Genomic DNA, 40,929 nt, shown 5'->3' on the forward strand with positions numbered 1-40,929 from the left:
AAAAGCGGACCGAGGACTACATCTCCGGACGGTTCGGCTGACGGCCGGCGGGATTGGCGGACAGGACGCGCGGATGCTCCCGGTACCGCGTGGGGCCGGTCAACCGGGGGGGCAAGACCGTGGCTCGGCAGACGAGGACCCGGCGGTTTCGGTAGGCCCGGCGGTCGCGGCGGTAGACCCGTCAGCCGACGGACGTCGGTACCGCGGCCCGTCCGGTGGGCCGCGGAGACGGACGACGGGCACCGGGCCGGGGAGCTGCCCGGCGCTGTTGATCGCGGACGAGGACGTCGACGACGGCATGCTCGACGCCTTCGTCGAGAACGGTGTCGAGGTCAGCGTGGTGGCCGACGGGGCGCTGGCCCTGTTGGAGATCGGTCTGCGACATCCGGCCGCGCTGCTGATCAGTGCCCGGCTGCCCGTGGTGGACGGGGTGACCGTCGTGCGGACGGTGCGTAGCGTGCCCGGTCACGACGACGTGCCGATTCTCCTCGCGGTCGGCCCCGATGACCGGCCGCGAGCCGCCGCCGGACTCGACGCGGGGGCCAGCGCCTGCGTCGGCAAGCCGTACCGGGTTCCCGAGGTCCTCGCGATGGTGGGGTTCATCGGAATCGGACGGGCCGGAACGTATCCGCCTCGGATGCGCGAGCCGGAGGTGCTGCGCGGCGGACGGGTGCAGCTGGACCGCGCGGCACACGAGGTCCGCCTCGACGGGGCCGTGGTCCCGGTCCCGCCGCGGGAGTTTCGGCTGCTCGCGCTGCTCCTGGAACAGGCGGGCCGGGTCGTCCCGCGCGAGACGCTGCTGCGGGAGGTCTGGGGTTCGGCGCAGACGGAGACGAACACGCTCGCCGTGCACGTGCGGCGGCTGCGGCGGCGGCTGGGCGAGACGGCCGGCCAGCCGACGGTCATCGAGAGCATCCGCGGGGTCGGCTACCGCTTCCGCGCCGTTCCCGATCCGGGTTGAGCCCTTCCGCAGGGACGTCAGCTGGGCAGCGCGTAGACGCCCGGCGCCACCCGTACCACGAGACCGTCGTCGATCAGCCCGGCGAGGGCGCGGGTCCGCTGCACCGGATCGTCCCAGACCTGGTCAAGGATCTCCTGACCCACCGCCGGACTGGCGTCACGCAGGACGGCGAGCAGCCGGCCGCGGACCTGGCGGTCGGTGCCGGCGTACCCCTGGGGCCGGCGTGCGGGTCCCGCGCTCGGCGGGCTGCCCGCGGACACCCACGCACACCGTCCCAGCAGGGGGCAGGCGGCGCAGCGAGGCGCCCGGGCAACGCAGACCAGCGCGCCGAGCTCCATGAACGCGGCGCTGGCCCGGGCGGCCGTCTCGGTGTCCGGCGGCAGCAGCTCCGCGATCTCGACCAGGTCGCGGCGGCTGACCGTGGCCGGCGGGTCGGCTCTTCCCTCGACGGCCCGGGCGAACAGCCGGCGCACGTTGACGTCTACGACCGGATGACGCTGGCGGAAGGCGAAGGCGGCAACCGCCCGCGCGGTGTACGTCCCGATGCCGGGCAGCGCGAGGAGATCGTCGAGGTGTTGGGGGATCTCGCCATCGTGCCGTTCGACGACGACGGTCGCCGCCTGGTGCAGCCGCAGGGCGCGCCGGGGGTAGCCCAACCGGCCCCACGCCCGGACGGCCTCCCCGGCCGGCTCGGCGGCGAGCGCGGCGGGCGTCGGCCACCGGTCCAGCCACGCCTCCCAGACCGGCAGCACCCGGCTGACCGGGGTCTGCTGCAGCATCACCTCGCTGACCATGATTGCCCAGGGGCTCGTCAGGGGACGGCGCCACGGTAGGTCTCGGCCACAGACGGCGAACCAGTCCAGGACGAGATCGGCCAGTGGTCCGGACGCGCTGCTGATTCCGGCTGGGCTGGCTGGGCCGGCTGTGCTGGCTGTGCTGGCTGGGCTGGTCATTCCCGCCATCGTGCCAGGCGACCAGGCCGGCCGGAGGCGGCAGGCGGCCTCCCGTCGCCTTCGGCTACCACACGTAGCATTACCGTGTGTAGCGTTACTATACGTAGCGTTCGAGAATGCTTGACTCGGCGAGCCGGGAGAGGCCCTCGCGGACCGCTCGGGCGCGGGTCTCCCCGACGCCGTCAACGGCCTGCAGATCGTCGACCCCGGCGGCGAGCAGTTTCTGCAGGGTGCCGAAATGGTCGACGAGCCGGTCGACCACCATCCGTGGCAGCCGGGGCACCTTCGCCAGCATGCGGTAGCCGCGTGGACTGATCTGCCGGTCCAGGATGTCCGCCCCGCCGGAGAATCCGATCACCCGGGCGAGGACGGTGAGATCGAGCAGGTCGGTCGGAGACATCGCGGACAGCTCACCCAGGACCTGCGCGGGCGTCCCCGCCTTCGACCCGATCGGCAGATAGTCGCGGACGGTGAGTTCACGCTCGGTCTCGACCCCGGCCATCAGCTCCTCGAGCTGCAGGGACAGCAGCCGGCCGTCGGTGCCGAGTTCGACGACGTAGCCTTCGATCTCGTCGGCTATGCGGCGCACCATCTCCAGCCGCTGGCTCACCGAGATCGCGTCGCGGACCGTGACGAGGTCCTCGATCTCCAGCGCGGACAGGGTGCCCGCGACCTCGTCTAGCCGCAGCTTGTAACGCTCGAGGGTAGCCAGGGCCTGGTTCGCCCGGGACAGGATGGCGGCCGAGTCGTCCAGCACGTACCGCTGCCCGGCGACGTACAGCGCGATGATGTGCATCGACTGGCTGACCGAGATGACGGGGAACTCGGCCTGCTTGGCGACCCGCTCGGCGGTTCGGTGCCGCGTGCCGGACTCCTCTGTCGGCACCGTCGGATCCGGCACCAGATGCACCGCCGCGCGGACGATGCGCTGCAGGTCGGACGACAGCACGATCGCGCCGTCCATCTTGGCCAGCTCGCGCAGCCGGGTCGCCGAGAACTCCACGTCGAGCTCGAAGCCGCCGGTGCACAGACCCTCGACGACCTTGTCGTGGCCGAGGACGATCAGTGCGCCGGTGTGCCCGCGCAGGATGCGTTCCAGGCCGTCGCGAAAGGGGGTTCCGGGCGCGACCGCGGCCAGTGTCGCCCGGAAGATGTCGTCTCCGGGTGGTCCTGCCATCAGGCTCCCTCAGCTCCTTGGCTTCCCCCACCGTCTCCCATTACCACTGTCGTGATGCTATCGGGGCGACGGGAGCCGGTGGGGTCCACCTCATCGTGAAGTACCGATATGGTTAGAAAAATACACACTTTCTATGTTTCATGCATTTTGCTGATCGCGCCGATCAGGTCGGGTACCTCGGTGACTTTCATGCCGTCCGGAGCCGGGCCGGGGTCCGCCGGAACGAGCGCCCGGCGAAAGCCGAGCCGGGCCGCGGCGGCGAGCCGTTGGCGTACCGAGCCCACCGCGCGGACCTCCCCGGCCAGGCCGACCTCGCCGATGGCGACGAGATCGGCCGGCAACGGACGGTCCCTGGCCGCGCTGACGATCGCCAAGGCCGTCGCGAGGTCCGCCGCGGGCTCGGCCAACCGAACCCCGCCGACGGTCGCGGCGTACACGTCGGCCCGGCCGAAGCGCACCTTCGCCCGGCGCTCGACCACGGCGAGAATCATCGCCACCCGGGCCGGATCGAGCCCGGACACGGCGCGCCGGGGGATCTGCGCCGAGGTTTCCGCCACCAGGGCCTGAACCTCGGCGACGAGTGGCCGTCGGCCCTCAACCGTTACGGTGACACAGGTTCCCGGCACCGCCTCCAGCCCCGCGCCGCTGGACCGGGACAGGAACAGCCCGCTCGGGTCGGCGATGCCATGGATACCGGAATCGTCCATCTCGAAACAGCCGACCTCGTCGGCTGGTCCGTACCGATTCTTGCCCGCGCGGACCAGGCGCAGTGCGGAGTGCCGCTCGCCCTCGAAGTGCAGCACCACGTCGACCAGATGTTCCAGGAGGCGTGGTCCGGCGACCAGGCCATCCTTCGTGACATGGCCGACAAGCACCGTCACGAGTCCCAGCGCCTTGGCCGTCCGGATCAGGGCCGCGGTGACCTCACGGACCTGGGTGACCCCGCCCGCGGCTCCGTCCACCCCGGCCGCGGAGATGGTCTGCACCGAATCGACCACCAGCAGGGCCGGTGAGACCTCCTCGACGTGACGCAGGACGGCGCCGAGGTCCGTCTCGGCGGCGATCCACAGGTCCTCGTGCAGCGCACCCGTCCGACCCGCCCGCAGCCTGACCTGCGCCGCGGATTCCTCCCCGGTGACGACCAGGGCGCGGGCACCGGCGGCGGCGCTGCGGGCCGCGACCTCCAGTAATAGGGTGGACTTGCCGACCCCCGGTTCCCCGGCGAGCAGGATCACGGCGCCGGGAACGAGGCCGCCGCCCAGCACGCGGTCGAGTTCGTCGATCCCGGTCGGACGACGCCGCGTCGCGGTCACGTCAACGGACATGACCGGCAGAGCCGGTGCCGTCACTGCGGCGGACGAGGCGGAACGACCCCCCGCGACCAGGCCGGCCCCCCGGCGTGGGGCGGGGGCCTGGGCCTCCAGCGTGCCCCACTCCTGGCAGCGCGAGCATCGTCCCGCCCACCGCACGGACTCCGAGCCGCAGCTGTTACACCGGAACCCGCCTGAGGCCGCACGACTCGACGGGCGACCGCCGGCCGACGGGCGAGTGGATGCCATGGACGCAACGTTAGTCCGCTGGTCCGACATGTCGGCGACAGCGGCGCGCGGAATGGGTTCCCGGGCGTCGGGTACCCGCGAATGGGGATACCCCGGCCGGATCCCGCTGGGCGGGTCAGCCCAGCGGCGGGTCAGCCCGCGGNGGNGGCGCCGGCCGCAGGGCTCGCGGCGGGGGNCGNCGNGACCCNGGNAGCGGCAGTCGACGAGGTCGTGCCGACCGTCGAGGCCGGCGTGGCGCCGGCCGACGGCGAGGCGGACTGCCCTGCCCGCGGCGTCCCGGTGACCGCGCCCGGAGCCGCCGAGGCGCCGGGCGCGGGCTGCTCTACCGGGACGTCCAGGGTGATGCTGCCGGCCTTGGCGAAGGTGATGGTGACGGGCACCTGGGACCCGATCAACAGGTTCTGCTGGACGTTCTGCAGGGTCGGCGCGGAGCCGTCGGCAATGAAGATCTTTCCGGAACCGGGTGGCAGCTCGGCGGGGCTCGGGACCCTGCCGCCCGCCGCCAGGGGGGAGGACACACCGATGATGGTGTCAGGCTCGGTGCCCGCGTTGAAGAACGCCGAGACGATCTGTGCGGAGTCTCCCCGGGACAGCGGGCCTGCCACATAGACATTGCGTAGCGTGATGCTGCCGACGGCGCTCGAGACGCTGTTGGTCGTGGTCCGGGCGAGGTTTGTCACCGCGTCGTTGCCGGAAGCGCAGCTTGCCAGGCCAGCGGACCCGACCACCGAGGCCAGGAGCGCGACACCGATCCGGTGGGAGGCGATGCGCCGCCTGAAGGTGGACTGTCGGCCGGCGTCGTGGCCCGACTCCGGGGCGGCGGACGCCCCGCCGACGGCGGGTGTGGCTGACGTGAAACGGGCACCCAGACGGCGGCTCACAGCTCGGTGGCTCCTCCTGCGCGAGACCGGTGCCTCGGGTGCGCACCGGTGCTGGTTGACGGTCGCCCCGGGGAGCGACCACCGGTGGCGCCGCCTCCACCGCCGGCCGTCGTAACCGGTGCGGAGGGGTCACCCCCGGTGCCCGGATGATTCGGTCTAAGACGGTCCGTCTCCCGACTCACCCGTGCGGGGCTAACACTAGCCATCCCCCGGCATCACGTGCGGCGGCTGTGGGCGGTACGAGACCCGCGGATCCGGCCCAGGAGCACGCTCGGGCCGGATTTCGGCGCCCTATCCGGGCCGGCTGGCCTGGGCGATCGGTCCGAGCGACCCCGGACGTGGGCAGCATCACGGCGTGGGGGGAGTCACGACCTGTCGGGCGACCCGGCGAGCGCCGTCCGTTCCGTGGCGATAGCCCATTTTCATGACGAGATGACCGTTACATAGCGATGTGTCGCGATGTGTCCGGTGTGCCGCGGCGGGACCGGTCGGGNGGATCGGGTGGGCCGGGGCCCGGGCGGGACCCCGTGCCGGCCCGCGCCGGGGGTTCGCCATGCGGCCCGCGCTCAACGTACAGCCAACATCCGCCGGATCGTCACCCATTTTACCTGGTAGGACATCTTCGATGTCGGTGCGCGGCGATCTGACGGGTGGCTGGGCGGATCTGTAGTCCCTGGGTGTCCGTCCTCCGGAGCGGGTGGCCGGAAGGCGGCGCCGGGTCCCTCACCCTGGCGTTGCTGGTCTTGAGTNCCTGCAGCGTGCGTCTGACCTGCGGCGATGCGTGCGTGTTACGCTGGTAGAGGCGGAAGGGGCACGTGACACATGGCGTTCCAAGTCGGCGAGACCGTTGTTTACCCGCATCATGGTGCTGCTCTGATTGACGCGATTGAAACTCGCGTCATCAAGGGCGAGGAAAAACTCTATCTCGTGCTGAAGGTCGCTCAGGGCGATCTGACTGTCCGAGTTCCGGCCGACAACGTCGGCATGGTCGGGGTGCGTGACGTCGTCGGGCAGGACGGGCTGGAACGGGTGTTCGAGGTGCTCCGCGCCCCGCACACCGAGGAGCCCACCAACTGGTCACGACGGTACAAGGCAAATCTTGAGAAGCTCGCCTCCGGCGATGTGAACAAGGTGGCTGAAGTCGTCCGTGACCTGTGGCGACGCGATCGCGAACGCGGTCTTTCCGCGGGCGAGAAGCGAATGTTGAGCAAGGCCCGGCAAATCCTCGTCAGCGAGCTTGCGCTCGCCGAGGGCACCAACGAGGACAAGGCGGAGGCCATGCTCGACGAGGTTCTCGCCGGATGATCGTAGGCTCGTTGGCGCAGGCGTAATTCGTCCGGCCGACAGGCGATCTATTCGGCACGGCATGATAATCCGGAAAGGCATTCTCTTTCCGGGAGACCGCCGTCCCGAGCGCGTTGCCGACTCAGGTTCCGGCTGAGTGGGCGTCGAGACGGTGGTGGGCGGTGTTGCGCCCACCGGCGGCTCGCGCCGAGCCGGCTGGATCGGCCAGGCCCTCGTGGCGGATGGCACACGGGAGGTCCTGTGGTGGGCGAAGGTCACCGGTTGCCGGTGGCGAGCCCCCGGGTGGCGGCGATCGTGCCGGCTGCCGGCCGGGGTGAGCGGCTGGGGGGAGGTACTCCCAAGGCGCTGCGAGCCCTCGGGGGCAGGCCCATGCTGGTGCGCACGGTGGAATCGTTGCGTCGCTCCAGGCTGGTGACGCAGATTGTCGTCGCGGCGCCACCGACGCTGGTCGATGCCGTGGCCCAGTTGCTTGGCGGGGACGTGTATGTGATCGCCGGAGGCGCCGAGCGGGTGGATTCGGTCCGCCGCGCCCTGCGAGCCGTGGACGACGACGTCTCCGTGGTACTGGTCCACGACGCCGCCCGGCCGCTGACGCCCCCCGAGCTGGTCGACGCGGTGGCGGCTGCGGTGCTCGACGGACATCCCGCGGTGATTCCCGTCGTGCCGCTGGCCGACACGGTCAAGGAGGTGGACGCCGACGGGCGGGTGGTGCGTACCCCGCCGCGGGACGGTTTGCGAGCCGTGCAGACCCCGCAGGGATTCCGCCGCGACGTGCTGAGCGCCGCGTATGCGCTCGAGGACATCGCTGTGACCGACGATGCGGGCCTGGTGGAGGCTCTGGGAGTGCCGGTGACGACCATTCCCGGCGCGCAGGAGGCATTCAAGGTGACTCGACCGGCGGATCTCGTGCTCGCCGAGGCGCTACTCGCCCGCTGCGACCCCGCGGACGACGCCCGGTCCGCGGAGGCCCGGTCCGCGGAGGCCCGGTCCGAGGAGCCTCAGTTCGCGGGTGCCCGGTCCACGGACGCCCGGAGTGGCGGATGACCGGCGGCCCGCGGTGGGACGAGCCCGTCGTGGACGCCGCGCCCATCAGCCGGCAGGCCCCCGCGTCCAGCTTGGTGAACACGGTGATCCTGCCCCGGGTCGGCGTCGGGGTCGATGTGCATCCGTTCGCCGCCGGCCGGCCGTGCTGGGTGGCCTGCCTGGAATGGCCGGGGGAGACCGGGCTCGCCGGACACTCCGACGGGGACGTCGCCGCACACGCGGCCTGTGACGCACTTCTCACCGCCTCGTGCCTCGGTGATCTGGGTCGGGTGTTCGGCACGGACCGACCGGAGTACGCGGGTGCGTCGGGCGCGGTCCTGCTGGCTGAGACGGCTCGGCTTCTCGGTGCCGCCGGTTGGGCGATCGGCAACGTCTCGGTCCAGGTCATCGGGAACCGGCCCAGGATGGCCGGGCGTCGCGAGGATGCGCAGAAGGCGATGTCCGTGGCCTTGGGCGCATCGGTGAGCCTGTCGGCCACCACCACCGACGGACTCGGCCTCACCGGGCGGGGCGAAGGCTTGGCCGCCATCGCGACCGCGCTCGTCATCCGCGCCTGACGGCGGGCCCGTCAGGCGGTGNTATGCCGTTTTGTCATCGACTGACTGCGTGCCGGCGCGGAGATGAGAGGGTGGGCCGACCCTGGCCCCTCCCCGAGGAGTCTGATGGCTGACCGCCTTCCCGAGCCGGTGAGGGCCCTTGCCGACGCCCGGACCTACGTCGTTCTGGCGACGATCCAGCCCGACGGCTCGCCGCGGATGACCGTGCTGTGGGTGGACCGCGACGAGGACGAACTGCTGCTGTCCACGGTGCGGGGACGTGCGAAGGAACGCGACATCGCAAGGGATCCGCGGGTCGGACTGATGTTCCTCGACCAGGGCGATCCCTACGGTTACGTCGAGGTCCGCGGGACCGCGACCCTGACCGAGGAGGGCGGCCGGGAACTGATCGACCGGCTGTCGGTGAAGTACACCGGAGACGTGTACCGGTGGGATGATCCGGATGAGGTCAGGGTGGTCGTCCGGGTCGTGGCGGACCGGGTACTGACGGTCGGCTGACCCTCCCCTTGGGTCCCGTCGATCGAGCGGGGGCCGTACCCTTGACAGATGGGTCTCCACCTCTACGACACGCGCAGGCGGCGTGTGCGGCCATTCGAGCCGCTACGCCCCGGTCACGTGGGCGTCTACGTGTGTGGGCCCACCGTGCAGGCGGCCCCGCACGTGGGCCACATCCGCACGGCGCTGCCCTTCGACCTGCTGCGCCGGTGGCTGGTGCAGTCCGGCCGTTCGGTGACCTTCGTGCAGAACGTCACCGACATCGACGACAAAATCATCATCAACGCGGATCGGGACGGCACCTCGGTCTGGGAGCTCGCCACCCGGCAGACCCGCGCGTTCGACGACGCCTACCGCATTCTCGGGATCCTGCCCCCGACGATCCAGCCGCGCGCCACCGGTCACATCCCCGAGATGATCGCGCTGGTGTCGGCCCTCGTGGAGGGGGGCTACGCGTACGCCAGCGGCGGTTCGGTCTGGTTCCGGGNGGGNGCGTTCGCCGACTACGGAGCACTGTCCCACCAGCGACCCGACGCGATGCAACCGTCCGTGGAAGCCGAGCCCGGCAAGGCCGACCCCCGCGACTTCGCGTTGTGGAAGGCAGCCAGGCCCGGTGAACCGTTCTGGTCGTCCCCCTGGGGTGACGGCCGGCCGGGCTGGCATCTGGAATGCTCTGCGATGGCCGGAAAATACCTCGGCCCGGTCTTCGACATCCACGGCGGCGGACTCGACCTGGTTTTCCCGCACCACGAGAACGAACGGGCCCAGACGGTCTGCGCCGCCACGGCCCGCCCGGCGTCGAACGCGGCTTCGGCCGATTCGCCCGGCCCCGGTGGTGGCGAGCCCGGTGGTGGCGAGCCCAGTAGCGGCGAGATGGCGCGCTACTGGATGCACGTCGGCCTGCTGACGACCGGCGGGACGAAGATGTCGAAGTCGTTGGGAAATTCCGTCCTGGTGGCCGACGCCCTCGACGCGGTCCGTCCGCAGGTTCTGCGTTATCACCTGCTTTCCGCGCACTACCGGTCCACGCTCGAGTACAGCGCCGAGGCACTGGCGGAATCCACCGCGGCCCACGACCGGGTGGAGACCTTTGTCCGCAACGCGTTGGACATCCTCGGCGGGCCCGGGGAGGCGGCGGCACTGGCGGCCGACGAGGTCGTCTCGTCGGTGGCAGGGGCGCAGCCGACGGTGGCCGGAGCCCGGCCGGTGCCGGTTCCCGGGCCGGGTGGTGAGTCGAGGCTCACTCCGCGGCGGGCCTGGTCCGATTTCACCATCGCCATGGACGATGATCTCGCCGTCGGGCGTGCGCTGGCGGCCCTGTTCGGCGCGGTGAGTCAGGGAAACCAGGTGCTGTCGAAGGCCCACAGCCGGGAGCTGGCCGGGTGGGTGGACGTGACCCGCCGGATGCTGAACATCTTCGGTCTCGACCCGCATGAGCAGTGGCCCACCGCAGGTGCCGAGTTCAGGCCGGCGCTGGACGGCGCGATGCAGGTCGTGCTGGATCTGAGGTCCGCGGCCCGGGCCCGACGGGACTACGCGGAAGCCGACGCCATCCGGTCGAGACTGGCAGCCGCCGGCCTGATCGTGGAGGACACTCCAGAGGGCCAGCGCTGGCATCTGGCCTGATCCGATCGGCGGGTCGCCTGCCGCCCCGGACAGCGGCAGGCGACCTGGTAGATCAGCGGGCGCGCAATGTGATGCGCGTCCAGGCGCCCAGGTAGACCCGGTCCCCGTCACGAAGCGGAACGGGCTGGCCGGGCTCGATGGGGTCCGGTTCGTCGTTCAGTCGGGTGCCGTTGGTGGAGCCCGGGTCGCGGACCGCGTAACCGCCGTCGGGCAGCAGTTCGAACAGGGCGTGGCTGCGGGAGATCCCTGGGTCCTCCGGCGCTCCGGACAGGTCGATGTCGGGATGGATGCCACGGGACTCGCTGCGCCGTCCCACGAGCATCTGAGAGCCGGCCAGGGCGAAGACCCGACGAGGGTAGAAGGTCGGGAACGGGACCCGGTGGTCGTCGCCGCTGTCGTAGTACTCGCGCTCCGCCTCGACGATGGCCTCCCAGACGGTGCTGCCCGCCGACGCGCGGTCCCGGTCCCATCCGGCACCACGCCCGGCGCCGGCCCGCGGGTCGTCGAGGACCGCGTCACGGGGGTCGACGTGGCCGCCGCGGGTGCCGCCGAGTTCCGGATCGCCCAGTCGCGGATCGCCCAGTCGCGGATCGCCCAGTCGCGGATCGCCCAGCCGCGGATCACTCAGCCGCGGATCACTCAGTCGCGGATCACTCAGCCGCGGGTCGGCGCCGGGCCGAGCGTGCCGCGGGTCGGTCGTGTGCCGCGGGTCGGTTGTGTGCCGCGGGTTGCCGCCCCGGCTCTGGGTGACCCGGTCGCCGGCTGGCGCGGGCGGGGCGGAGGCGTCCATGCCCAGCGGGTCCGCACCGTAGCCGTACTCGGCGTCGCGCCGGCNCCGGCGGTGCGTGTCCGACTCGCGATCAAGGTCGCCCCGCGGATCCGGATATCCACCCGGCGTCCGGCTGTCGCGGCCGGTGGGGTAGCCGCCGCGGTCGGCCCGGTCGTCATGGCCGCGGCTGTAGGGGTCGCGGTCGTAGGGATCGCGGGGATCGCGGGGATCGAGGTCGGGGTAGCCGCCCGGGACGCGCTCCTCGCGGCTGTCGCGGCCGGTGGGGTAGCCGCCGCGGTCGGCCCGGTCGTCATGGCCGCGGCTGTAGGGGTCGCGGTCGTAGGGATCGCGGGGATCATCGCGGGGATCGAGGTCGGGGTAGCCGCCCGGGACGCGCTCCTCGCGGCTGTCGCGGCCGACGGGGTAACCGCCACGGTTCTCCGGCGTGCCCCAGTCCCGGCCGTAGGGATCGCGCCCGTGGTCGATCCGGTCGTCGGGGGCCGGCCGCTCGTCACGCCCGCGTGGGTAGGGGGCACGATCATAGCCACCGGGCGGGCCGTAGGGGTCCTCCTGATAACCGCGGCCCCCCCGGGACTGGTCGGGGTAGCCGTCGCGGCCATACCCGCCATACGCGTCGCCGCCGCGCGGGTCGCCGCCGCGCGGCGGGTCCGTCACCCCGGGCAGGTCGGCTGGCGAACGGCGGATGCCCAACGGGTCGTAGCCATCTGGACCGTCCGCATCCGGGCCGGTCTGCTCGGCTGGCCCACGCCGGCGGTTCCCGTCAGCCGAGCGGCCGGGGGCATCTGCTCCGTAGGGAGCTCGCCCGCCGTCCTCCGGACGGTATTCGTACCTCTCCTGACCACTCATGATCCCAATTCCGCACCGATCGCAGTAGTCGGGTCGTGAGACAGGTGCCCCGTAGGGCATCGTGCCCTCACCTGATCACCGGTTCACCCGGAGGGTCCTCGTCGACCGTGTGTCAAGGACCATCTCATCGATCTCATCGATCTTCTTGACGTTCTTCTTCAACCGAACCGTACCTGTTGTGGCATTGTCGACGTGAACCACCTTCTGTAGGAGGCGGTAGGTGTCTCCGTTGCCGGAGGCGAGCGCCAGCTGAGCGCCGCGTCCGAGCAACAGTGTCGCAGTCGCCTCGTCGTCGGCCCGACGCGCCTCCAGACCCCGTAGCACCGCGGCCGCGAGTTCCGCCTGGTCGGTGTAGTGGGCGACCGGGTCGTTGATCCGGCTCCACTGGGTCTCATCGTCCGTCCAAACCGCTCGGACCAGCGCCTTTGACGTCACCCGGCCGTCGACGACGAGGCTGACCCGCGCCGCCAGCGCCTCGGTTCCCAGCGCGCGGGCGGGCACCTGGACATTCAAATGGTAGTCGCGCGACTCGATTCCCCACGCGCCGGTACGGTACCGGAAGGTACTCGTTCTGGTAGACCTCCGCGGCGAAGGCGCTCATCAGTCCTCCACCCGGGCGGCCACCACCGTGATGTTGTCGTGTCCCCCGGAGTTGATGGCGAAGTCGACGAGGTGGCGGGCGACGTCGATGGCCTCGCAGTGGGGTGGGAGCTGGTTGACGAGCGCGGCCATCACGTCTGGCCGGGACGCGTAGTTCCACAGCCCGTCGCTGCAAACCAGTACCGTGGCCGGCGCCTCGATCGGGAACATCTCGGTGTGCGGCGCGACGTCCTCGACGTCGCCGCCCAGCCNGNGGGNGNGGGTGTGCGCCCGCCGGTGCGTCTCGGCCTCGTTGGCCGGGATGAGCCCCGCGCGCGCGGCCTCGGCCGCCCAGGTGTCGTCGGCGGTCAGCCGCTCGCACCAGCGCGGACCGAGCAGGTAGACCCGGCTGTCGCCGACCCAGCCGACTGTGACCATGCCCGGCCCGTCCGGGGTCGGCGGGGTGACGATGGCCGCGGCGAACGTGCACGACGGCGCCATCCGCCCCTCGGCCGCGCTGAGTTGGGCGATGGTCGCCTGGGCCGCGTCGACGGCGGCGTGCAGCGCGGCCTCGGCGTCCTCCGGGGAGAACCCGCCGACAACCGCGCGGGGCGATGTTCGCGGCTTCTTGTAGTCGGCATACGACGGTTCGAGGATGTCGAGCATCTCCTCGGCCCGGCTGACGCCGCGCGACGGGCGGGTGCCGTGGTGGACGGGGCGCCCCGGGCCGTGGGCACGCACCGCATCCGCGAGGACGGCCATGGCCGCGGCCGCCGCGGCGGCCGAGGCCTGCCCGGAGCCCGGAGTGGTCGATACGCCGTCACACACCACCGCGATCAGCGTGCCGNACACGACGGCCAGGCCCATGGCGTCCTCGTTGGTGGTGTGCCGGACGCCGCGGTCGCACACGCCGGCGAGCTGGCCGAGGTCGACCTCGCTGTGGTCGGCGTCGCCGTGGCCGGGGTGCGGACCCTCCAGCCCGTGACCACAGACCTCGCAGTACCGGTCGTCGGCATACACCGGTGCCGCGCACACCGGGCAGCGACCCAGGTCGTCGTCGAGTTCGAACGGCCCGCTCCCGGTGATCTGGTAGGCGACCGTGGGGGCGTCGTCATGCGGGTTGAGGTCCACCGTCATGCCGCCGGGAGAAATCGGACGCGGCCGGAAACAGCCGGGAGAACGCATGCGGGCGGTGTGCGCAGAGCCATGTGCTGGGTGCCTCCTGCCCCTGACGATCGGGTCGTCGATGCTCGCCGTGGCCGTCTCGGGACACCGACGGCGCGCGCCCGATGATCGACCGAAGTGGTCGCACTCGTCGAGCTGGTCATCACACATTCATGGAGATGTATTCTCCCAGCTTCCCCCACGGCACGTCGAGGGTGTAAATCGCCGTGCCGGCGACCTGATCCGACGCGCCCGCCATCGTCGGCGGGCGACCCTAAAAGAGCGTAAAGGCCGGGGGTGGATGGTGGCAGGGCCCCCGCATCCCGGGGAACCCCGGGCCTGCCGATCGGCGTGGTCACGCGGCCGCCGCTCATGACCCGCACCTCCGCTCGCGTCGTCACGTCGTCTCCCCGGGTCCGCCTGGGCCGCCGGGCCGGGAGGTGGCGCTCAACGTTCTATGCCGGGCATTCTCCAGGAATGTCNCCGCCGCGGCGGTGACACCGCCAGGTCGGGGAGCACACCCGCCGAACGCCCGCGACGGCGTGCCGCGCGGCCCGGCAGCCGTGACGAGCGCGGTACCGTAGGCCTCCACTCCGCCGAGCATGGTGAGACTGGCATCGAGATCGTCGATGTTGATCAGGTGGTTCCCCGCCTTCGCCATGGGGCACCAGCGGTCTTCGGCCCGCGACCACCCGGCGGCGGGTGGAAGAACGATGCGCACCTGACCCTCCTGACGCCGGTGAGGAGCGGCCGGACCACATCAGGTCGGGCCGTGGGCCTGCCGGCCCTCAGGATAGGGCGCCGGGTCCCCGGAAACGGCCATGTCGAGGTATGCCCATGGCAGAGCTCCTCCGCCGAGTTCCCGCCGAGCTCTCGCCGAGCGCGCCCCGACACGCCGGTGTCGTCCGCCGTATACCGTGGTCACATGGTCATTCCCCGGGCGTGTACTGGTCGGTNGTCCTGATGGCCGGCGCCGCTCGCCGGGACAGCGGGATCGCCCGCGGCGGTCAGGGCGGTCGGGCCGCCAAGGCCGGTTCCCACCGCAAGGGGGCCTCCACGGGCAGCGGCGGTCACGGCCGCAAGGCGCTGGAGGGCCGTGGGGCCACTCCGCCCGCGCAGCTGCGCCCCGGCCATCCCGCCCAGCGTCGTGCGGCGGCGGCTGCGGCGGCCCGTTCCGCCTCGGCCGGAGCCGAGCGGGGTCGAGCGGCCGCCGGCCGGCGCGGGGATGGTGGCCGCGCCGTCGCAGCTGCGGCCACCACCGGGCCGAGCGCCGTGGGGGGTTCCGCGGGGGCCGGGCGCCCACGGCGGACCGAGGGCGACGAGCTGGTGGTCGGGCGCAACGCGGTGGTCGAGGCGCTGCGGGCCGGGGTACCGTCGTCGACCCTTTTCATCGCCGGCGGGCTGGACTTCGACGAGCGGCTCGCCGACGCCCGCCGGCTCGCCGGGCGGGCCGGGATCGCCGTGGCCGACGTCGGCCGCACGGATCTCGACCGGATGTGTGGCACCGCTCCGCATCAGGGTCTCGCCCTCGTGGTACCGCCGTTCCGGTATGCCCATCCGGATGATCTCCTCGCCCGCGCGCGCTCGTCCCCTCCGGGTCTGCTGGTGGCGTTGGACGGGGTCACCGATCCTCGCAACCTCGGGGCCGTGGTGCGCTCGGCCGCCGCCTTCGGTGCCCACGGCGTCGTCGTTCCGGAGCGTAGGGCCGCCGGCGTGACCGCCGCGGCCTGGAAGACCTCGGCGGGGGCTGCCGCCCGGCTGCCGGTGGCGCGCGCCACCAACCTCGCCCGCACGCTCGTCTCCTACGCGGCGGGCGGCCAGTTCGTTGTCGGTCTGGCCGCGGACAGTGAAGTGAGCATCGACGAGCTCACGATGGCGACCGACCCCCTCGTCCTGGTGATCGGTTCCGAGGGACGCGGGTTGTCCAGGCTGGTCGAGCAGCGCTGCGACGTGAGGGTCCGGATCCCCATGGCGGGTGCGGTGGAGTCCCTCAACGCGGGGGTGGCCGCCGGGATCACGCTGGCCGAGATCGCCCGCCGCCGTCGGATCGGCTGAGCCTGCCGATCGGTGGGTCCGCCGGGTCTCCGCCGGGCGGGGCCGCGGAAGTTGAGCTGGCCGACGTCGCCGTGACCGGGAAACCGTGACCGGGAAACGTAGCGCGCAGCCCCGTGTCCCGGACGGGACACGGGGCTGCTGACCGCGCGCCGATCAGTACCGGCCGGGCGCGGACGGTGAAGGCTGGCGCGGGAAGTCGGGCAGCTCAGATCTTGTGACCCCAGCACGGCTTCGAGGCGTACCAGGGGCTCGTCCCCTGCTGGGCGTACAGGATGCGGGCGCGCTGCCACTGCTCGGCGACGCTGGCGTGCTGCGGCAGACCCTTGCCGCCGACCCCGTGCCAGGTGCTGGGCAGAAACTGGAACAACCCGCCGGCGCCGATGGAGTTGACCGCGCGGGGGTTCCCCCCGGACTCACAAGGGATCACCTTGGAGAGGAAGTGGTCGGCGTTCGTCGACGCGCTGGCCGGTTGGGACAGCGCGAGGCCACCGCCGATCGAGGCCGCGAGAGTGGTGGCGGCGATCAAGGCCCGGGAACCGAGCCTGATGCGGTTGAGACCACGAGCGAGCGAACGAGCGTTGGACATTGAGTTGCCCTTCCCCACGCCTGCGAGGTGAGCTGTCGGGTTCGGGCTGGGAATGCCCGGCCGCGCATCGCGGCTTCACCCCGAGGACGTCTTTTATCGGCGCCCGGAATTGGTTCCCCCGCTCCTGCCAAAGGTTTGATTCTCGTCGAGCGGGGGCAGGATTCGGCGTGCCGCCCGACGCATGCCATCAGGTGACGGCACGGCAACGAACATAGCTGAGAGTGACCCGGGAAAAACAAGAGTACGTGAGGATGCACACAGTGCACCCCACTTACTTGTCCCGATCTTTTTAATGGTGTTTCGCGCCCGCGTGCGCGCCCGATCCTAGAGGTTGTTCAGTGGGCTGAAAATCCCCAGTTCGTGGCTGGGTCGTCACGCTGACGGTAAACAATACGCGATGCGTGGGGAATCTGTTCCGCCGCGTGGCGATCGAGCCTCCACTACCCGCTGCCGGCAGTCTCTAACCAGGTTCCGAAAAAATCTGTGTCGACGTTCCGGCGGACCCGCACCTATCGCCTGCTTTCCGGACTATACGGCACGAGGGAACCATGTCATATGTCGGATCTAACAGTCCGTGTCGGACACCCGGTCCCGGCGCTGCGCCGTCGGCACGTCGGCACGTGGGCACGTCGGCATGCCGACGTGCCGCCCGCGGGGCGGGTGCGTTCGGGTTGGTCAGCGGTTGTAGGACCAGGCCGAGCCGGTACCCCGGTACTGCTCCACCGGGATCGGTGTGGTTCCGGCCCGCATCCGATCCGTGTAGAGCTGACCGTGCAGGTGATCGATCTCGTGAGCGACGAGCCGCGCCAGCCCCTGCCGATAGACGGTGATGTGCCGGTTGCCATCGATATCGGTGTGTTCGACGTGCAGCTCCAGCGGCCGGGGGACGAGGCCACGGACGTCGAAGAAGCTCAGGCAGCCCTCGTACTGCTCGTCGGTCTCTCGGGAGGTCTCGATGACGCTGGGGTTGAGCAGCGTGAGCGTGTCGCCGCCCGCGGTACGCACGATCGCCGCGGCGCGGTTGATGCCGACCTGCGGCGCGGCGATGCCCAGGCCCTTGCCGAAGGTGTGCAGGGCGGACACCCGTTCGAGGGCGGAGGACAGTTCGGCGACGACCCGGCGCGCGTCTTCGGCCTCGTTGGGCAGAGCGAACGGGCGGGCCGGCTGCCGCAGGATCGCCTCACCCTCCTGCACGATGCCGACGGCCGCCATCTGATCGCTGGGACGTGTTCCGGTCTCCGTGGCCGGATCACGTTCCGGCACGGTGGCCCGGAAGTTCCATTCCAGCCGGTAGCGGGCGTGCAGCGGCGGCTCGGTGGTCGACCAGGTGAAGATCCGCCGGTCGCCGGAGTCGGTGCGGGCGACTGCGGTCCGCAACGGGAAGGCATCGGCGGTCATCGACGTCTCCATGCCCCAGACCACGGGATCCAGCTCGGCCGGAAAGTCCAGCCGCACCGAGAGGAAACTCGTCGGTACCCGCACGGCACGCTGGAACCACGGCCCCCACTTCTCCCTGCTTACCTGGTAGCTGTAGTTGATCCACGCCGATTCGCCGGGATAGAGCGGAAATCGTCCTCGGCTGTTCTCGAAGAGCAGCCAGACCTCCTTGAGCGCGTCCCAGTCGGTCTTGACCTGCCAGGCCATCTGCTCGCCGCCACAGTGCGCGCTGAGCTGGAGGTCCTCCCAGCGCAGCGGATCGGATCGGTACAACCGCGCGGAGCGTTCCGGATCTCCCGGGAACCGGTCGACCGATATCCGCATCAGATACCGGGTTACCGGTTCGCTGCCGGCGTTGAGAAGACGTCTTCGCTGGTGGGCGACGTACATGCTGTCGTCGTAGCGGAGTTCGGCCCGGTCCTCCTCGACGACCAGGCCCCCCGGTCCGGGGGGGAGCCGGCCCGGGCTCTCGGCGACGACGGGGCCGGGGGCCGGGGCCGGGTCGACGGAGGGGGTCGCGACGTGGGCTACCGGCGTCGGGCCGGATCCGGCCGGAACCGTTGGCGGCCCGGGCGGCTCGCGCACGTCCCGTGCCGCCTCCCACGGCCGTGCGGCCAGGTGGAAATAACTGCCCGGGATGCGCAGCGCGTCGGTGATGCGTTCGATCAGGGAGAGCCGGGCGATGTGGTCCTCGCCCTGCATGATCCGGCTGACCCTGCTCTGGCTGAGCCCTTCCACCGGAGATGCGATGCGATTCTGGCTGGCACCGTCGTACTTCTTCATCAGCCGGAACACCGTGCGGAAGTCCCGCGTCGCGCACGCCGCCCGGAAGTCCTCCCGGGCCAGCAGCCTGGGCGATACCCGGTAAGGTCCAGATTCGTACGACATCGAAACGGCCTTCCATGTCGGTACGGTCGGTGAAGGCCGGAGTGAAATCGGGCGATCAGTCCTCCGTCAGTCGACACATCAGGATAACGACGCCATGTCAAACGGGCACAGATGTCCGGCTGAATGCTCGACTGTCGGGTATCCGACAGCGCGGGATCGGCGGTTTNCCCNATCTTTNCGGGNTTTTNTGGTAAGGCGGNTGTCGTGTCTGACTCCTTNCGGNCAGCGACGGCTGCTGGTGGCGTGCTGTCGCCGCCGGCCGGGGTGACAGGAGGCGCACCCGCCGCCTGGAAAGAGCTCGTTCCACCCAAGGAACTAGGTCTTCGTCCCGTGGCGATCCGGGCTGCCCTAGCGGCGCGATCCGGGCCTGATGCCCACCGATGCCGCCTCGCTCCTCGATGTCCGACGGCCCGTCGCGGCGGACAACTGTGGAGGGTTAGGCACGGTTTGGCGGCCGTAAACCGGTTCGCCTCCCAATATCTTCGCTTTCGGCCATCTATTCGCGATCTTCGGCGTTTCGCGCCGGGACATCCTCGGCCAAGGCCGTGCGGATGCGACCGCCGAGACGGCCGGGTAGTTCGGTCAACGGGGTCCAGCGGTAGTCAGGGAGCGACCCAACCACAACTGATCAACCAGATGTGGGGGGTCAAGTTTCCGAGACTCGTGGCCCATACGAGAAAGGCATGCCTGACTGACGTTTCCGGATCCCGGTCGCCTGCGTCAGTCTTGGTGGCAGGCCGGTCCCGCCCCGCGTCGAGCCGCGACCTCCGCCGGGCGGGGCCGGCGTGATGCCGAGCCGCGGCCGGGCGCGACGCCCAAGACCTCCGTCGGGGGGCTATGGACAGGTGGCCCTGCCCTGCCCAAGCAGGGCCACCCTCGGCCTCCGTTCAGCCCTCGCCGGTGAAGTGCAGAGTGACGCGATGCCGGTCCGACGGCCAGGCGGGCACCTGGAGAACGCTCCGGTGGGCTGTCTTTCCCCGCGGCGTCATCGCGACTTCGACCGAGCGCTCACCCGCCGGGATGAACACATCTACGCCGGTGATGAAGCCGATCCCGAAATACGCCGGAATCGGCATTGTGAGGTGGGTGACGCCGTCGGAATTCCGGTCGAACAGGTAGACGCCCAGGGCCAGTTTGGACCGGGGCGCGTCGGCGGCGTTCAGCACGTTCTTCCCGTCGATGCTGAGGACGTCGTCGGCGTTCCCCTGGTCCCCCCACCATTCGAGCGGGCGTTCGACGACCAGATCGGTGTGCCCGGGACCGGTCTCCATCCCGCCGCCGATCTCCTGGCCCGGCTGGCTCGTCAGCAGACGTACGAGGTGATCGTCGCGGCGGAACGGCTGGTAGTAGAAGTGGTGGTCGGGTTCCCCGCCGCGTACGATCACGAACTCGTAGGTGGAGGCGCCGTCACCTCGGAACGGACCCCAGGATCCGTCGCCGGAGAGGTGGAAATAACCTTTGAGGCTGTTCGCCCCCCGCCGACCCGTCCGTGGGTCGACCCGGTGAACCTCCAGCCTGGCGTCCCGCACACCGACATTCATCGGATAGCGCAGGGCCCGGCCGGAGATCTCGATCGGGCCCTGCTTCGGCACCACGTCGGTCGTGTGCGGAGTGGTTCCGGTGAGAAACCGGTACATCTCCCTGAAGGTGGCCGTCGAGGTCAGGAGCTGGGCGCGGTCCTGGTCGACGAACCGCACGTTGACGGCCCCCTCGACGCGCCGGGTCGGATCGTTCTCGCCCCAGACCGCCAGGGTGGGCACTCCGGCCGGGGGTCTACCCGCGAGCGAGCCTCCGACGGTGACGTAGTGCGCGACCCGGTTCGCCCGGTCGGATGAGCTGGTCAGGTACCGCTCGCTTAGCGCGGCGCCCTCGAGATGTGCCACCAGATCGAGCTTCTTCGCCCCGGTTGCCTTGAGGATACTAGCGATCTTCGNATCGAGGTCCGGAAGGACCTCCTCGACGGAGTTGGCCGAGGACGACGCATCGTAGTCGAAGGCCTCGACGTAGTCGACGGGATAGCCGTTTGCGGTGAATCGTTGCGCCGGTGTCTCGAAGAGGCTGCCCGACCCAAGGCTGCCGTGCACGAACAGGATCGGGAGGCGAGAGGCGTCCGGGGCGGCGACCGCGGCCTCCGCCAGCTCCCGCGCGAGCGCCGGGGAGCGTCCCGCGCCGGACTCCGTGCCACCAGCGCCGGAACAGGCGACCGCCAGTCCGGCGATGGCAAGCGCGCTCAGCAGGTGGAAGTAACGGCGGCGAGCCACTCGACGTCCCTTTCCCTCGGGATATCCGACGGCCACGCACCGGGCCACCGTCAGCATTTCTCCTGTCGGTTACACCTCGGTAGCGGCGCACCACTGGATCGGACGTTCTGCGCGTCCGACACGTCTCGTGCCAGAGCACAGTACATCGGGCCGGCGCATGTGACGGCCAGGCCCTCGTGAGCTTCGGTGCGGACGCGGCCGTTCCCCTGGTCAAAAACAAGGTGCGGGCCCGGCCGGTCGCCTGTCATCATCTCGGCATGGACAGCGTGGCCGGCGGGGTTCCGCATCAGGAGATACGGTCGCCTGGCATCGGTTCCCGTGGCGCCGGTCAAAACGGCACCGGCCTGGACGATGTCGGCACCGCCGTGGACAACCTCGTTTCCCGCCGGGTGGAGCGGCATGCCGCCCTGCGTTCCTATCTGCGTTTCGTCGCGACCTTCAAGGGGCCGGCTCTCCTGGTCGTCGGTGTCTTCGTCCTGTCCAACAGCCTGCTCGCCGTGATACCGGTCCTCATCGGCCTTCTCGTGCAGGCTCTCGCCAGCGCCCCGGTACAGACCCACGACGCGTACCTGTACGCCGGCGTCCTTCTCGCGTGCAACATCGGCCATGACCTGACCTGGCGTGGTGCCGAGGTGCTGTATCTCCGGCTACTCAACCACCGGGGCTACGAATACGAGAACATTCTCTTTGGAAATGTCATAAACGAGCGATATCCATACTTCGTCGGCAAGTTCACCGGAAAGATCAGCAGCTATGTGAGCACGCTCGGCCGCGAGTTCCGAGAGATCCTCGAGACGGCGTGCTTCACGTACGTTGAACAGCTGGTCAAGGTTCCGGCGATCCTAATGATCATGTTTTCGGTTAACCTTTACTCGGGCCTGACCTTCCTGGGTTCCGTCGCGATCATGCTTCTTGTTGGCAGGCACACCGTCCGTCGTTCGGCCCGCGCGGAGAAGCGGCTCGCGGACGAGGTCTCGGAGATGGACGGTTACGTGATCGACGTCATCTCGAACTTCGTGAGCGTGAAGTCGTTCCTCCAGGAGGAGGCCGAGTACGAGCGGGTCCGCCGGCGTCGTCGCCAGGTCATCGCCGCCGCGTATCGCTCGTCCTTCTGGAGCATTGTGTTCTGGACCTCGATGAGCCTCGTGGTCCGGTACCTCGTCTGGCCGGTGTCGATCGTCCTCAACCTGTATCTATTCCTCCACGGTGAGATGAGCCTGGCCCAGTTCACGACCTTTCTCTCCGCGCTGGTCCTCTTCTCCGACTTTATCTGGGGGACGGTGTGGGAGATTGCGCAGCTCAATCTCCGACTCGCCCGCATCGAGGAGGCCTACCACTACCTCTTCGCCGGTCGGAACATCCTGTCAGCCGGTCCGGATAATTCGGCCAGTCCGGATAATTCAGCCGGTTCAGCTGGTTCAGGCCGTCCTGCGGTTCTTCCCGCGGTTTCCGGTCGGCTGCAGTTCCAGGGCCTGTCGTTCGCCTATCCCGAGAACGACCGGAACCTCGTGCTCGCGGGCATCGACCTGGCCATCGAGCGGGGCGAAAAGATCGGCATCGTGGGTCGCAGCGGAAGCGGCAAGACGACGTTCATCAAGCTGTTGCTAGGCTACTACCCGCTCCCACCGGGCATGGTCGCCGTGGACGGTGTTCCGGTGTCCAACCGCCAGCTCGCTCGGGGTATCTCCTACGTTCCGCAGGACACCACCCTCTTCCACCGGTCCATCCGGGACAACATCGTCTACGGGACCGCGGGCCCGGTGACCCAGGCGCAGGTGGAGGCGGCGGCGCTGCGGGCCCACGCGCACAGCTTCATCTCGCGGGCGCCCGACGGTTACGACACCGTCGTCGGGGAACGTGGCATCAAACTCTCGACCGGGCAACGGCAGCGGATCGCCATTGCCCGCGCCTTCCTGGACGACAAACCCATCCTCATTCTGGACGAGGCGACGAGCGCGCTGGACAGCGAGAGCGAGGTACTCGTCCAGAACGCACTCGAGAACCTGTGGCGAGACAAGACGGTGATCGCCGTCGCGCACCGGCTGTCGACCCTGCTGCACATGGACCGCATCGTCGTCCTCGACGACGGCCGCGTCGTGGAGCAGGGGTCCCATCGCGAGCTGCTCGAGCGGCGGGGGNGCTACCACCNGCTGTGGNAGCGGCAGAGCGGNGGNATGATCCCGGTCGAGTAGTCGCCGGATGATGGTGACCACCCGACCACGACGAGCGGGTATCCTCTCCTGCCCCCTACAGAACCGTTGACGGAGCCCGCGCAGGGCTGTTAGCTTGCCCAAACGAAACGAAAATCGTTTTCGTTTCGTTTGAGTCAACGGGGGCATCCGCTGTCCATCGATCAACCTACGTCGGTACGTGCCACGCCGACGCCATCCGTGGGTGCCGCGGACGCGGTACGGCTGCGGGCGGTGGCGGCGCTTCGACCCGCCCGCGGGATGCCCGCGGTCACTGCCTGCGCCGTGCTGCCGCGCACGGCGCGCGGCGCGCGCGGCAGATTCTTGATCACTCTGCTCGCCCTGGTGCTGGCGACACCGATCGTTGTTGGGGCAGCGATCGGCGTGGGTTCGGTATCGGTGCCTCCCGGTGAGGTGTGGTCCAGCGTCGTGGCTCATCTGACCGGCAACGGTGCTCAGTCCTCGATGATCAACGATCAGATTATCTGGCAGGTGCGGACGCCGCGGGTGTTGCTGGCGTTCGTGGTGGGTGCGGGCCTGGCCGTGGCCGGAGCCGTGCTGCAGGCGGTGGNGCGTAACCCCCTCGCCGATCCGTATGTGCTGGGCGTGTCCTCGGGTGCCTCCGTCGCCGCGGTCGCTGTCCTCACCCTGGGAGGGGTCTCGTCGTCGGGGCTTGCCGCGGCGGTGGGGGTGTCGGGGGCGGCGTTCATCGGTGCCGTTCTCACCCTGGCTCTCGTGATCGCGTTAGGGCGTAGGCGCGGTTACCTGGACCCGCAACGGCTGCTGCTCGCGGGGGTGGCGCTGACCTATCTGTTCCAGGCTGGCACCAGCTACCTGCAGTTGCGGGTCGGCTCGAACCAACTCGCCGCGGTGCTGTTCTGGCTGCTGGGAACGGTGTCGGGGGCCGAGTGGGACACACTGGGGCTGCCCGCGTGCATCGTCGTGGCCGCGACGCTGTGGCTGCTGGCGCAGGCCCGGTCGTTGAATGCCTTGCTGCTCGGTGATGAGGCCGCCGCCTCGCTGGGGATCCCGGTCAGCCGGCTGCGGACCCAGCTGCTGATCGTCACCGCCGCTCTGACAGCGTCCGTCATCTCCGTCGCCGGCGGTGTCGCGTTCGTCGGCCTCATTGCGCCGCACTGCGTGCGGATGCTTATCGGGTCGGACCACCGGCGGCTGCTCCCGGTAACGGCGCTGCTGGGCGGAACGTTCCTCGTGCTGGCCGATCTCCTCGGCCGGGTCGTGGCCCGGCCGTTGGAGCTGCCGTTGAGCATTATCACCGCGGTCGCCGGGGTGCCCTTCTTCCTCGTGCTGCTGCGCCGGTCGGGACGGGCGAGTGGTGCCTCGTGACGGGCCTTCGCCTGGAAGGTCTGGGTGTCGTCGCCGACGGGGTACAGATCGTGCGCGACCTGACGGTCGGCTGTCCCCCCGGCGCCTTCGTCGGCCTGGTCGGTCCGAACGGCAGCGGGAAGTCGACCGTGCTGAAGACGGTCTACCGGGTGGTGCGGCCGACGTCCGGTGCGGTGCTGCTCGACGGAACTGACCTGGTCAGGGACCTCACCCCGCGCCAGTCGGCGCGGCGGGTCGCGGCCCTGGCGCAGGAAAGCCCCGATGGCTTTGACTTCACCGTCCTTGAGGTGGTCGCGACCGGGCGGACCCCCCACCAGAGCGCGTGGAGCCCGACCTCGACCGGGGATCATGAGATCATCTCGGCCGCGCTCGACACCGTGGGCATGGCCGCGCACGCCGGGCGGGCGTTCGCGTCGCTGTCCGGCGGCGAGAAGCAGCGGGTCCTGCTGGCGCGCGCCCTCGTGCAGGCACCGTCGGTGCTGATCCTGGACGAGCCGACCAACCATCTGGATATCAGCACCCAGCTGAGCCTGCTGGAGTTGGTGCGCTCACTCGGGATCACCGTGCTCGCCGCGTTACATGACCTCAACCTCGCGACGGCCTTCTGTGACCGGCTCTATGTCCTGCACGACGGCGCGGTGATCTGTTCGGGCAAACCGGAGGACGTCCTGACCGCCGACCTCATCGGCCGCGTGTTCGGGGTGCGCGCCGACCGGAGCGTCCACCCGGTGACCGGCCGCCTCCAGCTCGCTTTCTCCAGTCTTCCCTTCCCCAGCCTGCCTTCTTCCAGCCTGCCCGGAACAGACGAGCCGGCCCCGGTGGTAGCTGGCGCGGAAATCCCGATAAAGCAATGACCCGATGAAGCAATGGAAGGAGACAGAACCCGATGAAGAAACTCGGCGCCGGCGTCGCGGTCGCTGCCCTGCTCGTTGTTACCGCCGGTCTCACCGGCTGCGGGTCCGGTTCGACCACCGGCGCGGGCAGTGCGAGCGCGGCCGATGCCCGGTCGGCCCCGGCCGGTACCCGCTATCCCGTTGAGGTGGCGAACTGCGGCCGGACCCTGCACTTCGACGAGGCCCCGGCGCGGGTCGTCTCCGGGTGGACCACCAGTACCGAGCTCCTCATCGAACTGGGCCTGACGGACCGGATTGTTGGCCAGTACAACACCAGCAGCGGCACACCGGCGGCGAAGTACGCCAGTGTGGAGGCGAAGCTACCCGCCCTCGGTACCGGCGCACCGACCCGGGAGGCGCTGCTCGCCGCCCGGCCCGACCTGATCTGGGCGGATGGCAGCTATCTGTTTGACGGCCGGCAGCTCCCCACGATCGCCGAGCTGGCCGCCCAGGGCACCCAGGTGATGATTCTCAGCGGGTTCTGCACCGACGACGCCACCAAGGCGACGGTCCGTGACGTCGATACCGACCTGACCGCGCTCGGCATGATCTTCGGCATTCCGGGCCGGGCCAGGCAGGTCCAGGCCGACATCAACGAACGGCTCCGCCAGGTCGCGACGAAGATCCAGGGCAGGGACCCCGTCCCGGTCGCGGTGGTCGCCACCTACCAGGGAACCGTCTACACCTACGACGGCGTCTACACCGACATCGCGCGGCTCGCCGGGGCGCGGAACATCTACGCGGGCACCCTGCCCAAGGGCAAATACTTCAGTGAGCTGTCGGTGGAGGACCTCATCAGCAAGAATCCCGGCACCCTCGTCTATCTGCTCAGCGGCAGCGAAACCGAGGCCGAGGCCCGCAAGTTCCTCACCTCCCGGCTCCCGACCGTGGCGGCAGTCCGCAACAACCGTGTGTTCTTCCTCCCGCAGTCGGACTCGGCCAACCTCGCCGGCGTGGAAGGCGTGACAAAGCTGGCCGCCGCGCTGCACGCCTGAGCCGCAGACCCAAAAATGTGGAATGTGGGACGACCTGAGATGAGTAACAACCTGAGATGAGTACGGTACCCGCCTTCCGGCTTTTCCTGGCGAGCCGGGCTGTCTCCTGGGCGGGTTCGGCGATGACGCTCGTCNCGCTCCCGGTGCTGCTTTTCCAGCGCACCGGGAGCGGCACGCTCGCGGGCGTGCTGGTCGGTCTCGAAGCGGTGCCCTACCTCGTGCTCGGACTGCCCGCTGGTGCCCTGGTCGACCGCTGGGATCACCGGCGCACGATGGTGGTCACCAGTTGCCTCAGCGGCCTGACGATGGCCAGCATCCCCGTGGCCAACTGGGCGGGTGTCCTCACCACACCCCATCTGCTGATCTCCGCGGTGCTTGTCGCATCGGTCTTCGTGTTCTTCGATGCGGCCAGCTTCGGCGCAGTCCCGGCGATCGTGGGACGGGACGCGGTGGCCGCGGCGACCGGGGCGATGGTGTCGGTGAGCACCGTTGTCAACCTGGTCGGGCCGGCCGTCGGCGGGGTGGCCGCGGCCACGGTGGGCGCAGCCAGTGTGCTCGCCCTCGATGCGCTCAGCTACCTGGTCGGTGCCATCCTGCTCTCCCGGGCGCGCTGGGCCGTGCCGGCCGCAGCCGACCGGAGCAGGGCCGACCGGAGCGGGCCGGCTGGCAGCCGGGTGAGCCGGACCCGTCGCGACATCGCCGAGGGCCTGGGTTACATCCGGGGGCATCGCCTCATCCGGACTCTGACCCTGCTCGGGGCCGGCAGCAGCCTGTCCGGGGGCGCGGTCACCGGCCTGGTCGTCGTCGTCGCGGTACGGCAGTTCGGCCTTCCCGACGACGACCCGCGGATCGGTCTCCTCTACGTCGCCGCCGCGCTCGGAACGCTGATCGTCAGCCAGCTGCTCAGCCGCGTGCACCGACACGTCCCCACCGGAACGATCACACTCGGTGCGCTCGGAGCCAGCACGCTCGCCCTGATCGGCTGGTCTCTGAACACGGCGTGGCTGCCAGGGATGGGCATCCTGCTGCTCTGGCAGGCCAGCACCTCCCTGGTCATCCTAAACGGCATCGTCGTCCGGCAAGCCGTCACCCCCCTACGCCTGCAGGCCCGGGTCAACACCACCGCGAGGATGATCGCCTGGGGCGGAACGCCGCTGGGTGCCGTGCTCGCCGGCATCCTCGCCGATGCCTGGGGCACCCGGGCCGCTCTGCTGACCGCCTCGGCNGGCGTCGGCCTGGCGCTGGTAGCGGGCCTGATGGCAGGCCTCGGCCACACCGGCAGGCTTCAGGACCTGATCAGGGCCGACGAGGCACCGGCCAACCCGCCGCAGGCCGGGCCCGGTGGGCCGGACGCCGCGGTCCGGGCGGTGACAGCCGCCGAATGAGCCCCCGAACGAGCCGCCCGGCGGATGTGTGGATATCAGCCCATCCCCACGTCGCTCGTGCTAGCGTTCCTTTTGAAAACGAAAACCGTTTTATTGCGAAGGAGGTGAAGCATGGCGGAGATCTCGTTCGAGGAGCTGGCCGAGGCGCCGGTCCTCGCTGCCCCGCAGGACCCGACCACGCACGCGCTCGTCCAGAGCCCGTTCGCGTGGGACGACGAGGAGTAGTGCCGCCGGTTCACTGAAGGCGCCGAGCGCACCTTGGTGAGCCAGTGCAAGCCGTGACCGTCGGTGCCGTCAGTTTCTCGGACGTCCTCGACGGTCACGGTCTCTACCGGGTTCATCCCGGCCCGCGCGCGACCCGTGCCGGCCATGACCCCTGCCGGCCGCAACCAGCCCATCACGACCAGCCCATCACGACCAGCCCATCACGACCGCGACACACCCGATGAGGAAAGCCGACGTGTTCTCTCCTGGCCACCATCTCTACCGGGCCGCCGACGGGAGTTGGCGTTACAGCGCCCCCGGGGACGTCTTCGTCCGAATTGGCGGCGAGGACCGCCTGCTCGCCCTCGTGCGGAACGTCGCGGCCGGGGCCACCCAGCTGCCCCTGCCCGATGCGGACCGACCCGCCGTCGAGCGCATGACCGCCGCGCTCACCGATCGCGGCGTGTTCGTCGGCCCGGGGCGTGCGGGGACCGTTCCGGCTGGCTGGAAGGTGCACCTCGACGGCGACAGTCCGGTCGTCGGGAAGCTCACCGAACTCCTGGGCGACATCATCGATGACGTCGAGTGCACCGTGGGCCCGGCGGACGAGGCCGCGGTAGCCGGCTCGGACGCCGTCGTCAGCTGCGCCCGGTGGCTGCCGGACTCGCACTGGTGCCGGCTCGATCAGTGGTGCGCGGCGCACCACACGCCATGGCACGGCTGCTACGCCGAGGGCGACACGTTCGTCGTGGGACCCCTGTCGATGCCGGGCCGTACGGCGTGCTACCGGGACACCAGAGGACGTCGGCTCGCCGCGGCCGCTCTCCCCGACGAGCTGATCGCCCACTGGGCTTACCTCGATTCCGACGCGGTCAAGCCGCCGGCACCGTTCACCCCGGCAGCCACCGCGGTGCTGGCGGGGCTGCTCGCCGCCGACCTGCGGGCGCTGGCGGCGGGNANCACCNTGCCCNGCGAGGGGCACCAGCTCGTCGTCGATCCGACCACGGCGTCGATCAGCCGGCATCCGGTGCTTCCTCTTCCCAACCTCGCGGTCAACCCGGTCTAGGCGCCGGGGCATGCACGCCATCGACGCGAACCAGGCCGTACCGGCGGCGGACGGCGTCCTGCTGGCGACCGACGNCTACCGTCCCGACCGGCTACCCGCCCCGGCGGTGGTCACTCGCACCCCGTACGGTCGCGGTTCGCTGCTGGCAAACGGCGTCGGGTGGGCGCGGAACGGACTGGCCTACGTTGCCCAGGACGTGCGGGGGCGCTATGGGTCGGGCGGAACCTGGACCCCGTATCAAGGGGAGCGCGCCGATGGCCGGGCGTTGGTCGAATGGGTCCACCGCCAGCCCTGGTGCGATGGGAACGTGATCCTCGCCGGAGCCTCCTACGGCTCGTTCACCGCGTGGGCAGCCGCCGTCACCGTTCCCGAGCTCGTGCGCGCAGTGATCAGCGAGGTACCCGCCGCGGGTCTGCGGCCCGCCAACGTGGACCCGTCGGGGATCCTGCGGCTGGCCGAGTACGCCGGCTGGTGGGCCGAGCACGCCGAGAGCCGCACCAGCAGGAACGGGCTGTCCGCGCAGATGCTGGGCTGTGAGCCGGACCTGCTGCGGCACCTGCCGGTAGCTGACCTCGGCCGGCACCTCTGGGCACGGGTGCCACGCTGGTGGAGCGCCATAGCCCCGGCTCTGTCAGCCCCGGCTCCGTTGACGACCGGCGACAGCCCGGCACCGCATGACCGTACTGGCGACGACCTCGGGGAGGGCATCAGCACGCAGGAACTGGCCCGCTGCTCGCTGCCGTCCCTGCACATCGGCGGCTGGTACGATCTCTTCCTGCCACAGACGCTGTGGCAGTGGGAAACCGCGGGCCGCGACCGCGCTCCGAACAGGCCCGCCCGGGGCCTGGTGATCGGGCCGTGGGGGCACGAGCTGTCGACCCCCGCTTCCAGCTCGGCGGGNGGGCGGGNGCACGGGCCCGCCTCGCAACTGCCGCTGGGACGCCTCCAGGTCGCGTGGATCTTTGACGTGCTGGCCGGCCGGGATGCGTCGATCACCAAGGTGTTCCTCGTCGAGGGCGGACGCTGGCTGGATCGGTGGCCGGCGTCCACCGCCACCCTGGGCCTGCAGGCCAGCGCTGACGGGTCACTCCTGCCGAACCCGCCCGAGCGGCCCGCCGAGCACCGGTTCACCTACGACCCGCTCGACCCCTTCCCCAGCCTCCCGCGGGACTGCGACCGTGCCCCCCTGGACGCCCGCGCCGACGCCGTGGCATNCCGGNCCCCGCCACTGACGACGCCGACTGCCATCGTCGGCGCACCCACCGTCACGATGGCCGCAGACACCACGGGCCCCGGCACCGACTGGATAGTCCGGCTGGTGGAGCGGCTCGGTGACGGCCGGGNCTTGGAGGTCACCAGCGGCGCCGCTGCCGTCGGGCCCGGCGCGGCCACGGTGTCGATCCCGCTCGGCGCCACGGCCCTGCTGCTCCACCCCGGCAGCCGGCTGGAGCTGCAGGTCACCAGCAGCGACTTCCCGCGGCTGGCCCGCACCCCCAACACCGGCCAGGACCGGTACACCACCAGCGCCACCCGGATCGCCACCCAGACCATCCACACCGGTCCAACCCGCGGCTGCCGGGTCGACCTGCCCGTGCTGGAGCACCCGTGAGATCAACCNCCCCCGCGCCGGCCGAACGGCGTCTCGTCGACCGCCGACTCGGCGTCCTCACCCAGATCGTTCCCTACCAGCCGAGCCCCGCCATGCCGCGTTGCTGGGTCGGCTGGAGCGCCCGTGCCGCCGACACCCGTGCGTTCGCCACCTGGTCGGCCGAGCGGTTTGGCTTCGGTGCCGCCCTGGGCGATCACGACCGGGCGCGCCGTGCCGCGGTCGGGGAGGCCGTGGAACGGTACTGCGGCAACGCCGTTCCCGACGCCCTGGAGATCGCCTGCTACGACGATCTCGCCAGGGCCGGGCGGCCGGCTCTCGACCCGGCGACCCTGGCGCTCTATTCCGACCGGCAGTACCGCGCCCGCGGGTTNCCCTTCCGGCCCTTCACCCGCCAGACACCGGTGGCCTGGGTGCCCGGCCGCGACCTGTACGCCGGGGGTCCGGTGCTGGTGCCCGCGTCGATGGCCTACCTGAACTACTTCCGCGGCGCGCACGCCGACGAGGTGGCCACCCACGCCATGCTGTACGCCGGCATCGCCACTGGCGAGAACCGTGAGCACGCCGAGCGTTTTGCGTTGGAAGAGCTCTTCGAACGCGACGCGAACACCATCTGGTGGGCCAGCGGCGCCGCCGGCTGGGCCGTCGCCGATGCGGCTGAGCTCCTCGACCGGCACGACATCGCCCACGGAGAGGGCACCGGTCGCACCATCCGGTTGTTCCAGGTGCCAAGCCAGTTCCCGGTTCCGGTGCTCGCCGCCTTCCTTGAAGAACCGGGACGGGGGCTGATCGCGTACGGCACGGCATGCCGGGCGGACCCGCGGGAAGCGGCGACGAAGGCGCTCGTCGAAGCCTTCGCCATGCTGGAACTGACCGCCGAGCTCGCGGACGGTGACAGCGCGCACTGGCGAGCCGTCGCCCGCGGCGAGATACCCCCGCACACGTACCTGCCCNACCGCGCCGACCGGCGGTACGCGGATGACATCCGGCCGGATTTCCGCGACCTCGTCGACCTGCCCGCGGTCGCCCAGCTCTATCTGGATCCACGAATGCAGGGCCGGCCCCTCGACCGGCTCCGCGACGACACCCGCACCACCCGGCTCGCCGACATCCCCCGGGCCGACGGGGACGCCAACGGGGGCACAGCCCATCGACGCTACCTCGACATGCTCGCGACGCAGGGCCTGTCCGCCGTGTCAGTGGACGTCACCACCCCGGACGTGCGGGCGGCCGGCCTCACCGTCGTGCGGGTCATCGTCCCCGGGCTCTACGGCAACCCGCCCGCGGCCTTCCCGTTCCTCGGCGGCGAGCGGCTCTACGACGTACCCGCCCAGCTGGGCCTGGCTGCCGGAAAGATCACCGAAGACGCCCTTTATCCGTACCCGATCCCGCACGTCTGAGGAGCACCCATGGACCTCGCCGCGATCCTCGCCCCCCGAACCGGGATCATCCGCCGGATCGAACGCAACGCCATTCCCGCCACCCTGCCGCCCGAATTCACCATGTACACCGCCGTTCTCTCCGACACCACCAGGTTCTCCGCCTGGGCCAGTGACTTCGCCGGAGCCGGCTACGCCCTGCTCGACGACGACGCCGCCCTCGGGCCCGCCGTCGGCGAGGCCGTCGAACGCTACTGCGGGAACCTCGTCCCCGCCGGACTGCGCCGCGCCACCCACAAAGAGCTCACGGCGGACCGCGCCACCGTGCTTGACCCGCGCTCGGTAGTGCTGTACTCACCCGCCCAGTACGCCGGGCCCTACTTCCCGTTCACCGAGTACCGCGAGGATCTCGAGCTGGAATGGACGTCCGGCACCGACCTGCTTGCTGGCACCCCCGTCTGGGTACCCGCGCAGCTCGTCTGGGTGTCCTACGCCCACCAGGCCCAGGCCCGCGGGTTCCCCTACCTCAGCCCGGTCCTCAGCGCCGGCCTGGCCGCCGGTATGGACCAGCGCTCGGCGCAATGGTCGGCGATCTGCCAGATGATCGAACGTGACACGCTGACCATGGCCTGGCACGGCCGCCGGCCGCTGCGGGCCATCACCCCGCCCCCCTGGATCGCGCAGCTTGCCATGGGCGCGTACGGAAGCATGACGACCCGGTTCGTCGAATTCCCGAACGAGTTCGGCCTCGTCGTCGTCGGCGCCCTGGTGCACGACACGGCGACCGGCTACCTGACCATGGGAGCAGCGTGCCGGACCACCACCACGCCGGCGCTGCGCAAGGCCCTTGCCGAAGCCTTCCAGCTGCAGATGTTCGTCGCCGACCTCGACGACCCCGACGGCCCCTACATGCGCGCCGCACGCAACCCGCACAGCCCCCTCAAGCCGTGGCGAGCTGACCGACGGTACCTCGACGACTGCCGAGACGACCTGGCGGACGTCGTCGAGTACTGCACCCACCTCCAGCTCTTCCTCGACTCTCGCCTGCAGGACCGGCTGGAGGCCGAACTCGCCGAGGCCCTCGCCGGCACGATCGGCTGGGAGACCCTCGACCGGGACGCCCGGCACGCCGGAGTCGACGACCCGACGGTGCTCGCGCGCACGCTCGCCGACGCCGGCCACCCGGTGACATCGGTCGACGTCACCACCGAAGACGTGCGCCCCACCGGCATGCGGGTCGTGCACACCTTGGCCCCCGGCCTGTACTCGAACACCTCTGTCGGCCTTCCGTTCCTCGGCGGCGCCCGGCTGGCCAGGCAACTCGCCGCGGCGGGCACCACCCGGCGCGACCTCCCGCTGCCGCATTAGCGCATTAGCGACGTAACCGAAGGGACGAGTGTGGCCGAGGACGTCACCGCGCTGGAGCGTATCCGGCGGGTCCAACAGGTCCTCAATGGTCCGCCGACCCGGCAGGTGATGCTCGACGGACTGCGCGCCGCCACCTGCCGGATTCCGCTGCCGGCACCGCGCGCGGACCTGCCGGTCGAGTTCGGCCAGGTGCTCGCGGCACGCAGGTCCTGGTACCGGTTCGATGCCGAGGCGCCGACCGCCGAGAATGTCTCCTCGCTCCTACGCTGGGCGGTGGGTCCGCAGCGGGATGTCCGACTGCCCGACGGCAGTCAGCACCGGATGTGGATGGCGCCGTCGGCAGGTGGCCTGCATTCACTGTCCATCTATNTCGTCATTGCGCGCGGTGCGCAGCTGCCCGGCGGCGTGTTCCGGTACGACGCCGAGGACCACTGCCTGCAGACGTTGCGGTCCGGCGAGCCGACGGCGGCGTTGCGTTCGGTGCTGGTCCAACCCGAGTTCGCCGAACGGGCGCCCATGGCGGTCGTCGTAGTCGCCCGGCTCGACACGACTCTCGTGAAGTACCCGGCACGCCATTACCGCACCCTGCACCTCGACGCGGGAATCGCCGTGCAGAACCTCTACCTGGTCGCGGCCGCACTCGGGCTGGCCGGATGCGCCGTGACGGCCTTCGACGACCAGGCCCTCGCCGAGTTGCTGCGTCTGCCCGACACGATGTTCCCGACCGTCGTGTTCCCCGTCGGCCGCCAGCCGGTCCGACCGCCAACCAGGCATGCGAGCTGACTACATTTCACTATCGCCGGCCGCGCCGGCCGCGCCGGCCGCCGCGGCCGGACGTGGGCGGACGTGGGCGGACGAGGTGCCCAGGCCCGTGGGGCCGCCGAAGGGCCGTACTCCCGCCGCTGGGTGGTACCGCAGTTCGGACTCCTCGTACCGATGCGTGCCCTCATGCCAGCGGAGGATCCCGGCCAGCCAGTTCTGGAGTTCCCGCGCGTAGCCCAGCAGCGCCTGCCGCGCCGACGCGTCCAGGGCGAAGCTGTCGAACAGCGCCGGAAGCTCGTGCGCCACGATGTGCTCGAACTGGCGTATCCGGGAGGTCATCAGATCGTTGACCACCGCGAGGGCACGCTCCCGGTCGCAGTCGAGGAAGTTCTCGACGACGAGGACACAGTTGTGGATCTCACCCTCGAACTGGATCTCCTTCTGATAGGAGAAGACGTCGTTGAGGAGACAGGCGTAGTCCGCGGCCGCGTTCTCCAAGGCCTGGATCGGCCGGGTGCGGTAGATCTCGGGTGGCACGGTCTGTTCCTGGGCCAGCCGGGCCAGCCGGGCCAGGCTCATCGTCAGATCCGAACCGAAGGTCGCCCGGCGCATCTCAATGTAGTCGATCGGGTCGGGAATGCGATTCTGGGCCTGGTTTGCCAGCTCCCACAGCCAGCTGTCGATCATAACCTCGACGGTGCCGCGGAACGTCTCGCGCGCGCCTGGCGCCATGGTCTCGGTGGTGCGCGTCCACAGGTCGGCCAGACCGCGTTCCAACGCGTTGGCCGGCACCGCGGTGACGGGGGAGTCCAGCGGCATGAACTCCGACAGCCGGGCGTTGCACACCTTGGCCCCGAGGATGTCCCGGGTGCGGCCGAAGATTACCGGGTAGTAGTCGTCGGCGTAGGTCCCCCAGGTGAGCCAGTCCGTCGTCAGATTCAGTTCCGGCAGGGTCGCGTCCGGATGGATTCCGGCCGAGCACAGCGCGAAGTCGAACGCCCGCAGTTTGTGTTCGTCCCAGATGCCCGGAATCGGGTCCAGCATCCCTACCGCCCGGGCCCAGATGATGTTTTCCCGGCGGGAGGCGTCCAGATGTGGGCTCTGCCCGGTCGAGAAGGGCATGCAGAAGTCGGGATGGCGCAGCGGCCCGACGATCTGGTGCGGGATGTGCGTGAAGGAGCGGATCCGGCGCGGTGTGGTGGTGACGAGGGACGGCACAATCCGGGCCGCCGAGGTACCGAGACCGGTGAGTCCGAGGAGTCCGCTGAGCTCGCCGNTCTCAGGCGCCACGGCCCGGTTCATGTACCGGCTCGAGCGCAGGTGCCATTCGTGGCCCCCTGACTGCCAGTCCTGCAGACCCTTCACGTACGCCAGGACCTCCAGCCGGCTCCCCGGGTCGACACCGTGCTCCTCGAGGACCGCCGGCAGTTCGGTGACCGCGGTGTGCTCGAACTGGTGCAGCCGCGAGGTGAGCAGGTCGTTGACCGTGTCGGCGGCCTCCTGGGTTCCACAGCCGAGGAAACGTTCGATGACGAGCACGCCGTTGCTGAGCTCGCCCTCCTCTTCGACCTCGCGCTGGTAGGAGAACAGGTCGTTGCGCAGATGCACGGCGTCGGCGAAGGTGTCCCGCAGTACCTGCAGCGGCCGGGTCGCCGCGACCTGGGCCGGCACCTCGGCGTCGGCGGCGTGCTCGACGAGGTTCGCCGACCAGGGCGCGCCGCCGACCTTGCGCCGCATCTCGACGTATTCGATCGGGTTGGCGAGCCTGCCGGCGTTGATGTTGGCTAGTTCCCACAGGGACTCGTCCAGCAGGTTCTTGGTGCTGACCGCGAACCGCCGCCGCCAGTCGGCGGAACGCTCCGGGACGGTCCGGGTCCACAGGTCGGCGAGTCCGCGTTCCACCGGGTTGGTCGGCGTCTCGGTGATCTCACCGTCGACGGGCATGAAGGCGGGCAGGCGGTCGAGGTAGGCCCGGGCGCCGGCCATGTCGTGGGACCGCTTGTACAGCTCCAGGAAGTGGTCGTCGAAGTAGAAAACCCAGACATACCAGTCGGTGACCAGATCGAGTTTTCGGCTGACGGAGTCCGGATGGGTGTATGCACAGAGCAGGGCGTAGTCGTGTGCGTCGAAGTCGGCCTCGGTCCAGATCGCGGTTCCGTGCTGCGGAGAGTCGATCATCTCCATCTCGTCGGCCCAAGCCCTGCTGTGCACGCGGGCCTGTTCCAGGTTCGGATTGAGCCGTGCCGGATAGGGCACGTAGAACTCCGGTAGCGTGAAAGGCTGCANGACCCGCTGGTGAACCCTTCTCGGTCACGGGCTGGACGGCCGGCCCCGAAAGTCGGCCGGATACGGATCCTTATCCGTATCCGGCACCGGTGCACCTTCCCCGGGGAACCGGCCCCGGGGAAGGTGCACCGGGTCTGCCGAGGTGGCAGCGGAGAAGTGAACGTTCGGGGCGGCCGGGAGAGATCGGGCCGGGATGCCGCGGAGCCCCGCGGAACCCTTCCGGAACCCAGCGTGATCTCATGTGATCTCATGTGATCTCGCGTAATTCCGCGTAATTCCGCGGGTTCCGGGTGGTCCCAGCGGCTCGCGCGGCCGGGTGTCACCGACCGATCTCGACNTTCTCCAGGATACCGAGCGCGTCGGGGACGAGCACCGCCGCGGAGTAGTACGTGGTCACCAGGTACGAGATGATGGCCTTGTCGCTGATACCCGCGAATCTCACGGACAGGCCGGGCTCGTATTCGTCCGGCAGGCCGGCGTGGTGCAGGCCGATCACCCCCTGGTTCTCCTCACCGGTGCGCAGCGCGAGGATGGACGTGGTACCGGTCCCGCTGATCGGAATCTTGTTCAACGGGAGCAGGGGAACGCCACGCCAGGCCGGCACGTGCTGGTCGTGGAGGAGGACGGTGGCCGGGTAGATGCCACGGGCGGTGCATTCCCGGCCGAACGCGGCGATGGTCCGCGGGTGGGCGAGCAGGAAATGTGTGCTGCGTCGGCGGCTCAGCAGGTCGTCGAGATCATCCGGGGTAGGCGGACCGCTCCGGGTGTGAATACGCTGACGGAGGTCGGCGTTGTGCAGCAGCCCGAAGTCGGGGTTGTTCACCAGTTCGTGCTCCTGGCGTTCGCGCAGGGCCTCGACGGTGAGCCGGATCTGGTGCTCCAGCTGGTTGTGCGGTTCGTTGTAGAGGTCCGCCACCCGGCTGTGGATGCGTAGCACGGTCTGGGCGACGCTGAGCTCGTACTCGCGGGGGGCCAGTTCGTAGTCGACGAACGTCCCCGGCAGGTCCGGTTCCCCGGTGTGCCCGGCGGCGATCGCGATCTCCGCTTCGCCCAGGCGGTTGCTCGGGGGCTGGAGCCGGGTCCGGTACTCGTCGAGGTGACGCCGCAGCTCGTCGGAGGAGTCGGCGAGTTCGGAGAACTGCTGGCGCGACAGGACGAGGGCCGTCGTACCGGTGAGTGCGCGGGCCGTGAACTCCCAGGTCAGGTCCTCCTCGACCAGCGCCTCGTCACCGAAGTACTCGCCGTCGGCGAGTACGCCGAGTTCCCGCTCGTCGCCGTACTCTCCGAGGCCGAACCTGCCGACCTTACCGTGCGCGATCAGGAACACCTGGTCGGCGGCCTGACCGCTCTCCACCAGCACGTCTCCGGCAGCGAATTCCCGTTGGGCGAAGCGGTCCGCGAGCGCATCGAGCACCTCGCCGTCGAAGCCCCGCAGGGCGGGCAGCTCGCCGAGTTCGCGCGGAACGACCCGGACCTCGGATCCGGTGGTGGTGAACGTGAGGAGTCCGTCCCCGAGTACGTAGGTCAGACGGCGGTTGACCCGGTACACGCCGCCGGACGCCTGGACCCATGGCAGTATCCGCAGCAGCCACCGGGAGGTGATCTCCTGCATCTGCGGAACGGACTTGGTGGTCGTCGCGAGATTGCGCGCGGCCGCCGTGCTCAGACTCAGCCGGGGCTCTTCGCCGCCGGCATCCGTACCGGCCTGCACGGGTTCGGTCATGACAGACTCCACCTATCTCTGGTTTTCGCAGGGGCAGTTTTCCCACTGGGAGTGGGGGTTTACACTGGGGGTATGGGGGTTTTCCCGGAGTGCGGTTTCTATTGACCCGACGCACATGTAGAAGGCGCGGCCTGTGCACGGTCATAGGAATGTGCGGGCGTGACGGATCCCGGCGGCTGGCCGCCGACCGCAGGTACATCGAACCGACACGAAATGCGGGACGTCGAAGTTCCGATGCTGCGCTGGGTGAGTCCCGCCTTCCCTGAGTAGCGATGACATCTATGGGCGCTCCGTTGGTGTAACCCCCCCCATGGCGTCGAGTCAACAGGAGACCTGCGCTTGTCTCGAACGGAACGCGCGTCGTCTCGCCGCGCATGGGAAGCCTCCCGCATCGATCCCACGGGCGGCAAGCACTTTGCGGAACCAATCAGATCTGGTCCGGGCAGACCGGCCTGCTCTAGTCCTCGGCCCGGCCCGGCGACCACGCACTGTAAAGGGCGGCCAGGCGTTTTCTCGATCGTTTTCNCGGTGTCCCGGACGAACTGTCGGTACGCGGCGGACAGGAGTACCGTCCTCCTTTTCCGCTGGTTGATCCAGTCCGCCGGTGGATCAAGCGCCGATCGGCGCCCGTGTCCCGACCGTGGTGATATCGGGTCGAAATCTGGTCCGGCTGGCGGTCGGAGCGTTCGCGGAGTCCGCGCGCAAAATTCCTTCGGTGATATTCGTTCGCGCCGCGGAACATAGCCAATTTCCGGGGAACCCGGGTGGGAGCGCCGTCGTCTCCCTCGAGTGCGGCGTGCGGGTATTTCTTCACCCCCTGCGGTGGGCCGGAAACGTCACGGCGACGGGGACGGAGACGGCGCGTGGCGTCCCACCCGGTCCAGACCTGCCGCGCCGGCCCGTCCGCGGCAGATCCGGACCGGTTGCGGACTTCTCACGACACGCCGTAGACGCTGACCGCTTCTCCTGGTCAGGGCCTCGGCCCGAGTGCCCGTCCCGGGCCCGCNACCGCGGCCTGGTCCGATCATCCGCCGGATGCGGCGGCCCAGCGGCCCAGCGGCCCAGCGGCCCCGGCGGGGCCAAAGGCCTGGAGATTGCGGGACCTGTGGCTATGGCCGAAAAGGGGTATCCGTCCGCCCGGCACGGCTGGTCGGATGATCGACCCGAGGCGCATCGTATCGAGCCGGTCCTGCCGACCGAGGGAGCCATTGCCTCCCGGCAACGGCGCCGGCCGAATCCCGCGATGCGAGGGGCATGCCTCGGCCGGTCGCCTTCGGTTCAAGCTTCGACTCAAGCCTGGACGCCAGGAATTATCACTATACGTGTCTTTGGGAGGGTATCGGCGTTATTCCGTCGTACGCGCCGGTCGGCGTGACCGGTGCGGCGTGACCGGACGGCGCAGGTGCTCCCAGGCATCAACTCACCGTCATCGCGCCGACGGGTTACTAGGAATTATGAGCTACTCATGGGGCCGTTTAGGTGGCTACTTCGTACTGGCCCTGATTGGGGACGTCGGTAGGCGGCGAGCTGCCCCGGCCGGATCGGGGCACTCTCGGTNCCCCGATCCGGCNGGGGCAGGTTGACGAGCCCAACGTGCCGGTTGGGCCCCGCCGGTCGGGCGTCCTCGATGCCGCGCGATTTCGAGTGCCGTCTCGGGGCACGCCGACATCGAGGTCTCGATGGGCGGACCGTGATGAGGAGGACATCATGCCGATCAATGACGCTGGGTTCGACGGCGGCCGAGCGGCGCAGTTCTCCCACGACGACGTCGTGGGAGTCCTGCTCGAACAGCACGCCCGCATCCGCGAGCTGTTCGCGGACGTGAAGTCGGCGGCGGGCGAGCACAAGCGCCGGGCGTTCGACGAGCTGCGGGCGTTGCTCGCCGCGCACGAGACCGCCGAGGAGATGGTCGTGCGGCCGGTTACGAAGAAGATCGACAGCCGGGTGGCCGAGGCGCGCAACCACGAGGAGGACGAGGCCACCCGCGTGCTGCTGGCGCTGGAGAAGATGGATGTCGGTAGCGCCGAGTTCGATGCGAAGCTGGCGGACTTCGAACGGGCCGTTGTCGACCATGCCGAGCATGAGGAAAACGAGGAGTTCCCCCGGGTGCACGCGGCCCGCGACGCCAGGCAGCTGGAAAGCATGGGCCGTCGGCTTCGGACGGCGGAGAAGTTCGCTCCCACCCATCCGCACCCGTCAGCCGCCGGTTCGACCGCCAAGCAGTGGACGGTAGGTCCGATCGCCTCGGTCATCGACCATGTCCGGGATGCCGTGACGCGGCGGGGTGCCGTGGACTGACGCCGTGCTCCNGCCACCCGCGTCGCGGTGTCGTCGTCGCCACGGACCCCCGGGTCGGGGCCGGCGGCGGACGGTCGCGCGGCGTCCGGGACCATCCGCGGTTCGGTGGCCCCGGGCGTCAGCGCCGGCACGGCAACCCCTCCGGAACAGGATGCCCTCCGGAACAGGACGGAGGGTCGGCTCGCCGGATGGCCGGCTCAGGCGTGGGTTCCGCCGGAGACGAGGGAGAGCGCGGCGGTCAGCGGATGGGCCGCCGCGCTGAAC

Annotated in this window: 30 protein-coding genes, 2 pseudogenes and 1 riboswitch (1 of these 33 running past the window's edge); of the genes and pseudogenes, 20 read left to right on the top strand and 12 right to left on the bottom strand. The window is 70.1% G+C overall.

All coding sequences use genetic code 11. From position 1 onward, the window contains the following. Together pstB and ALLO2_RS02090 are read left to right on the top strand one after the other, a co-directional pair. Positions 1-41 carry the 3' end of a phosphate ABC transporter ATP-binding protein PstB gene (gene pstB, locus ALLO2_RS02085; RefSeq protein WP_035729202.1) on the top strand. 736 nt of this gene lie to the left of the window's left edge, so only the last 41 of its 777 coding nucleotides appear in the window; its start codon lies beyond the left edge, outside the window; its stop codon occupies positions 39-41. A 227-nt stretch (positions 42-268) separates the two neighbouring features. Then, positions 269-961 (top strand): response regulator transcription factor, encoded by a 693-nt coding sequence (locus ALLO2_RS02090; RefSeq protein ID WP_308726834.1) that lies wholly within the window; start codon positions 269-271, stop codon positions 959-961. A gap of 17 nt (positions 962-978) precedes the next feature. On the opposite strand, the gene ALLO2_RS02095 is transcribed toward ALLO2_RS02090, so the two are convergent. The 4 genes from ALLO2_RS02095 to ALLO2_RS02110 form a co-directional block, all read right to left on the bottom strand. Beyond that, on the bottom strand, positions 979-1,923 hold the full coding sequence (locus ALLO2_RS02095; protein ID WP_035729203.1) for an A/G-specific adenine glycosylase: 945 nt from the start codon (positions 1,921-1,923) through the stop codon (positions 979-981). 88 nt (positions 1,924-2,011) lie between these two features. Beyond that, complete coding sequence (gene disA, locus ALLO2_RS02100) at positions 2,012-3,091, bottom strand: DNA integrity scanning diadenylate cyclase DisA (RefSeq protein WP_023840706.1); 1,080 nt, start codon at positions 3,089-3,091, stop codon at positions 2,012-2,014. 131 nt (positions 3,092-3,222) lie between these two features. Next, on the bottom strand, positions 3,223-4,680 hold the full coding sequence (radA, locus tag ALLO2_RS02105; RefSeq protein WP_011438612.1) for a DNA repair protein RadA: 1,458 nt from the start codon (positions 4,678-4,680) through the stop codon (positions 3,223-3,225). Positions 4,681-4,781: 101 nt separating this feature from the next. Then, positions 4,782-5,531: a hypothetical protein gene (locus ALLO2_RS02110; protein ID WP_035729205.1), complete on the bottom strand. Its 750-nt coding sequence runs from the start codon at positions 5,529-5,531 to the stop codon at positions 4,782-4,784. Positions 5,532-6,353: 822 nt separating this feature from the next. On the opposite strand from ALLO2_RS02110, the gene ALLO2_RS02115 reads away from it, so the two are divergent. The 5 genes from ALLO2_RS02115 to ALLO2_RS02135 all read left to right on the top strand — a co-directional run bounded on the left by ALLO2_RS02115 (position 6,354) and on the right by ALLO2_RS02135 (position 10,558). Then, positions 6,354-6,836 carry a CarD family transcriptional regulator gene (locus ALLO2_RS02115; protein ID WP_006545253.1) on the top strand — a complete coding sequence of 161 codons (483 nt, stop codon included), beginning with the start codon at positions 6,354-6,356 and terminating at the stop codon, positions 6,834-6,836. Between the two features lie 243 nt (positions 6,837-7,079). Continuing rightward, entirely contained in the window at positions 7,080-7,880 is an 801-nt protein-coding gene (gene ispD, locus ALLO2_RS02120; RefSeq protein ID WP_011438609.1) for a 2-C-methyl-D-erythritol 4-phosphate cytidylyltransferase, read from the top strand. Beyond that, the gene (ispF, locus tag ALLO2_RS02125; RefSeq protein WP_011438608.1) at positions 7,877-8,437 is read left to right on the top strand and encodes a 2-C-methyl-D-erythritol 2,4-cyclodiphosphate synthase; all 561 of its coding nucleotides are present in this window, start codon (positions 7,877-7,879) and stop codon (positions 8,435-8,437) included. The genes ispD and ispF overlap by 4 nt, the downstream gene beginning before the upstream one ends. Positions 8,438-8,542: 105 nt before the next feature. After that, complete coding sequence (locus ALLO2_RS02130; protein ID WP_011438607.1) at positions 8,543-8,935, top strand: PPOX class F420-dependent oxidoreductase; 393 nt, start codon at positions 8,543-8,545, stop codon at positions 8,933-8,935. Between the two features lie 48 nt (positions 8,936-8,983). Beyond that, positions 8,984-10,558, top strand: coding sequence for a cysteine--tRNA ligase (locus ALLO2_RS02135; protein WP_035729208.1), 1,575 nt, complete (start codon positions 8,984-8,986; stop codon positions 10,556-10,558). Between the two features lie 52 nt (positions 10,559-10,610). Here the strand turns inward: ALLO2_RS02135 and ALLO2_RS02140 are convergent, their stop codons facing one another. The 3 genes and pseudogenes from ALLO2_RS02140 to ALLO2_RS02150 form a co-directional block, all read right to left on the bottom strand. Then, complete coding sequence (locus ALLO2_RS02140) at positions 10,611-12,194, bottom strand: FHA domain-containing protein (protein WP_232234826.1); 1,584 nt, start codon at positions 12,192-12,194, stop codon at positions 10,611-10,613. A 75-nt stretch (positions 12,195-12,269) separates the two neighbouring features. After that, a pseudogene (locus ALLO2_RS02145) lies at positions 12,270-12,749 on the bottom strand (hypothetical protein); the annotation flags it as partial. 45 nt (positions 12,750-12,794) lie between these two features. Then, positions 12,795-13,910: pseudogene (locus ALLO2_RS02150) on the bottom strand (PP2C family serine/threonine-protein phosphatase). A 990-nt stretch (positions 13,911-14,900) separates the two neighbouring features. Here ALLO2_RS02150 and rlmB point away from each other — a divergent pair. Then, positions 14,901-15,992, top strand: a complete 1,092-nt coding sequence (gene rlmB, locus ALLO2_RS02160) for a 23S rRNA (guanosine(2251)-2'-O)-methyltransferase RlmB (protein WP_011438601.1) — start codon at positions 14,901-14,903, stop codon at positions 15,990-15,992. A gap of 205 nt (positions 15,993-16,197) precedes the next feature. On the opposite strand, the gene ALLO2_RS02165 is transcribed toward rlmB, so the two are convergent. From ALLO2_RS02165 to ALLO2_RS02175, 3 genes are all read right to left on the bottom strand, one after another. Next, complete coding sequence (locus ALLO2_RS02165; RefSeq protein ID WP_011438600.1) at positions 16,198-16,578, bottom strand: transglycosylase family protein; 381 nt, start codon at positions 16,576-16,578, stop codon at positions 16,198-16,200. A gap of 2 nt (positions 16,579-16,580) precedes the next feature. After that, positions 16,581-16,756: riboswitch (cyclic di-AMP (ydaO/yuaA leader) on the bottom strand. Positions 16,757-17,253: 497 nt separating this feature from the next. Then, the gene (locus ALLO2_RS02170) at positions 17,254-18,903 is read right to left on the bottom strand and encodes a peptide deformylase (RefSeq protein WP_011438599.1); all 1,650 of its coding nucleotides are present in this window, start codon (positions 18,901-18,903) and stop codon (positions 17,254-17,256) included. Between the two features lie 887 nt (positions 18,904-19,790). Next, on the bottom strand, positions 19,791-21,221 hold the full coding sequence (locus tag ALLO2_RS02175) for a lipase (protein ID WP_232234827.1): 1,431 nt from the start codon (positions 21,219-21,221) through the stop codon (positions 19,791-19,793). 200 nt (positions 21,222-21,421) lie between these two features. Between ALLO2_RS02175 and ALLO2_RS02180 the strand changes: the two genes are divergently transcribed. From ALLO2_RS02180 to ALLO2_RS02225, 11 genes are all read left to right on the top strand, one after another. Next, complete coding sequence (locus ALLO2_RS02180) at positions 21,422-23,356, top strand: ABC transporter ATP-binding protein (RefSeq protein ID WP_035729416.1); 1,935 nt, start codon at positions 21,422-21,424, stop codon at positions 23,354-23,356. A 198-nt stretch (positions 23,357-23,554) separates the two neighbouring features. Further along, positions 23,555-24,700, top strand: a complete 1,146-nt coding sequence (locus ALLO2_RS02185; protein ID WP_084588327.1) for an iron ABC transporter permease — start codon at positions 23,555-23,557, stop codon at positions 24,698-24,700. Then, on the top strand, positions 24,697-25,554 hold the full coding sequence (locus ALLO2_RS02190; protein WP_011438595.1) for an ABC transporter ATP-binding protein: 858 nt from the start codon (positions 24,697-24,699) through the stop codon (positions 25,552-25,554). The genes ALLO2_RS02185 and ALLO2_RS02190 overlap by 4 nt, the downstream gene beginning before the upstream one ends. Positions 25,555-25,586: 32 nt before the next feature. After that, a complete protein-coding gene (locus tag ALLO2_RS02195; RefSeq protein ID WP_011438594.1) occupies positions 25,587-26,588 on the top strand; it encodes an ABC transporter substrate-binding protein in 1,002 nt (333 codons plus the stop codon). A 56-nt stretch (positions 26,589-26,644) separates the two neighbouring features. Beyond that, entirely contained in the window at positions 26,645-27,973 is a 1,329-nt protein-coding gene (locus ALLO2_RS02200) for an MFS transporter (RefSeq protein ID WP_232234828.1), read from the top strand. A gap of 111 nt (positions 27,974-28,084) precedes the next feature. Then, positions 28,085-28,198: a streptamidine-related RiPP repeat protein gene (locus tag ALLO2_RS27745; RefSeq protein ID WP_023840694.1), complete on the top strand. Its 114-nt coding sequence runs from the start codon at positions 28,085-28,087 to the stop codon at positions 28,196-28,198. Positions 28,199-28,433: 235 nt separating this feature from the next. After that, positions 28,434-29,243 carry a TOMM precursor leader peptide-binding protein gene (locus ALLO2_RS02205; RefSeq protein WP_035729421.1) on the top strand — a complete coding sequence of 270 codons (810 nt, stop codon included), beginning with the start codon at positions 28,434-28,436 and terminating at the stop codon, positions 29,241-29,243. A 10-nt stretch (positions 29,244-29,253) separates the two neighbouring features. Continuing rightward, on the top strand, positions 29,254-30,852 hold the full coding sequence (locus ALLO2_RS02210) for a CocE/NonD family hydrolase (RefSeq protein WP_035729218.1): 1,599 nt from the start codon (positions 29,254-29,256) through the stop codon (positions 30,850-30,852). Further along, a complete protein-coding gene (locus ALLO2_RS02215) occupies positions 30,849-32,249 on the top strand; it encodes a YcaO-like family protein (RefSeq protein WP_035729222.1) in 1,401 nt (466 codons plus the stop codon). The genes ALLO2_RS02210 and ALLO2_RS02215 overlap by 4 nt, the downstream gene beginning before the upstream one ends. A 9-nt stretch (positions 32,250-32,258) precedes the next feature. Continuing rightward, positions 32,259-33,596 carry a YcaO-like family protein gene (locus ALLO2_RS02220; RefSeq protein ID WP_023840691.1) on the top strand — a complete coding sequence of 446 codons (1,338 nt, stop codon included), beginning with the start codon at positions 32,259-32,261 and terminating at the stop codon, positions 33,594-33,596. A 30-nt stretch (positions 33,597-33,626) separates the two neighbouring features. Beyond that, complete coding sequence (locus ALLO2_RS02225) at positions 33,627-34,379, top strand: SagB family peptide dehydrogenase (protein ID WP_035729224.1); 753 nt, start codon at positions 33,627-33,629, stop codon at positions 34,377-34,379. Here ALLO2_RS02225 and ALLO2_RS02230 read toward each other — a convergent pair whose 3' ends face one another. Together ALLO2_RS02230 and ALLO2_RS02235 are read right to left on the bottom strand one after the other, a co-directional pair. After that, positions 34,380-36,644, bottom strand: coding sequence for a family 2 encapsulin nanocompartment cargo protein terpene cyclase (locus tag ALLO2_RS02230; protein WP_198030929.1), 2,265 nt, complete (start codon positions 36,642-36,644; stop codon positions 34,380-34,382). Between the two features lie 319 nt (positions 36,645-36,963). Next, positions 36,964-38,367, bottom strand: coding sequence for a family 2B encapsulin nanocompartment shell protein (locus ALLO2_RS02235; RefSeq protein ID WP_035729228.1), 1,404 nt, complete (start codon positions 38,365-38,367; stop codon positions 36,964-36,966). A 1,707-nt stretch (positions 38,368-40,074) separates the two neighbouring features. Here ALLO2_RS02235 and ALLO2_RS02240 point away from each other — a divergent pair. Continuing rightward, a complete protein-coding gene (locus ALLO2_RS02240; protein ID WP_011438583.1) occupies positions 40,075-40,665 on the top strand; it encodes a hemerythrin domain-containing protein in 591 nt (196 codons plus the stop codon). Positions 40,666-40,929 lie beyond the last annotated feature (264 nt).

Source organism: Frankia sp. Allo2 (genome assembly GCF_000733325.1).
Lineage (GTDB): Bacteria > Actinomycetota > Actinomycetes > Frankiales > Frankiaceae > Frankia > Frankia casuarinae.

Bases quoted from the DNA above. Each gene is read 5' to 3' on its own strand.
- ALLO2_RS02095 (WP_035729203.1), bottom strand. From the start codon at position 1,923: ATGGCGGGAATGACCAGCCCAGCCAGCACAGCCAGCACAGCCGGCCCA.
- disA (WP_023840706.1), bottom strand. From the start codon at position 3,091: ATGGCAGGACCACCCGGAGACGACATCTTCCGGGCGACACTGGCCGCG.
- radA (WP_011438612.1), bottom strand. From the start codon at position 4,680: ATGTCGGACCAGCGGACTAACGTTGCGTCCATGGCATCCACTCGCCCG.
- ALLO2_RS02115 (WP_006545253.1), top strand. From the start codon at position 6,354: ATGGCGTTCCAAGTCGGCGAGACCGTTGTTTACCCGCATCATGGTGCT.
- ispF (WP_011438608.1), top strand. From the start codon at position 7,877: ATGACCGGCGGCCCGCGGTGGGACGAGCCCGTCGTGGACGCCGCGCCC.
- ALLO2_RS02130 (WP_011438607.1), top strand. From the start codon at position 8,543: ATGGCTGACCGCCTTCCCGAGCCGGTGAGGGCCCTTGCCGACGCCCGG.
- rlmB (WP_011438601.1), top strand. From the start codon at position 14,901: ATGGCCGGCGCCGCTCGCCGGGACAGCGGGATCGCCCGCGGCGGTCAG.
- ALLO2_RS02165 (WP_011438600.1), bottom strand. From the start codon at position 16,578: ATGTCCAACGCTCGTTCGCTCGCTCGTGGTCTCAACCGCATCAGGCTC.
- ALLO2_RS02170 (WP_011438599.1), bottom strand. From the start codon at position 18,903: ATGTCGTACGAATCTGGACCTTACCGGGTATCGCCCAGGCTGCTGGCC.
- ALLO2_RS02195 (WP_011438594.1), top strand. From the start codon at position 25,587: ATGAAGAAACTCGGCGCCGGCGTCGCGGTCGCTGCCCTGCTCGTTGTT.
- ALLO2_RS27745 (WP_023840694.1), top strand. From the start codon at position 28,085: ATGGCGGAGATCTCGTTCGAGGAGCTGGCCGAGGCGCCGGTCCTCGCT.
- ALLO2_RS02220 (WP_023840691.1), top strand. From the start codon at position 32,259: ATGGACCTCGCCGCGATCCTCGCCCCCCGAACCGGGATCATCCGCCGG.
- ALLO2_RS02240 (WP_011438583.1), top strand. From the start codon at position 40,075: ATGCCGATCAATGACGCTGGGTTCGACGGCGGCCGAGCGGCGCAGTTC.